Consider the following 57,671-nt stretch of genomic DNA (forward strand, 5'->3'; position numbering starts at 1 on the left):
GTAGATATTAAGAAAGAATTGCTAAAGTTTGATTACTATACTAAACAAAAAGATTATAACAACATAGATGTAGCACTAGAAGATGAAAAAAATCAAAAAAGATTCAGTAGACTCATCATAGAATTTAAACATTTTGTAGTATTTAACAGATTTGGATTTATATTTCAGGAATTTTTTGGTAAAGTTTCTTTTGAAGAATTCTTAGAAAAAGGGCTAACTTTATCTTTCAATGAGTTGCAGATTCTAAATGTTCTCGTTGATACATATATGTATATTCGAGATTTATATTTCCCAAATTATAATAAGGTATCTAATGCAGATGATATAGTAGCTAATTGGGAAATTCTTTTTAAAGATATAACTTATTTTTTTAAGCAACTTTTAGACTTAGAATTTGTGAGAGAAGATAGCGGAACATTCGTTGGAAATCATCTATCTTATGATAACTTTAGAAATTTAGGTGTAGAACCTAGCAATGATATTGTTGAATATATTAACTTCACTGCTCGATTTTTAAGAGAGTTTTATCAGGTTAATGATAATCTCAAATCAATTGATGCTCAAAGCTGTATTGTGAAAATAGATTTTGAAGATCAATCAGTTAAAGATTTTATAGATGAATTAAGAACTACTATTGACTTTACAGAGAAAAGGAAAATAAATTTAATAAATGAACGTGGGGAGGCCATTTGGTTTCAAGTTAAGGAGGTTACTTCAAAAGGTGAGAAGAACCTACTTGATTTGGTTACTTTGATAAAAACTAGATCATTTGAAGGTAATTATATAATCCTTGTAGATGAAATTGAAGAAGGTCTTCATTTAGAATGGTCTAGACGTTTAATAAATTTTTTAATCAATGAATTCAATCAATTTTCAAATACAAAAATTCAATTTATTTTTACTACACATTCTCCTTTTATGTTATCTGATATCAAGAATGGAAATGTTATTTGTTTAGTAAAAGATGAAGAGGATGTAAAAGTAAAATTAATGAGGAATACATTTGCTAAGAATATACAGGAAATAATGCATGATGATATGTTTATTAAAGATATCTATGGTGAATTTGCGATTTCTAAAATAAACAAAATTATCAAAGAACTTGATCCCCTTCAAGACTCAGACACTCTTATGTACTATTTAACTAAGGAAAACCTTTTATCAGAGATTGATATGATTTCAGAGCCGTTACTAAGAAATAAATTATATGAAATGTATGAAAGAAAATTTCAAGAAAGTACTATTGATAATAGAATTGAACAACTAAAATTGGAGTTAGAAAACTTAGAATCAAAAAGAATAAACCAATAAGTTATTTGATAGAGAGATATTAAGAAAGGAAATTCCCTACTTTGTCATACAAATTTCTACTTTTCGACCTTGACCATACGCTGCTGGATTTTGATACGGCGGAAGACATCGCCTTGACTCATTTTTTAGAGGAGCAGGGCGTGACGGAGATTCAAACCTACAAAGATTATTATATTCCCATGAACAAGGGGCTTTGGTGGGATCTGGAGCAGGGGAAAATCACCAAGCCAGAGCTGGTCAATACGCGCTTTTCTCGTCTTTTTGCTCATTTTGGCATTGAGAAAGATGGCGCCGAGTTAGCCCTTCTCTATCAGCAGCACATTGCTCAGCAAGGACAAACTTACGCTGGTGCTAGTGAGCTTTTGGACAGTCTGACAGCAGCTGATTATGAGATTTATGGAGCCACCAATGGCATCACGGCTATTCAGACCGGCCGTATGGCTCATTCTGATATTGCGCCCTATTTTAATCACATCTTCATTTCGGAAAAGATGGGGACTCAGAAGCCTGAGGCTCTGTTTTATGAAAAAATAGCAGAGCAGATACCAGATTTTGACCTGTCTCAGGCTTTGATGATTGGAGATTCTTTGACTGCAGATATTACTGGCGCCAATAATGCCGGACTGGACTCTCTCTGGTACAATCCCAAGAAGTTGATTAATAATAGCAGCGCGCAGCCGACTTATACGGTATCCTCCTATGAAGAAATTAAAAAATTGCTGATTTGAAAAAATTTTTAAGTCTGTCAAGAAAAAAACTTGACACCTCTTAAAAATCTGCTATAATAGAACATGTGCTAAATAGCTCAGCTATTTCACCGAAATAAAAAATAAGAAAAGAGAGACATTTTAAAAATGGCAGTAAAAATCCGTTTGACTCGTATGGGTTCTAAGAAAAAACCTTTCTACCGTATCAACGTTGCAGACTCACGTTCACCACGTGACGGACGTTTCATCGAAACAGTTGGAACTTACAACCCACTTGTTGCTGAAAACCAAGTGACTTTGAAAGAAGATCGCGTTCTTGCATGGTTGGCTGATGGAGCTCAACCTTCAGATACAGTTCGCAACATCCTTTCAAAAGCTGGTGTTTTGAAGAAATTCCACGATTCAAAATACTCTAAATAATAGAAGTGCAGGTTGATATATGGACACGATTGAAAATCTCATTATTGCGATAGTGAAACCTTTGATTTCACAGCCAGATGCCTTAACTATCAAGATTGAAGATACACCTGAGTTTTTAGAGTATCATCTTGATCTTGATCCAAGCGATGTTGGACGTGTGATCGGTCGTAAAGGTCGTACTATCTCCGCTATAAGGACGATTGTTTACTCTGTCCCAACCGAGTACAAAAAAGTTCGCATCGTCATTGATGAGAAATAAGAAGCAGCGGGGCCATGTGTCCCGTTTTTTCTATGGCCCTTAATGAAACAAGCCTTTAGGCACAGTTGAATTTAGGGCCATTGATGCAGTTCGAGCTCCGCGAGAACTACGTTTCTTATTATCCTTAATGAAACAAGCCTTTAGGCGCAGTTGAATTTAGGGCCATTGATGCAGTTCGAGCTCTGCGAGAACTACGTTCCTTATTATCCTTAATGAAACAAGCCTTTAGGCATAGTTGAATTTAGGGCCATTGATGCAGTTCGAGCTCTGCGAGAACTACATTCCTTATTATCCTTAATGAAATAAGCCGTTAGGCGCAGTTGAATTTAGGGCCATTGATGTAGCTTGAGCTCCGCGAGAACTTGACACTTCATTTAAGAGAAGAATGAAATGCAGGGGCGAGTTTAGAGAAATCCGAAATCGGGGGATATATGAAGCCAGAAGAGTATGCTTGGAACGTTCATGAGCGCAAGTGTTATGAGAATGATCAAGTGATTTTACCGAGCCCTTACAAGCTGAAAATTCTAGATGATAGTGAGAAGAGATTGGAATTGGAGCTTGTTTTGGAGCAGCTTCCTCAGGGGCAACTGGCTCGATGGGCTATGAAAATGGCGTCAAGCTTTATAGCTCTGATAGATATGGAAGATGAGTTTGAGAAGCAGAAGATTTTGACTCAGGTAAGAGAAGTTTTTCAGACTCGGCTTGATGGGAGGGCATCTGCCTATGAACTAAGAAAGGCTGGTTTCTTAGCTAACAAACTGTCTCAGCAGGCTCAATCACAAATCGGTAAATATGCTGCGCGTGTCTTTGCCCAGGCAGTCGCAACAGCCCATATGCGGGGACATGCTATTGTCGCAGCGGATTATGCCATCAAAGTCAGAAACTTGCAGAGTCCAGATGATTTACAGCTGGCTATCAAGGAAAGAGGAGGGCAGATAGAGCTAGCCTCTGCATTTATTAGATCAGGAAAGGAAACTTTATGAAGCATTTATTTTCACGCTTGTCACCAGCGCAAAAGATTATCTTGTCTTTTCTTCTGGTGATATTCTGTGGCTCCTTGCTACTCAGTCTGCCTTGGGTGCAGACGGCAAGTTCCCAAGCGGGCTATCTGGATCATCTTTTTACAGCGGTCTCCATGGTCTGTGTGACAGGGCTTTTTACACGATCGGTTGCAGATACATACAATGTCTGGGGGCAGCTCCTTTGCATGCTGCTGATTCAGATTGGTGGTTTGGGAATCCTGACCTTTATCGGATTTTTCACCATGGAAAGTCGGAAAAAGCTCAGCCTCAAGGATCGCCGCATTCTGCGAGATAGTTTTAGTTATGGTCACAATCGTACCTTGGGTCAATTTGTCCGTTCGATTTTTATCACGACTTTTACTATCGAAGGACTGGGCGCTCTCCTTCTCATGATTCGCTTCATTCCTAAGTTTGGCCTGGGAAAAGGAATTTTTAATTCTATCTTTTTAGCTGTTTCTGCATTTTGTAATGCAGGATTTGATAATTTTGGAAATGATAGTCTACTAGGCTTGCAGACAGATGTTTTGGTCAATATCACCTTGGCTCTCCTCATCATTACTGGCGGACTTGGTTTTATGGTCTGGTTTGACTTGGCGACTAAATTGGGAGGAAAACAAAAGGGGCTGCACTTTCATACCAAGGTAGTCTTGCTGCTAACTGCTGGTCTTCTCGTATTTGGGACGGTCACGAGTCTTTGGACGGAGTATAATAATCCTGGAACGATTGGCAATCTTTCCTTTGGCGATAAGCTATTGGTCAGCTTTTTCCAGACAGTCAGCATGAGGACAGCTGGCTTTGCTTCCATCGATTATACGGCTGCTCGTCCAGTAACCCTGTTTATCTATCTGCTCCAGATGTTTTTAGGAGGAGCTCCGGGTGGTACAGCAGGTGGTCTGAAAATTACGACCTTCTTAGTTCTTTTGCTTTTCGCTCGTAAGGAGATTTTGGGCTTGCCACATACTAATCTCGGTCGGAGAACACTGGCTCCTCAGCTGGTGCAGAAGGCTTTTGGTGTGACAGTGATTTTTCAGCTGACATTTCTGCTTGGTCTTTTGGCTCTTGGGCTAGTGACTGATAGCAGTCATCGGTTTATTTACCTGATATTTGAGACTGTTTCGGCACTGGCTACAGTTGGTGTGACGGCCAATATCACTACCAGCCTCAATACAGCTGGTATGGTTGTGATTATGTTGCTGATGTTTATTGGACGGGTGGGGCCGCTGACTCTTATGGTCAGTCTCAGCCATTATCAACCGAAGAAGGCGACTACCTTGCACTACAGCAAGGCGGACATTATGATTGGATAGGAGAAAAGAAATGGCAAATCAAACAGTTGGAATCCTCGGCTTAGGGATTTTTGGACAGAGTATCATTGAGGCCTTGATTTCTCAAGATGTAGAAATCATTGCGATTGATAATCACGAAGAGACAATCAATCAGTATGAAGACATGATTGCCGTCGGTGTGATCGGGGACATTACTGATATGGAGCTTTTGGAGGCGGCAGACGTCGGTTCCTGTGATACGGTCGTCGTTGCGACTGGAGAAAGTCTGGAATCCAGTGTCCTAGCGGTCATGCACTGTAAGGCATTGGGCGTTAAAAATGTCATTGCCAAGGTCAAGGATGAAGTAACCCAGCAGGTACTGGAAAAGGTGGGAGCTGATTTGGTTATCCTGCCAGAAGTGGAGGCTGGCATTTCATTGGCTAAGACCATTCTCTTTAACCATTCGATTGAGGTTTTCCAGTTGGATGATGATGTAGTCGTGGCTGAGTTTGAGCTGCCTGCTAGCTGGGTCGGGAAAACAGTTCGTGAAGTAGATGCTCGTAGGCTGTATCATCTCAATATTATTGGCTACCGTCTGACAAAAAATCAGCCTTTGGAAAGTCAGTTTACTCCAGACTTTGTCTGGCCAGCAGGAGTCAGCATTATGGCTGTGACGGATAACCAACATTTGGATAATTTACGTGAAATAGTAAAGTAGTAGCTGGGAGTCCAATCGGGACCAACTGTCGGTAGTTCCTAAGAACTCGGAATCTTACCATCACTTCAGAAAAATAAATACCTAAGAGCTCTTTCAGGGCTCTTTTTTGAACCCTTTTGTAAAATTTGTTATACTATCACTAGAAAAGGAGTGATTTTATGAGCTTAACCAGCCAGATCATTACAGCAGATTTTCCAGATTTGGATAAGGTAGAGGCCTTGAATAATGAAGCTTTCCCAGAAGAGGAAAGGATACCTCTCAGTGAATTTTTACGATATGAGGATCAGGAAGATGCTAATTTTTTCGCCTTTTATCATGAAAAAGAGTTTGTTGGCTTTGCCTTTGCCATCTCCAATGATCAAGCCTTTTATGTTAGTTTCTTTGCGATTATGCCGCATCTGCGTAGCCATGGCTATGGCGGTGAAATCATTGAAAAGCTGGTCAATTTTTATCAGCGAACCATGCTTTTAGAAATCGAGCGTTTAGATGAGCCCTGTGACAATCTTGAGCAGCGTCAAGCTCGCTGGGATTTTTATCAGAGCAAGGGCTTCCGCTCAGCCAATGCCTTTCTGGAATATGAGGATCTTAGCTTTGAAATCCTTTATCGAGGGGAGTCTTTTGACGAAGAAGCCTATCGGGATATTTTCCACCGGCTTCAGGAAGAGAATTATTTCGACTTTGAAATCAAACATAGACGCTTCAGCGATTATTAAAATGAAGTTTTATAGTGGTCAAAGGCTATTTGGAGCAACAAAAGATTGCTTTGTTTTTACTAAATGGAGGTTAGAATGAGACTCTGGCATCAAGCATTGATTCCCAAGCTTCCCCGTCCGCAGCTACTTGGTCAGCATCGGGAATGCTGCGCTCTTCGTGGCAATGGCTGGGGCAAGAAACATGCGACCGTTGACTATGTTTTTACTCACTCTCCTTACTTGCTTTATCGCTACCATGAGCTGATTATGGAGGAGATGAGCAAGCGAGGTTATCGTGTGTCCCCAGAGTGGCTGGAGCGGGACTATCGTGGCAAGACTTGTCCAGCCTATGTGCATCTGGAAGAAATGGCTGTGGCGAGCCCTATTTACCCCGAGCATGACGCGGCTTACTATGAGGAATGCCTGCAAAATCTCAAAGAAAAAGGCATTGACTTATAGGCTTTTCCGCTGTCTGAGCCAGCTGCCTGCCTTGAGAAAAAGCTAGTAAAATGATAGAATAAAACGAATAGTAAAAAGATTAACTGGAGTAAAAATGAATTATTTTAATGTTGGGAAAATCGTCAATACCCAAGGTCTGCAAGGTGAGATGCGGGTTTTATCGGTGACAGATTTTGCGGAAGAGCGTTTTAAAAAAGGCAATAAACTGGCTCTTTTCGATAAGAAAGACCAGTTTGTCATGGACGTGGAAATTGCCAGCCATCGCAAGGCCAAGAACTTTGATATCATCAAGTTCAAGGGCATGTATCATATCAATGACATCGAGAAATTTCGTGACTTTAGTCTGAAAGTAGCCGAAGAAGACTTGGCTGATTTGGAAGATGGGGAATTTTACTACCATGAAATCATCGGCCTTGAAGTCTATGAAAATGACGTTCTGCTAGGTACGATTAAGGAGATTCTCCAGCCAGGAGCCAATGATGTCTGGGTAGTCAAGCGGAAAGGTAAGCGTGATTTGCTGCTGCCTTACATTCCGCCAGTAGTACTAAGCATTGACATCGAGCAAGGCCGGGTTGATGTAGAGATACCGGAAGGACTGGACGATGAAGATTGATATTTTGACCCTCTTTCCAGAGATGTTTGCGCCCTTGGAGCACTCGATCGTGGGTAAGGCGCGAGAAAAAGGTCTCTTGGAAATCAATTATCACAATTTCCGAGAAAATGCGGAAAAATCCCGTCATGTAGACGACGAACCTTATGGTGGCGGTCAGGGCATGCTGCTGCGGGCTCAGCCTATTTTTGATGCCTATGACGCCATTGAAAAGAAGCAGCCGCGCGTGATTTTGCTGGATCCTGCCGGACGAACCTTTGACCAAGCCTATGCTGAGGAGCTGGCTCAGGAAGAGGAATTGATCTTCATCTGCGGTCACTACGAAGGTTATGATGAGCGGATTAAGACCTTGGTGACGGACGAGATTTCGCTAGGTGACTATGTCCTGACCGGAGGAGAATTGGCGGCTATGACCATGATTGATGCGACAGTTCGCCTGATTCCAGAGGTTATTGGCAAGGAAGTCAGTCACACGGATGACAGCTTTTCGTCTGGACTCTTGGAGTATCCTCAGTACACTCGTCCTTATGACTATCGGGGCATGGTCGTTCCAGAAGTGCTCATGAGTGGGCACCACGAGAATATCCGCAAGTGGCGTCTCTATGAAAGTCTGAAAAAAACCTATGAGCGTCGTCCGGACTTGCTGGAAAACTATGAATGTACAGCCGAAGAAGCCAAAATGTTGGAAGAAATTCGAGCCAATAGTAGGGATAGTGAACACTAGTCCTTTCTATAAAAATAGCAAAATTTAGATATCGATTTCTCAAAGCCACGTTTGTGGCTTTTTTTAATTGGATGAAGGGGTGGAAAATTTTTGAAAAAATTCAAACTTCCTTCTTGACAGAAAAAATAAAAAGGAGTATTATCTTAACTAGTTAATAAACCAGTTAATAAAAGAAGCTATTTTTGAAAGCAATTCTTGGGAAAGAATGTTTTGAAAATAGTTCTTTCTTTGAATGATTGCTAAACTGGTTAAGGAGTTGAAATGAAAATCAAAAAGGTTTTGATAGCTCTAAGCCTAGTCTTACTGGGACTTGGCTTTGCTTCTTGTAGCAAAAAGGAAGCAAGCGGTGCTGGTAGCAAACATGGGCTCAATATTGTCACGAGTTTTTACCCGATTTATTCGATGGTCAAAGAAGTCTCGGGAGACTTAAATGATGTACGGATGATTCAGTCGGGCGCAGGGATTCATGAATTTGAGCCGTCAGCCAGTGATGTAGCGGCTATTTATGAAGCAGATGTCTTTGTGTATCATTCGCGGACTTTGGAGTCTTGGGCTGGTAGTCTGGATCCTAGTTTACAAAAGTCCAAAGTAGCGGTCGTAGAAGCCAGTAATGGGATGCAGTTGGACAAGGTGGCCGGCTTAGAAGAAGTGTCTACGGAGGAAGGGATTGATGAAAAGACCCTCTATGACCCACATACCTGGCTAGATCCTGAAAAAGTAGCAGAAGAGGCGCAGATCATTGCTCAAGAATTGTCCAAGCTAGATAGTAAAAATGCGGATACCTATCAAAAAAATGCTCAAAAATTTGCAGAGAAGGCAAAGGCCCTGAGCCAAAAATACCAAGGAGTCTTTAGCGAGCTAGATGAAAAAACTTTTGTGACCCAGCATACGGCCTTTTCTTATCTAGCCAAGCGTTTCGGTCTCAAGCAATTAGGGATTTCAGGCATTTCGCCAGATCAAGAGCCTAGTCCAAGGCAGTTGACGGAGATACAAGATTTTATCAAGACCTATAAAGTCAAGACGATTTTTGTCGAGAGCAATGCTTCTTCTAAGTTGGCTGAAACCTTGAAGAAGGCGACAGGAGTCAACCTAAAGGTGCTGAATCCTCTGGAAGCAGATCCTGAAAATGACAAGACCTATCTTGAAAATTTAGAAGATAATTTAGAAATTTTAGCCAAAGAATTAAAACATTGAGGTGATGTATGAAAAAGAAATATATTATTAGTTCAGTTGCGGCACTAGCTACACTTGGTGTGTGCGGTTATGCGATCATGCAGTATCAAGCAGATAAGCCACAAGAACAAGCAAGAAATCGAGTGGCCTATGTAGAAAAGAAATCTACAAATAAGCAGGACAATAAATCTCAAAAAGCCGAGAAATTGACACCTGAGCAGATTCAGGCCAAAGAAGGCATTACTGCTGAGCAGATCGTTGTCAAGATTACGGACCAAGGCTATGTGACTTCACATGGCGATCACTATCATTACTATAATGGCAAGGTCCCCTTTGATGCAATTCTGAGTGAAGAGTTGATTATGCGGGATCCAAATTATCAATTGCAGGAGTCAGATATTGTCAGCCAAGTAAAAGATGGCTATATTATCAAGGTTGCAGGCAAATATTACCTATATCTGACAAATGCCAAAGAAACCAGCAATGTTCGTTCAGTTGATGAAATCGCACGGCAAAGACAGATTCATCCTAGCAAGGAAGAAGTCGAAGGCAGTTCTGAAGCTAAATCGGGTCAAACTGTTAGCAGAAAAACACAAGACTTCAGTCGTCCAAGTGCCGCTTATGCTGCAGGAAAGAGAACCTATCAAGCAGAAGGCACTGCATCGAGTCGGAGCAATGGCGCCTATACAACAGATGACGGCTATGTTTTCAGTCCATCTGATGTGATTTCGGATACAGGAGATGGCTTCCTTGTGCCACATGGCGGTCATATGCACTATATTCCTAAAAGTGATCTGTCGCCAGGTGAATTAGCGGCTGCCCAAGCCTACTGGGATTCCTTGCAGCGAGGCAAGCAAGTAGCTAGTCCAGCTGAAAATCCTAATACAGGAGGAGAAGCTTCTGCTCCTACAGCTAAAGCATCGGAAAATCAACATGCAGGAACTGCGACTAAGCCAGCGCATCAAGCTGACAAGGGACAGACTGCTAAACCAGCTCAACCGTCCAAACCTGTCCAATCAGATGCTGGGCACGGAGCCAAACCAGCTGAAAAAGCAGAAGATGCACCATCAAGTTACCAAACCTTACTTGAGAAACTCTACCGCACACCAAAAGAAAAACGCTATGTTGAAAAAGATGGTCTTGTCTTTGATCCAAGCAAAATCGTTAGACGGACCGCAGAAGGAGTGGCCATTCCACATGGAAATCACTATCACTTTATCCCTTATAGCCAACTGTCTGCCCTAGAAGAAGAAATAGCTCGGAACATTCCTGTTGCTGGTCAGAAGACTTATCCTAAGGCTATTGTAAGTACACCAAGCCAGCCTAGCCAACCAGCAAATCCAAGTCAGCCAGCCAAACCAGCTGATAAAGACGAGCACGACCATGGTTTCCATGCTGAACATGTCATCTCAAAAGATGAGGAAGGTTACGTTGTCCAACACGGCGGCCATGCACATTATTTCTTCAAAAAAGATTTGACCAAAGATCAGATTGCAGCGGCAGAAGCCAATCTGGCTAAGCACAAAGATTCAAGCCAGTCCAGTCAAGTCAGCACAGAATATGACCGTTTTTCTCGTGACGCCAGTGACGAAGAGAAAATCGCTTATATCTCCAAGACTTATGGCGTACCGCGTGAAGCGATCAAGATTTCAAAAGGCTTCTTTGTCTTTAATAACCCAGATCAAGACTACGATCCGACACATATCCATCCATACGCTGTTCGAAAAGAGCATGTTCGGATTCCTTTAGAAACTGGAAATCCAGAACTGGACTTCCTAAACGAGCTTTATACAACAGCCCTGCGTTCAGGTCTGTCTCCGTACAGTATTCAGGTTGAAAATGGTCAGTTTGTCATTCCGCATGGCGATCACAACCACTACATTCGTGTCCAATCTAAAGGATTGAATCTGGGCTTGAAGAATAAAATTCCAGCCTTACAATCAGCTTATCAAGCAGGAGGCTATGATGAAAAGGCTGTTCTTGAAAAGGTAGATACTCTCCTGACAGCTAGCCGAACCATTTATGCTAAAGACTTGCTCATGCAACGTCGAATCGAGCTAGCTCTCGGTAATTTTGTAGAAACCATGAAGCAATTGCCAAGTAACTCAACAGAGGGATATTTGGCAAGCCTAGATCAATTTGATAAGCACTACATTCATGTTGACGAGAAAGCGAAAACGGAAGAGCTGACAGAAGTTGATAAAAAATATCAAGAATTGGTTGACAAGATCAAACGTTTGGAAACAGACAGCTACAATGTGAATAAAACCAACTTGCTCGGTGAATTGCAGACAGCTAAGGTAGAAAAAAATGAAGCTAAGATGGCTGAGATTGAGCAGCTATTGGCAAGTCTGCAAGATTATCAAGACCGGACAGGAGTGACTTCCGTCGAGTATCTTAAAGCTTTCTATCTTGCAGTTGATGATGCTCGTTTGCAGCCAGAACTTCGTAAGAAAGTTGCTGATTTGACGCTTAAGCTTTATAAATCTCAGGCCTTTATCGAAGCGGTCGACCTGAAAGCTCTTTTCTTGGAACTCTATCAAACTAAGCTCGAAGTTGATAAGGCTCTGGCAAGTGGCGAGGCTGCTTCAGCCAAGGATAAAACGGTTCTGGATACCGAAAAGCTGGATGACCACAATTATAAGACGGCTATCTATGGTTTCTTGAAAGAATTGTATGGAGAATTTGCACCGCAGCCTACAGAGGAAATCTCAGAAGAAACTCTCCAAGCTCTCTTCCAAAAAGGTCAAGAACTTTTGGAAAAAGTAACGGATTCGACTGTGCAAGAAACTTATCAAAAGCAACTCGCAGCACTTGGTACTGATTTGCAAGAAGGTCGCAAAAATAGAGAAACAATCTTGTCAGAAACGAAAACGTTCTTGACCCAAATCGTTGAAACCTTAAAAGAACAGCAAGCATCTGCAGCGCTTAAGGATAAAGAGACCTATCTGAAAATTTACAATTTGCTGATGTCCGCCCACAAGATGCTTGAGGAACAACAGGGGACAGATGAGCAATTTGCCAAGGTAGATGCTCTACTGGATAAATTATCCGATCCGAGTGTGGACAAAGCAGGCCTGTTAGTTGAAGCAGAAGCGTTCGTTAATCAGCTTCAAGCCAACAAGCCAGCTCCTACTGAACCCAAAAACGAGACGGAGGTCAGTCCGACTGAGGAGAATAAGGAAGAAAAAACGAGTGAGGCTCCTAAAGAGACGGTGGAAGAGTCAGGCTCACCAGTCACTCCTGAAGTAGAAAAATCAAATTCAGCAGCACCTTCAGAAAAAGCCCCTGAAAGTCAAGTGACATCAGAAGCAAATAAGCAGTAAAGAAATTTTTTCTAAATAAATGGAAATGAGGAGCGGAAGAGGCGAAAAATGCTTTAAATCCGCTCTATTTCTATATTCTTAGGATGGAGCGTTCGATTTTTGTCATAAAATTGTAATAGAATTTCTATTTAAATGATATGGTTTTGACTGGTTTAACCAGTCATTTTATGTTAGTATTATAGCATAGGACTGATTGTAAAATGATACATGTGCTATTAGAAGGAGATGTCTATGGACAAGAAAATTGGTAAATCCGTTGTAGCAACTGGCATTGCAGCGACAACGATTATTTCTGGTGCGCTCAGCCATCAGGTAAAAGCGGATGAACTCGTTGAGTCAACGGCTACGAAACCAAAGGCAACAGCAGTTACCGAGAAACCAATTACGACAGCGGATGTAGCAGAAGCGAAGGAAAAAGCAGATGCTGCCAAGAAAAATGTAAATCAGCAACAAGAGCAAACTAAGAAAGCTGAAGCAGACCTTGAAGGAGCTAAAGCTGCAGTTTCAGAGGCTCAAGAGAAAGTGGCTACTGCTACTGAGAATGAAAAAGCAGCAACTGAAGAAAACATTTCTCAAGCAGAGACCAGTGTTAAAAAAGCTGAAGAAGAAGTAACAGCAAAATCAGAAACTGTCAAAGAAGCAGAAACTGCTGTACAAGAAGCAAGTCAGGCAGTTAAAGACCAAGAAAATACAATTGCTGGCCAGCAATCATTGGTGGATGTGGCAGAATCTGAGCTAAACAAAGCCAAAGAACCAGTTCATGCTGAAACTGCAGCTGTGGAAACTGCTAAAAATCAGGAAAATCAAGCTCAAACAGCTGTGGAGCATGCTAAAAATGAACTAGCAAAAGCAGAACAAGAAGCAAATGCTGCGCCACAAAATCAGGCAGAAATCCAAAACAAAATCAATCAAACACAGGCTAACTTAGAGCAGACCAAGCAATTGATTGCTGCAACAAATACAGAGTTGGTGCATGAACAGAAAAATGCAAGTACAGCACCGGTTGATTTACGGAATACGACCTATTCGCAATTCTTAGAGAATCTTCGAGATAATTCGAACAACGAAGCTGTAAGAAATGCTGCAGCTGATGCTTTAGCCCTTTACAAGCGTGGTCAGAATGAATTCAAGATCACGGTTAGTTCAAATCCATCTAGCCCAGCTAGCTTGGAAAATAACTTGCAGGCCTTGGAATTGGTTAAGGCCATCAATGCCTACCGTCGTAATGCAGGACTCCCAGAACTTTTGGTGGATCCATATGCCAATGTTGCCAGCCAAATTCAGACCTTGTACTTTGAAAAGGCTAACTGGCATATGGGGAAGCTGATTGGCAATGAAAACGTAGCCATCAGCTTCAATCCTCAAGGTGCGGTTAATTTCTGGCATAGTGAAAAAGCCTTGTATCAGAAGATTGCTGCTCAATACGGCTTGCCAACTGATGAAAGACAACTAGATGCTAATGACATTTATATGAAGGTGGGGCCTAACGTCTTTGCGCAAATTGGTCACTATGTCCAAATGATGGATAACAAGGCCAATGCAATCTCTGCTGCCTATGACACTCATCCAAATCAGTTTGGAACTCCATACGGAACTTCAGAAGTTGGATTCCATAATGTTCGGAATTTCAATCAAAGAGTTAATAATGGCACATTGCTAACCGTTGAGGCGATGGAGAAACTTCTCCGCAGCGGTGGCAGTCGTGGAGCTGCCTCAAGTGCCAATGTGACAGCCTTGAAGAATCGTTTGGCAGAGTTGCAAGCGCAGAAAGTTAGCCAAGAGTCTAGCCTGAATCTTTTAAATAATCAGTTGACAGATTCATACAAGGCACAGAAAGATCGTGCGGCTGCTGTTGTAAAAGCTAAACAGAATCTTGAAGCTGCTGAGAAAGCCTTAGCTCTGACTCAACAAAACTTGTCAGATAAAAAGGCTGCTTTGAAGTCAGCAACAGCAAGAATCGCGTCTGCCCTTTCTCCATATCAGTCTAAATTGCAAAAAGCTCAGGCAACCTTAGTAGAGGCTAAGAATCAGCTCGCAGCTTTGAAGACGGCTGAGGAAAACAAGAATAAGGCACTAGAAGCGGCCAAAGCTGAATTGGTAGCTGCTCAAAATCGTGTAGCTGCAGCTCAGAAGAAAGTTGCAGATCTCAAAACAGCTCCACAACAATTGGAAAAAGCTAAGCAAGACTTGGTTACAGCAGAGGCTGACCTGAAGGCTAAACAAGTTGTTGCTGAGACTGAGAATGCAAAATTAATTGATTTGCAAACAGTCTACAACGAGTTGCTAGCAAATTACAATTATTTGCTAGACCTTCTTCCAAAAGAAGTGCGCCAAGCCCTAGCATCGGCTACTACAACTACTTATCAGGCAAATGGTGGACTTAATTTTGCTGCAGCAGGTGCAGGAAGTCAAACGCTTCTGACTTCGAATGCAAATTCAGCTTCTCAAGATGAGAAGACTGCGCAGGTTGAACCGACAGCTAATGTAGCTGCTCAGGCTCAGCCAAAGAGTGATAATAATACTAATGCTACATCAACTCCAGCGACTCCTAAAGCTTCGCCTAGCCAGTCAGTTGCCCTTCCTAATACAGGAACGGAAGCGGAGCAACTAGCCTTCCTTGGAATGACTCTTGGTGCAGCTCTTCTCGCAGGTGCAGTGAAACATCGCCGTAGAAAAACTTTATAGCAGATAACAGTGAAGTGAGTGTTACATCTCACTTCATTTTTTATTGGCTAATTAGTTTGATTGAAACAAATTTAAGAAGAAAATTTTTTGAGATTCAAATAATTCTTAAATTTGGCTAGAAAACATTCCTTTTATCTGCTTTTCAAGGGATATCATGTTATAATAGCAGAGGATTTTATACAAAAAGAGGAACTTATGACTAAAAAAGCTATTCTAATGATGACCTTTGGATCGCCAGAGGGCTATACTTTTGAGGATATTGCAGAATTTTTCACGAATATCCGTCGTGGTGTGCGGCCTACTGATCAGGAGATTCAGCACCTTCATGATAATTATCAGCGTATTGGTGGCAGTCCCCTGCAACGCATCACGCGGGCAGAAGTTGAGCTGGTGAAAGAAGCTTTAGTGGGAGAGTATGCTGTCTATTTTGCTAATAAATTTTCTCGCCCTTTTATTCCAGATGTTATTAAGCAGATGGAGGATGACGGGATTGAGGAATGTATTTGCTTGATTTTAGAACCGCATTATTCTTTTTACTCTGTCATGGGGTATGAAAAATTTATTACGAGCCAGACAATTAAATTCCATATTATCAAAGAATGGTATCAAGCTGATGATTTGCTTGGCTTTTGGGAGGAAGAAATCAGGAAAATCTTGCAGACGCAAGTCAAAGATGAAAGTTTTAAGGTCATTTTCTCAGCTCACAGTGTGCCAGTTTTAGCGCTTGATTTTGAAGATCCATATATTGATCAGATTATTGAAAATTCACAGTTGATTGCACATCGACTAGGCCTTGCTCCATCTGAGTATACCAATACCTGGCAGAGCGAAAGCGATATTGGCTTGCCGTGGATCAAGCCAGATGTCTTAGAATATCTCCGAGATCAAACGAACCACCCGCAACATTATATCTTTGTCCCAATTAGTTTCATCAGCGAACATATCGAGGTACTGTTTGATAATGATGTGGAGTGTCAGGAATTGTGCCAAGAACTCGGTGTGGTTTATCATCGTCCACCAATGCCGAACACAGACTCCCGTTTGATTGATGCATTATTAGCAACTATTCGTCAGCATGAAACAGAAGAGCTTCGATACATGCATCCAGAAGAAACAACCTTTGACGAATTGGCCCCTTCAGAAGAAAGTAATCAAATCTTAAGCGAAACGGAAGAACTTCAAATGCCTGAATTTGTCAAAAAGTTGATAGAGAAAAAGGGTAGAGAGAATGTCAAAATGCCTTATTTCATAAAGAAGATGTTAGAAAAAAGGGCGCAAGAATCAAAGTAAGTCTAAGATCTACCAGCCTAGAAAGAAACATTTGCAACGAAGAATGATAATGAATTGTTAAGAAAGTGCATGTTCTAGGAAAATGAAAAATTTCTATTGAAAAGATAGGGTTTTGTAAATTATGTCTACAAACAAGCTAATTCAATCCAAGCTGGAACTGTTGCCGACCAGTCCCGGCTGTTACATTCACAAGGACAAAAACGGTACCATTATCTATGTCGGCAAAGCCAAAAATCTACGCAATCGGGTCCGTTCTTATTTCCGTGGCAGCCACGATACCAAGACGGAGGCTCTGGTTTCCGAGATTGAGGATTTTGAGTTTATTGTTACTGAGTCTAATATTGAGGCTTTGCTCCTAGAAATCAATCTAATCAAGGAAAATAAGCCCAAGTACAATATCATGCTCAAGGACGATAAGTCCTATCCTTTTATTAAGATTACCAACGAGATTTATCCTCGTCTGATCATCACGCGCCAAGTCAAAAAGGATGGTGGTCTTTATTTTGGCCCATATCCAGATGTTGGTGCAGCCAATGAAATCAAACGCCTGCTCGATCGCATTTTTACATTCAAAAAATGTACCAATCCACCTGCAAAAGTCTGTTTTTATTATCACTTGGGGCAATGTGAAGCCCATACGATTTGCAAGCGGGATAGCCAGTATTTCAAGAATATGGCTCAGGAGGTGTCGGACTTTCTAAAAGGTCAGGACGACAAGATTATTGATGAGCTACGTGATAAAATGAATAAAACAGCTGCAGCCATGGAGTTTGAGCGAGCGGCTGAATACCGTGACCTGATTCAGGCTATTGGAACCTTGCGTACCAAGCAGAGGGTCATGGCTAAGGATTTGCAGAATCGTGATGTTTTTGGTTACTATGTGGATAAGGGCTGGATGTGCGTGCAGGTCTTCTTTGTCCGCCAAGGTAAGCTGATTGAACGTGATGTCAATCTTTTTCCCTATTACAATGATCCCGACGAAGATTTCCTGACCTATATTGGCCAGTTTTACCAAGAAAAGTCCCATCTCAAGCCCAATGAAATCTTAATTCCAGCAGACATTGATGAAGAAGCTGTTCGGGCCATGGTGGATACAAAAGTAGTCAAGCCTCAGCGAGGCGAAAAGAAACAGTTGGTCAATCTGGCTATTAAGAATGCTCGGGTCAGCCTCCAGCAGAAATTTGATCTTTTGGAGAAATCCGTTGAGAAAACGCAGGGCGCTATTGAAAATCTAGGGAGACTCCTTAACATTCCGACACCAGTTCGGATTGAGTCTTTCGACAACTCTAATATCATGGGAACTAGTCCCGTATCGGCTATGGTGGTCTTTGTCAATGGTAAGCCTAGCAAGAAGGATTACCGCAAATATAAGATCAAGACTGTGGTAGGGCCGGACGACTACGCTAGCATGCGAGAGGTCATCAAGCGTCGCTATAGTCGGGTCATTCGTGACGGGCTGACGCCACCAGATCTGATTGTCATTGATGGTGGGCAAGGTCAGGTCAATATTGCTAAAGAAGTTATACAGAACCAGTTGGGGCTTGATATTCCTATTGCTGGATTGCAAAAAAATGACAAGCACCAGACCCATGAATTGCTCTTTGGCGATCCTCTTCAAGTCGTAGAACTGTCCCGTAATTCTCAGGAATTTTTCCTCCTCCAGCGCATCCAAGATGAGGTGCACCGCTTTGCCATTACCTTCCACCGTCAGCTTCGTTCTAAGAATTCCTTCTCATCGCAACTCGATGGCATCGAAGGCTTGGGGCCCAAACGCAAGCAAAATCTCATGAAGCATTTCAAATCTCTGACCAAGATTAAAGAAGCAAGTGTCGATGAAATCGTCGAAGTGGGCGTACCGCGAGCAGTGGCGGAGGCTGTGCAGGCAAAACTCAATCAAACAGATTCATCCCGCCCCTTGTTAGAAGTGGCAGAACCTTTAGCAGAATTGGATGGTTAATATATAAACTAAGACCGTGAAAACGGTCTTTTGTGGTATAATTGGAAGGAAGTGAACCAGAATGGAGAGTCAATTATGATACCTTTAGAAAAATCAAATCCGTCTAAAGTTGAAAAAATTTGCTTGGAATTATATAAAAAAATGAATTTTCAAGATTATCCTGAATTTAAAAATGAATTAAATAAATGGGTCACAGATAATATACCAGGACTTGAGAGTGAAAAGGATGCTTTTCTAAAGATAATGACAGGTGAGTATTCATTTTTAGAAAATATTAAAGAATTGTTAGATAATTTCGCAGATGAAGAATCTAGATTAGCAGAGTATCTAAAAAAATCTTATGGAAAGATAGATTCGAGATTAAGGAGGAAAATAATTGATTTAAAGAACATTTCGGTATGCCCGTATTGTAATCGTAATTATATAAACTCAACATATAAAATACTTCATTGTAATAATTGTAATCAAGACTTATTTGTAATTGATGAGGTTGAAAAAGAATGTCCGGGTTGCAAGCAAGAAATTAGTTGTCAGACTAAAGTAGTAAACACTGCTCAACTAGACCACTTTTTTTCAAAAGACAGCTATCCACTATTTGCGGTTTCATTTTATAATTTAATTCCTAGTTGTTATAGTTGTAATCATGTGAAATCAAATAAGGATTTAGAATATAGTCCTTATGATACTAGTTTTCCATTCGATGATGTAAAGTTTACATACATTCCAAAGTCTGTTGATGAGATTAATATAAAAATCGATTCTCATGATATTTATTTTAAAAATGGAATTCGTATTTTGGGTATAGAGGAGCTATATCAAAGTCACATTGATGTAGTAAATGAATTGATTTGGAAAAAAGAAGTATATACAGATAGTTATAGAGATGGTTTGTCAAAAATCTTAAATCAAACAAATCTTGAATTGAGAAAAGCTGAGTTGAATCGTTTTATAACAGGTCACTACACAGACAAAGAAAATTATGGGAAAAGACCACTTTCAAAAATGGTTACAGATATTAGCAAAGAAATTGGACTAGTAGGAGAAGAAGAATGAAATTAATTGCTTTGGTGATTAAACAGTATGATGAGCTTTTTAAGAATCAGATTTTTAATTTTTCAGACGAATATAAAGTAAATTTTGATTTTGAAACGAATGAATTAAAAATTGATAAAAATCCAGATTATATTGAAAATTTTTATGGAGAGTCTATTTATAATATTTCACCAATAGTTGGGATAAATGGTGTGGGAAAAAGCACTATTTTAAATCTGATAGGCTATTATCATCGTGCGGAAGATCAAAACAAAGATATAAATCAATTTTTCTATGTGTATTTAGATACTAATGGAAAGTTTTATTTAAGAGGTGAAAAGTATGATTTAAATTCAATTACTATAGAAGATCTAGCAACGGATCAAGTTGATATAAGTGGATACTGTGATGCTCAAAAGATAGATAAGTTGAATTATATCATGAACGAAGATAGACGTCCAAGCGGAAGATTCGGAAGGGTATCATTATTAGATGTTCACTTAGCAGAATCTTCTAAATGGTATATGTTGAATGGTATCTTTGAAGCTTATGAAGAATTATATTTCCGAGGATTGGTATCTTCATCATATAAATTTAGTTTTGGAGTTAATAAGTATGATATTCCAGATAAATATTTAAATGATTGGGAACAGAGAAAGTTTTTCTCCTGTCTCATTTTGAAAATAATTGTGAAGATTTGTAATGATTTTAACTATTGCTTAAGCGATGAAGAAATTGAAAGATATTTTATAGATGGTGATTATCTGACCCTATTTGATAAAATAAAAAAAGAAACAGAAGAAGAAAAGAAAGACTTTCTGAATTTATTAGTTGATTTTCTAAATAATTTCGAACAAATTATTAAGAATTACGATATTAAAGAATATAGTGATAGTACGGAAACTCGGATAGTTGAGATTGGATATGGAGAAAAGAATTTTGATAATCGAATCGAATTTGAAAAACTGTATCTAGACTATGAAAAATTAGAAAAGAATGCATTAGATTTGAAGTACTATAGTTTTAGAGCAATAGATGAATTTTATTATAATATGTCTACTGGTGAAACAAATATATTAAAAGTGATAAGTTATGTAAAGTGGTTACAAATGAATCCCTCTCAAGGGACATGTCAATTAGTAGTGGATGAATTAGAATCGGGTATGCACCTCGAATGGTCTAGAAGCTTAATAAACTTTTTAGTCAACTATATAAATGAAATCAACAAAATAGGAGGAATGAACTTCCAACTCATCTTCGCAACCCACTCTCCCTATATGTTATCTGATATTAAACCAGGAAATGTGATTATGATTGAAAAAAATCAAGAAACGGGATATTCAGAAGGAAAAGTTTTACAAAATACTTTCGCTAAAAATATACAAGAAATCATGAAGGAAAATTTGATTGATAATATTTATGGTGATTTTGCCTTAGCGAAGATTAATTCTATGATTGAAAGACTTAATGGAGAAGAGGAGCAGGAAGGAAATGAAGAAGAGGAGCTATTAAAAGAAATTCATTTGATTAGTGAGCCTATTCTTCGTAATAAATTATTAGAGATGTATGATAAGAAATACAATACCTCAGAATTTAGTATTGAAAAACAACTACAGAAGTTGAATCTGAATGAGGGACAACGCCAGCAGGTCAGAGCAATGATTGAAGCAAATATACGTAGTACCCATGCGGATAGATAAGTTTGTAAGTAAATAGTTTGAATTATCAATACAATCATTTGAAAATGAACAATAGAAAGTAATAATATGAAACATAGAATCGCAATTCTCTCTGATATACATGGGAATACCACGGCCTTGCAGGCAGTTCTGTCAGATGCTAAAAGACAGGAAGCGACAGAGTATTGGCTTTTAGGAGATGTTTTTCTCCCTGGTCCTGGGGAAAATGATTTGCTAGCCTTGCTAAAAGACCTTCCTATCACAGCGACTGTCCGCGGAAACTGGGATGATTGTGTCCTAGAGGCCTTAGACGGTCAATATGGCTTAGAAGACCCAGAGGAAGTCCAGCTCTTGCGTATGGCGCAGTATTTGATGGAGCGAATGGATCCCGATCAGATCGCTTGGCTACGGAGTCTGCCTATGGTTGCGAAGAAAGAAATTGATGGCCTGCGTTTTTCGCTCTCTCATAATTTACCTGACAAAAATTATGGAGGTGACTTGTTAGTTGAGAATGATACAGAAAAATTTGACCAACTGCTAGATGCGGAAAGCGATGTGGCAGTTTACGGTCATGTCCACAAGCAGTTGCTTCGCTATGGCAGCCAAGGGCAACAAATTATCAATCCCGGTTCGATTGGCATGCCCTATTTTGATTGGCTGGCCTTGAAAAATCACCGTGCCCAGTATGCCTTGCTAGAAGTTGAGGACGGGGAACTGGTGAACATCCAATTCCGAAAAGTCGCCTATGACTATGAAGCAGAGTTAGAATTGGCCAAAGACAAAGCCCTCCCTTTCATCGAAATGTACGAAGAATTACGTCGCGAAGATAACTACCAAGGCCATAACCGAGAATTATTGGCTTACTTGAATGACAAGTATGGTTACGTAGAGGATGTTAAGCAGTTTTTTCAGATAGGTGAACCAAAAGAAAATAAAAGTTGAAGAGAGATGACATTGAATTTGGAAGGACGAGCTTAGATGTTTGAGAAGATTAAATTAGATCCGTTGAACCAATTTTATCCAGTGAATCTAGATAAGATTAGGGATAGTGAATCAAAGCTGGGCATTCAAATCCCTGAGCTCCTTAAAGAATTTTATGCAGAAGTCGGATATGGCTTTCTAAAAAGCAAGGTGGATAATATAAACCGTATCATGGATCCAGAGTCAGTATTAGACTTTAGATTGAGGCAACATGATTTTGAGTTTTATCCAGATATTGAAATCTACAATCAATTTGAAGATGATAAATTAGTTTTCTTTGAAGGCAATGAAGTAGCACTGCTATCTATCGGATTTGCTGCTGAAAATAAGGGGAAAATCTACTATTATGATAAGGAAATTGCTCCTAATTTAGTAGAGCTTCTAGACCGGCTTATGGAAGATGACACTTTCTATTATGACTTGATATAGCTGATGTTTTTTGACGAATAGAAATCAATACAGATTCTATAATCGTGTTGAAGAAGTCGAGCGCTTTATGAATAGTGTCCACTAACTTGAAAAGCTAAAAGAATTAGATAGGATGATGACGATGACACAATTTGAAGATAAATTTATGGAAGTTCAGGCTAGTATGGTTTCACTTGCGCTGGAGTATGTTCATGGACAGGCAGATAAAATTTTTATTTATGCTATAGCAGATAGTCTGTATAGCTATAACGTGTTTTATCAGATTAATGACTACATCGTTCGTAAACACGAAGTAAATAAATATTTACCTGAAGAATTAAGTGTTGATACAAATTTACAATCAGTCCTGTTAAAAGAAGGCATAAAGGATATAGAAGCAATGATTGAAATCTGTAAAGAGTACAATCGTGAACATCCAACTGAAATGTGGTTGATTTATGATGCACAGAAAAACAGCCTTGATAGTTGCTATAGCTATGAAGGGCGTTATGACAAGGATGAAGAGTTGCTTCCAAGTCTCGAGTTTGAAAAATGGTTTGAGGAAGTGAAAGGCGAGCAGCAGTAGGAGAATAATATGACACAATTTGAAGAGAAATTTATGGAAATCCAGATTGACATGGTTTCATTAGCTATGGAATATGTCCAAAATCAAGCAGATAAAATTTTTATTTATTGTGTTGCTGATGGTTTTTATAGATTTGATGTATTTTTTAAAACTAATAATCATTATCTGGATAGAGATGATATTGCGGGTTACCTTCCTAATGAAATAGATAGTTCAGATGAAATTCAGTTTAGTCTATTAAGAATTGGGGCACAAGATATAGAAAGAATGGTTAAGCTGTGCCAAGAATACAATCGTGAACACCCAACTGAAATGTGGTTGATTTATGATGCACAGAAAAACAGCCTTGACAGTCGCTATAGCTATGAAGGTCGTTATGATAAGGACGAAGAATTGCTTCCACGTTTAGAATTTGAAAAATGGTTTGAGGAAGTGAAGAACAGTACTCAAACTTAATGCTTGCGACAATCTCTAGTTGAATGATAGAAAAGCAGAGGCAAAATGCTTTCCATGCGACCAAGTGTGTGATGGGGCTGTTTTGAAAAGTAAAACAAAAAGAAAGTTGAAGACAGATGGGGCTGAATTTTGATAAACATAAAGAACATTTGGAGAAGGATATCCGTGCAGAGCTCCAGAAAAAATTTGGATCTGGTTTTGAAATAGAAGGAATTTATGGTATTGTCTTGAGTTTGTATTGTCCGACTTTTCTATTTGAAATCATTTTATAAAATATAGCAATCTGACTTTGTGAAAAACATCTGCAAGCTCTTTCAATTTGTGGTAAAATAAGAGTAACAGAAATTAGAAAAGGAAACCAATTATGAAATTTCTTGAATTAAACAAAAAGCGTCATGCGACTAAGCATTTCAATGACAAACCGGTAGACCCTAAGGATGTCCGTACAGCTATTGAAATTGCGACCTTGGCACCAAGTGCTCATAATAGTCAACCTTGGAAGTTTGTAGTAGTGCGTGAGCGAAATGAAGCTTTAGCGGGTATTACCTTTGGCTCTAACCAAGAGCAAATCAAGGAAGCTCCAGTGACAATTGCCCTCTTTACAGATACGGATTTGGCTAAGCGGGCACGCAAGATCGCGCGTGTCGCTGGGGTAAAAAATTTTTCTGATGAGCAGCTGCAATTTTACATGCAAAATTTACCAGCTGAGTTTGCTCGCTATAATGACCAACAAAAGAGTGATTACTTGGCCCTTAATGCGGGTTTGGTTGCTATGAACCTTGTTTTGGCCTTGACTGACCAAGGTATTGGCTCAAATATCATCCTAGGATTTGATAAATCAAAAGTCAACCAAGTTTTGGAGATTGATGAGCGTTTCCGTCCAGAACTCTTGATTACTGTTGGTTATACAGACGACAAGCTAGAGCCTAGCTATCGATTACCAGTTGACGAGATTATTGAAAAGCGTTAATAGAGTAAAAAATAGTTTGAATCGAAGTGTTTTATAGAGGTGAGAAAATGACAATTGATTTTAAAGCAGAAGTTGAAAAACGTAGAGAAGCTCTGTTGGCGGACTTGTTCAGTCTTTTAGAAATTAATTCAGAGCGGGATGATTCAAAGGCAGATAAGGAGCATCCTTTTGGACCTGGTCCTGTAAAGGCCTTGCATAAGTTTTTGGAAATTGCTGAACGTGATGGTTACCCGACTCAAAATGTGGACAATTATGCTGGTCACTTTACTTTTGGTCAAGGAGAAGAAGAACTGGGTATCTTTGCCCATATGGATGTGGTACCTGCTGGAAGTGGTTGGGATACAGACCCTTATACACCGACGATTAAGGATGGCCGTCTCTATGCTCGTGGTTCTAGTGATGACAAGGGACCAACTATGGCATGTTACTACGGTTTGAAAATCATCAAGGAATTGGGATTGCCGGTTTCTAAGCGCGTGCGCTTTGTGGTGGGGACAGATGAAGAGTCTGGCTGGAAAGACATGGAGTATTACTTTGCTCATGTAGGTCTGCCTGAGCCGGATTTCGGCTTCTCGCCAGACGCTGAATTTCCGATTATCAATGGTGAAAAAGGAAATATCACAGAGTACCTGCATTTTGCTGGTGAAAATGCTGGCGCAGCACGCCTACATAGCTTTACTGGTGGTTTGCGAGAAAACATGGTACCTGAGTCTGGAACAGCTGTCTTGTCAGGTCACTTGCCAAATCTAGTTGATACATTGGAGCAGTTTGCTAAGGAAAATGGGCTAGACTTTACATATGAAGAATTAGCTAATGATCAAGTCACTGTGACCATTATCGGTAAGTCTGCGCACGGTGCTTCTCCTCAGTCTGGTGTCAATGGTGCAACCTATTTGGCCAAATTCCTAACGCAGTTTGACTTTGCGGGTCCTGCTAAGGATTATCTAGATGTGGCTGGAAATATTCTTCTAAATGACCATGAGGGTAAGAACTTGAAGATTGCTCATGTGGATGAGAAGATGGGAGCTCTGTCAATGAATGCGGGCGTTTTCCGTTTTGACGAAAACAAGGCTGACAATACAATTGCCCTCAATATTCGCTATCCTAAGGGAACTAGTCCAGAAGCCATTCAAAATATTTTAGAGCAGTTGCCAGTGACCAAAGTGACCTTGTCTGAGCATGGACATACTCCTCACTATGTACCGATGGAAGATCCGTTGGTACAGACCTTGCTGGCTGTTTATGAAAAACAAACTGGACTGAAAGGTCATGAGCAAGTTATCGGTGGTGGTACCTTTGGACGCCTCTTGAAACGTGGTGTCGCTTACGGCGCTATGTTCCCAGATTATATCGATACTATGCACCAAGCCAATGAATTTATCGATGTAGAAGATCTCTTTCGCGCGGCTGCAATTTATGCTGAAGCCATTTACGAATTGATCAAATAAAATAAGAACTCATTTGGCTATGCCAGGTGAGTTTCTTTTCAAGGGAGGAAATATGATGCAGACAATAGAAGATATTACCAAGGCCATTATAGCTGACCCACAGAATAAAGCTTTCACAGAACAGGGGATCACTCCACTCTTTGCGGCGCCTAAGAATGCTCGGATTAACATTGTTGGTCAAGCACCGGGGCTGAAAACCCAGCAGGCAGGGCTTTACTGGAAGGACAAGAGTGGTGATCACTTGAGAGAATGGTTGGGTGTTGATGAGGAAACTTTCTATCAGTCTGGATATTTTGCGGTTTTGCCCATGGATTTTTATTTCCCAGGGCATGGCAAGTCTGGAGATTTACCGCCTCGCAAGGGCTTTGCAGACAAATGGCACCAGCCGATTTTAGAGCTCCTACCAGATATTGAGTTGACTATCTTGATTGGCCAGTATGCACAGAAATACTATCTGCATCAAAAAGGTACAGTTAAGCTGACCGAGACGGTCCAGCATTATCAAGACTACCTGCCAGACTTTTTTCCCTTGGTTCATCCATCGCCCCGCAACCAAATCTGGATGGCGAAAAATCCTTGGTTTGAGGCAGAAGTGGTGCCAGAATTGCAAGCATTAGTACAAAAGATTATCCATCAATAAAGGAGGAAAACTATGGATGCTTATCAACAAGTCGCTAACAAGTTGCAAGAGTTGGGGATCCCCTTTGATGTGGTGGAGCACCCGCCTGCATTTACAACAGAGCAAGCTGACTCTTATATCGAAGGAATCGAAGGAGTCCGGACTAAGTCTATGTTTTTGACCAATAAGAAGAAAACTCAATATTATCTTCTGATTATGGATGACAAGAAAAGTCTGGATATGGACTTGTTTAAAGACTTGGTCTCAGCCAACCGCATTCGCATGGCTTCAGCGGATTCTCTCTTTGAAAAAATGGAATTGCCACCAGGAACGGTATCGCCCTTCGGGCTTCTGAATAATCCAGAGCGAGACATTCAGGTCTATTTTGACAAGGACATTGTATCAGAGGATATCATGACTTTCCATCCCAATACCAATGAAAAGACGATTTTTCTCGCAACCCAAAATCTTTTTAAGTTCTTGACTCATCTGGGCTATGATTATCAAATTTTGGAACTTTGATTTCTGGAAAAGCTATGAGGCTTCTTGGACTCACAGCTTTTTTGGCTCCAAAAATCAGAGAAAGGCCAAGAATTTTTCTCAAATAGTAAAATAAGGTTGGCAATAGAAAAAAGCCTGAGTGACACTCAGGCTTTCTTGGACAGATTGGATAAGGGGCACTCTTCCAAATGTTCCTAGTTGGATGATTGAGTGCTGGACTCTGTTGTTGAATGCTGGTCTTGGCTTGTCGAACTGCTATCAGTGGAAGGAGTTGTATGGCTCGTATTCGTTTCTGCGCTTGAAGAGCTTGAGGATGTTTCGGTCTCAGTAGCAACAGAAGTTTCTGTTGGAGTCGAGCTAACAGATGTAGACTCTTTTTCTACCTCTTTGATGATGGTAGTAGTCGTAGTCGAGTTGCCTGTATCAGTTTTTGATTTTGAGTCATTGTTGTTCATAAGGTTCATGATGGTAAAGCAAGCAATGACGATTGATAGAAGACTGGCAATTGTAGCAATAGTCTTTTGTAGGGCAGAAAAGCCAGTTTTAATATGCTGACTAGCTGGTTTTCGATTTGAAGTGCTGTTATTTTTTTCTTTGCGAGAATAGTTTTCCATGTAAAAGTCGCTCCTTTTCGTTCTTAATTTATTATACGTCTTTTATTTAGAAAAGTCTTCCAAAAATCTGAATTTTTTAAATGAAAACGCACACAAAAGAATGAAGGGAAAACAGCTCCAAAAGGCGGAGAGATAAGCCTCTTAGAGCTGTTGGTTTTATCAAAATGTTAGAGCTACTTTGGAGTTGTTTCAGAATTAAGGGCAGCTTGGGCTACAGCTAGCCGAGCTGCTGGGATTCGATAAGGGGAGCAGGAGACATAAGTGACTCCGATTTCTTGTAAGAAAGGAATGGAAGCTGGATCACCGCCAACTTCGCCACAAACTCCGATGGACAAGGTTGGATCTATTTGGCGAGCTTTTTCAATGGCCAATTTCATCAATTGGCCGACACCATCTTGGTCAAGGCTTTGGAAGGGATCCTGCGTCAGCAACTTTTTCTCTTTATAATCATTGAGGAATTTTCCGATATCATCCCTTGAAAAGCCAAAAGTCATCTGCGTCAAGTCATTGGTTCCAAAGCTGAAGAAGTCGGCTTCTTCAGCTAGCTGATCAGCAATGAAGCAGGCTCTCTGTAGTTCGATCATTGTTCCGATGTCATATGGGAATGGCGGGCATTGATACTTTTTGAAAATCCATTCGATATGCTTGATGAGCAACTCTTTTAGATAGACAAGCTCTGATTTTGTAGCAATCAGCGGAATCATAATTTTAGGATGAACTGGGTTTCCTTCTTGCTGCAGTCGAATCGCGCTGCTAAAGATAGCTTCTATTTGCATCTTATAGATATCTGGCAAGGTAATTCCCAAGCGACAGCCGCGATGGCCTAGCATAGGATTTGTTTCTTGCAATTGCGTGATTTTTCTTTCTAGTTGACTAGCTTTTTTATTGAGCTTTTCAGCCAGCAGGGCAATTTCCAGCTGGTCTTTAGGGAGAAATTCGTGCATAGGAGGATCCAGTAGGCGGACAATCATAGGCTTTTCGCCAACAGTATGGAACATCTGATAGAAGTCTTCTGCTTGGTAATCAAGGAGATGGGCAAGTGCTTCCCGTCTTTCTATTTCATTTTCGGCCAGAATTAATTTCCTCATTTGCAGGATTCTTTCCTCACCGAAAAACATATGCTCGGTTCGTGCCAGTCCAATGCCTTGCGCTCCAAAGTTAATAGCGGTTTGCAAATCTTGAATCGTTTCAGCATTGGCGCGGACTGTAAGTTTAGCTATTTCATCAGCCCAAGTCAGCAAGAGCTGCAGATCCTGATCATTTTCTACAGAGACCGTCGGGATTTGACCCAGATAAAGAAAACCAGTCCGACCATCTACGGATAGAATATCTCCTTCATTGAGCAAAATATCTCCGCACTGGATGGTCTTACTATCTTCTTGGACAAGTAGATCTCCACATCCTGCGACACAGCAGGTTCCCATCCCTCGGGCGACAACTGCCGCGTGTGAGGTCATTCCACCTTGGCTAGTGACGATTGCTTGGCTGACAATCATTCCTTCTATGTCTTCGGGAGAAGTTTCTTGGCGGACCAGCACAACTTTTTCGCCAGCTTCATGTAGTTCTTTGGCTCGCTTGGCAGTAAAGACAATTTTTCCTGTTGCAGCACCGGGACTGGCTGGCAATCCTTGCGCTAAAATTGTCGCTTGCTGGAGCTTATTTTCATCAAAGACGGGGTGAATCAGCTGATTGATATGAGCAGGGCTAATCCGACGAATGGCCTCGGACTTGTCTATTTTGCCTTCTTCTACTAATTGCAGAGCGATTTTCAAAGCAGCCTTGACTGTTCGCTTACCATTACGGGTTTGCAGGATATAGAGCTTGCCCTTTTCGATTGTAAATTCGATATCCTGCATATCTTTATAGTGATCTTCAAGGATGTGGGCATATTCTTCAAAAGCAGCATAGGCTTCTGGCATCTTTTCTGGCAGATTTTGAATGGGCTCGGGTGTGCGAATACCAGCAACGACATCCTCTCCTTGGGCATTTAAAAGAAATTCGCCAAAGAGGCTTTTTTGACCTGTTGCTGGATTTCGAGTGAAGACGACTCCAGTTCCGCTTTCTTGATCAAAGTTGCCAAAGACCATGACTTGAATATTAACGGCGGTTCCTAAATCTTCTGGAATCTGATTGAGCTTGCGATAGACTTGGGCGCGTGGGTTATTCCAAGAGCGGAAAACGGCTTTGATAGCAGCGAAGAGTTGTTCCTTAGGATTTTGAGGAAAAGTCTGATAATGCTCGCGATACAGTTGCTTGTACTGATCAATGAGAGCTTGGTGCTCTTCCAAACTAAAGTCGTTGGCAGTCTTACCAGCATTCTTCTCAAAATAGGAGAGCAACTGATCGAAGTCTTCTTTTGGAATTTGGAAAACGACATCTGCATACATCTGGAGCAGCCTGCGGTAGCAGTTGTAAGCAAAAGCCATATTGGTTTTGGAAGCCAAGGTTTGGGTTCGCAGGTCATTTAATCCTAAGTTTAAAATCGTATCCATCATACCAGGCATAGAAAACTTGGCACCACTACGCACAGAGACTAGCAGTTGTTCCTCTTCGTTCCCTGAGAAGTATTGGCCGGTTTTTTGCTCCAGTTCCGAAATAGCCTGCAAAACATTCTCTCTTAATGTTTCTTCAAAAAAGGAAGGCTTATTTAAAAAAAGCATACAGGCTTCCGTCGTAATGGTAAATCCCGGCGGAACTGGCAATCCTAAATTGGTCATTTCAGCCAGATTGGCCCCTTTACCACCCAGAAGAGCATTTTGATCGGCTCGTCCTTCCTCAAAGGAATAAATCCATTTTGTCATATCTTACCTCCAAATAGATAAAAATGTGTCATATATATCTGGTTTATATTCTAATATACATCACATATATTTGTCAATGGAAAAAAACGTTATATTTCATTGATATAAGATAAAAATATGATATAATATGACAGAAAAATATGAAAATAAAGTATTCTATCTCTAAAAAGGAGACATATTGTATTGGAATTATCAGCACGTCAAAAGCAGATTGTTGACATTGTCAAGAAAGAGCAGCCCGTCAGCGGGGAAAAGATTTCGGAATTGATGGAGATTTCTAGAGCAACCTTACGCTCAGACCTGTCCTTTTTGACGCTGGTTGGCATTTTAAAAGCGACGCCAAAGGTTGGCTATACTTATTCAGGGAATGATTTAGAAACCTTGTTTTTCTTTGATACTTTTCGCAAGAAAGCGGAAGATATTATGATTTCTCCCGTTTTGGTGTCTCAAGACACTTCCATACAGGATGCGGTGATAAGGCTCTTTATGTATGACGCGGATGTTCTTTATGTCATTGATAAAAAGAAGCTACTCTTAGGAATTGTCTCGCGCAAGGATTTGCTACGAGCGGCTTTATCCAGTAGTATAGGAACAACGCCTATTGCAGTTTGTATGACGCGGATGCCTCATCTTAGAACCTGCCATAAGGATATGAATATACTAGAGGTGGCCGCTCTTTTGCAGGATTTTGCCATTGACTCCCTGCCTGTGGTAGAGAAAGATAATGAGCGCAAGATTTTAGGAACGGTGACTAAGACAGCCCTGCTAGACTATATCATTCAGGAAGCGCGCCAAGCGGAAGTAAAGAGACAGGAGTAGTGACAATGAAGAAAGAAATTATTGTATATAGCATTTCGGATTCTTTAGGAGGAACCTCGCAGCGACTCTTGTCAGCTGTAAGTGCGCAGTATCCAGATTTGACATTTAATAATAGTTACCGTTTTCCTTTTATAGACAAGGAGCAAGAATTGCTGGAAATTTTGCAAGATGCTTTAAAAGATGATGCCTTGGTCATCAGTACCTTGGTAAATGGAGAATTAGCTAGACTAGCTAGAGAATTTAGCCAAAACCACAAGCTAGCCTACATTGATCTCATGCACCCTTTCTTTGAAATCATAGGAGAAAAGACTGGGATTAGCCCGATTGAGATACCAGGAACCTTGCACCGTTTGGATACGGAATATTTTAATAAAATATCAGCGATTGAGTTTGCAGTAAAGTATGATGATGGCAAATCTCCGCAGGGGTTTTTGGAGTCGGATCTAGTTCTACTAGGAGTTTCACGGACTTCAAAAACTCCTCTCAGCATTTTTTTGGCCAATAAGGGCTACAAAGTTTCCAATTTGCCTTTGATTCCAGAAGTTCCGCTTCCTCAAGTTTTAGACAAGGTGGACAAGCGTAGGATGATCGGTCTGGTCTGTGAGCCAGAAAAATTAGCCAAAATTCGTAGCAACCGTCTTAATTCGTTGGGCTTGTCCCACTCGACCAGTTACACAGATTTGGAAAAGATTTATCAGGAATTAGACTATTCCAAAGAAGTCTTTAGAAAATATCAGACGGAGGTCATCAATATTACAGATAAATCAATTGAAGAGACAGCTTTCCTAATTGAGGATTATTTAAAAAAATTAGATATGATTGGCGAGGCGAAGTAATCGTCTTCAGGGCCGGTTCCTAAATTTATCAGGTAGGAACTGCGCCCTTTTCTTGTCCCTAGGCTCGTTTCGTGTTACAATAGGAGTATTGATTTTTACTGATAAATACAGAGGAAAAAGATGATTTATTTAGATAATTCAGCGACAACCAAGCCTTATCCAGAGGCGCTGGCCACCTACACAGAAGTGGCTTCTAAAATCTGGGGCAATCCTTCTAGCTTGCATAGTTTGGGCAGTCAGGCGACTCGTCTCTTAGAAGCCTCTCGTCGGCAAATAGCAGAGCTTTTAGGCAAGTCTTCGTCGGAGATTTTTTTTATGTCTGGAGGGACAGAGGGGGATAACTGGGTACTTAAGGGAGTTGCTTTTGAAAAGATTCCTTTTGGCAAACACATCATTGTATCTAACATCGAGCATCCAGCGGTTAAAGAATCAGCTCTCTGGTTGCAGAGTCAGGGATTTGAAGTCGATTTTGCACCAGTCGATAAGTCTGGTTTTGTTGAGGTAGATAAGCTAGCGGAGTTGATTCGACCAGATACCACTCTAATCTCTATTATGGCTGTCAATAACGAAATCGGCAGTATTCAGCCCATTCATAAGATATCTGAACTGCTAGCAGATAAGCCAACTATTTCCTTTCATGTAGACGCTGTACAGGCTGTTACGAAGATTCCAACAACTGCTTATCTGACGGATCGCGTGGATTTTGCAACATTCTCCAGTCACAAATTTCACGGTCTTCGGGGCGTAGGATTTGTCTATATCAAGTCTGGCAAGAAAATCAGTCCTCTCTTGACAGGTGGCGGCCAGGAGTCGAACAAGCGCTCAACGACAGAAAATCTAGCTGGCATTGCTGCCACAGCCAAAGCTCTGCGTCTATCCATGGAAAAGCAAGAAGTATTTGCCCAGCGGACGGCACAGATGAAGGCGATTCTCCTTGAAGAGCTGCAGAAGTATCCAGATGTGGTGATTTTCTCAGCCATGGAAGATTTTGCGCCTCATATCCTGACCTTTGGTATCAAGGGGGTCCGCGGGGAAGTTGTCGTCCATGCTTTTGAAGACTACGAGATTTATATCTCGACGACCAGCGCTTGTTCTTCCAAGGCTGGTAAGCCAGCGGGAACCCTCATCGCTATGGGGGTCGAAAATTCTCTCGCTCAGACCGCTGTCCGTATCAGTTTGGATCTTGACAATGATATGAGCCAGATGGAGCAGTTTTTGACAACTTTTAAAATCATTTACGAAAAAACCAGAAAAGTAAGGTAAACAATGCAATATTCAGAAATTATGGTGCGCTATGGTGAGCTTTCTACCAAGGGCAAGAACCGCATGCGCTTTATCAACAAACTCAAACGCAATATTCAGGCTGTTTTGTCAGTCTATCCGCAGGTCCATGTCAAGGCTGACCGCGACCGGACCCATGTCTATCTGCATGGAACAGACTATCAGCCGGTCGCTGAATCGCTCAAGCAGATTTTTGGGATTCAGAATTTCTCGCCGTCTTACAAAGTTGAAAAATCTGTGCCAGCCCTAATCGAAGCTGTCCAATCTATCATGAAGGAAGTCTATCAAGAGGGCATGACTTTTAAGATTTCTAGCAAGCGCAGTGACCACAGTTTTGAATTGGATAGCCGCGAGCTTAATCAGACATTGGGGGATGCTGTTTTTGAGGCCATTCCCAATGTTCAGGTCAAGATGAAAGCGCCGGATATTGAGCTGCGCGTTGAGATTCGTGAAGAAGCGGCTTATATCTCTTATGAGACGATTCGTGGTGCTGGGGGACTACCAGTTGGAACTTCAGGCAAGGGTATGCTCATGCTGTCTGGCGGCATTGACTCACCAGTGGCGGGCTATCTGGCTCTCAAGCGCGGTGTGGATATCGAGGCGGTTCACTTTGCTAGTCCGCCTTACACCAGTCCAGGCGCGTTGAAAAAGGCTCAAGATTTGACAAGAAAACTGACTAAATTTGGCGGTAATATCCAGTTTATCGAAGTTCCTTTTACAGAAATTCAGGAGGAGATCAAAGCCAAGGCTCCTGAAGCCTACCTGATGACACTGACCCGTCGCTTTATGATGCGCATTACAGACCGGATTAGGGAGGAGCGGGGCGGTCAAGTCATTATCAATGGAGAAAGTCTTGGTCAGGTGGCAAGTCAAACTATCGAGAGTATGCAGGCTATCAACGCTGTAACCAATACACCAGTTATCCGTCCAGTCGTGACCATGGATAAGCTGGAAATCATTGAGATTGCGGAAAAAATCGATACTTTCCAAATCTCTATCCAGCCATTTGAAGACTGCTGTACTATTTTTGCGCCTGACCGGCCTAAAACCAATCCAAAAATCAAGAATGCCGAGCAGTATGAAGCTCGCTTAGATGTTGAAGGCTTGGTAGAACGCGCTGTTGCAGGCATCATGATTACAGAAATCAGACCACAGGCAGAGACTGATGAAGTTGATGAGCTGATTGAGGACTTGTTATAAGAGTTTACGGAGTATCTTTCTGCTAAAAGAATCTGGAAGCTATTTCCATTGATGCTGAAGATAAAAGGGGATATTTATGAACGAGTGGGATTATTTCTTAAGTGGGCTCATGCGAGCATTGTCTTGGAAAGATGGACAAGATAATGCTTTGCTGTTTGGAATTCCCAGTTGGACTTATTTTATTGGTCTCTTAGTTCATTTCCAGATTTTCCTAAGCTTGTATGCTCTCTTATTTTGGGGATATCATAAAGACATTAAGGAAGCTGGCTCTGTCAAGAAGGCCATGAGAAATAAATGGAATACTATATGTGAAAGCCAAAAAGGTACGGGCAGAGCTATTTTTGTTACAATAATTAGCGTTCTTCTTATGTTTTTTATCTTTCCTGCTTATGAAGGCTATCGAATGACCAATGGTATTTGGCGCTATCATTATTTTACTAATCAGATAACCGAGCTAAAAACGGCTTTAGTGACTGGTGTTGATACCGAGACTGGAAGAAGTAAGTCTACCTATTCTCGTATTACCTTTACTATTAACGTTGATGGAAAAGAGCGAGAGGTTAATGTTTCAGATAGTAATAAAAGTCTTGCCAGATCAGCAAAAAAACATTTGAAGCCTCCGAAAGCTATTGAGGTGTATGTCAATCAAGAAGGGCAGATTGTATATTTTAAATAAATGGAAGTACAGAATGAGGATATTTAGTGGAAAATCCGTTTTCATTAAATGAAATTACTTGCAAAAGGTTAGTAGAAGTGCTATACTAAGAATGTTGACTATGCACGGCCTGTGCAACCGCTCGAACATCGTTGCTCACATAGTGAGTATAAAGTGGTTCGTCCCACGATGCTAGGCGAGTCTTCACAAAAATACGGGGAAACCCCAATAAATCATAGGAGGTGCATAATGAGCACATACGCAATCATTAAAACTGGCGGAAAACAAGTTAAAGTTGAAGTTGGTCAAGCTATCTACGTTGAAAAATTGGATGTTGAAGCTGGTCAAGAAGTGACATTTAACGAAGTTGTTCTTGTTGGTGGTGATAAAACTGTTGTCGGAACTCCACTTGTTTCTGGAGCTACTGTAGTTGGAACTGTTGAAAAACAAGGAAAACAAAAGAAAGTCGTTACTTTCAAGTACAAACCTAAAAAAGGTAGCCACCGCAAACAAGGTCACCGTCAACCTTACACTAAAGTTGTCATCAACGCAATCAACGCTTAATTTACAGGAGAACACATGATACAGGCAGTCTTTGAGAAAGCCGAAGATGGCGAGCTGAGGAGTGCGGAAATTACTGGACACGCCGGAAGTGGCGAATACGGCTTTGATGTCGTGTGTGCATCGGTTTCTACGCTTGCCATAAATTTCATCAATTCAATTGAAAAATTTGCAGGCTATGAACCAATCCTAGAATTAAACGAAGAAGAAGGCGGATATTTACGAGTAGAAATCCCTATGGATATTCCGCCGCATCAGAGAGAAATGACTCAGCTTTTCTTTGAATCATTTTTCTTGGGAATGGCAAACTTATCGGAGAACTCTTCTGAGTTCGTCCAAACCAGAGTTATCACAGAAAACTAACACGGAGGAAAAACACTATGTTAAAAATGAATCTTGCAAGCTTGCAACTTTTCGCCCACAAAAAAGGTGGAGGTTCAACGTCAAACGGACGTGATTCACAAGCAAAACGTCTTGGAGCTAAAGCAGCTGACGGACAAACTGTAACTGGAGGATCTATCCTTTACCGTCAACGCGGTACACACATCTACCCAGGTGTTAACGTTGGCCGTGGTGGAGACGATACATTGTTCGCAAAAGTTGAAGGTGTAGTACGCTTTGAACGTAAAGGTCGCGATAAGAAACAAGTATCAGTGTATCCAATTGCGAAATAATTCATTATTGATAAAAATCCCTGTCTCAAGATCGGGATTTTTATTTTTGGTAAAAATTGAAATCGTTTCCTTGACATTTTCTCTTCTTAGTGTTTTAATATACCCTATAGGGGTATAAAGGAGAAAAAATATGTTTCATTTTTTTACAAAAATAGATAGTATTTCAACGGATGAGTTGGAGAAGCGATTGAAGTCCAATATCCAACTAATTGATGTACGGACACCATCCGAATTTCGTAGAGGACATATCAAAGAGGCCCAGAATATTCCTTTGAGCCAAATTGGTCAATTTGCTCCAGCTAAAAAGGAGACGATTTACGTTATTTGCCATTCAGGCGTGCGGAGCAAGATGGCAGCGAAAAAGCTGAAGAAAAAGGGCTATGATGTTGTAAATGTCCGCGGTGGTATGAGCGCTTGGACAGGGAAAACCATTAAGTAGAAGGGGTTAAACAATGAAAATTATTATCGTTGGTGGAGTTGCAGGCGGTATGTCTGCGGCAACACGTTTAAGACGGATGATGGAAGATGCTGAAATTGTGATTTTTGAAAAAGGTCCTTTTGTATCTTTTGCGAACTGCGGTCTGCCTTATTATATTTCTGGTGAAATTGCTGAGCGAGATGCTCTCTTGGTTCAAACACCTGAAAGTCTCAAGGCGCGTTTTAACTTGGATGTGCGACCTTTTCATGAGGTGGTGAAAATTTCGCCTGAAGATCATACGGTGACGGTGGCTCATGACGGTTCAGAGTTCACAGAGCAGTATGACAAGCTGATTCTTTCACCGGGGGCGAAGCCTTTTATTCCTGAGATTGAAGGACTTTCAGAAGCAAATAATGTATTCACTTTGCGCAATGTTCCAGACTTGGATCAGATCATGTTAGCCTTGGATAAAGAGCCACAAGAGGCTGTTGTCGTAGGTGCTGGATTTATCGGTCTGGAAACGGCTGAAAATCTACGCAAGCGTGGCTTGAATGTAACAATCGTAGAAAAAGCGCCGCATGTTTTGCCACCGCTGGATGAGGAAATGGCAGCTTTTGTCCAAGCTGAATTAGCGGACAAGGGAGTGAAGGTCATTACTTCCCAGTCAGCTACTCGCTTCGAAGAAAATGGCAAAATAATCGTCTTGGAAGATGGTCAAAAATTGGCTTCAGATGTGACCATTCTCTCTGTCGGGGTCCAGCCTGAAAATAGCTTGGCTAAGGCAGCAGGGATTGAAACTGGTCTTCGTGGGGGCATCTTGGTCGACGAGCATTATGAAACAAGCCAGAAAGATATTTTTGCAGTCGGCGATGCTATCCTTGTCAAGCAGGAAATCACTGGTGAAGATGCCCTGATTGCCCTAGCTTCGCCTGCTAATCGACAAGGTCGTCAGGTAGCAGATGTTATTGCTGGCTTGGAGCGGAAGAATAAGGGAAGCATTGGTACGGCTATTGTGCGTATCTTTGATATGACAGCCGCTTCCACAGGCCTGAACGAGCGTTTCCTTCAGCAAAATCAGCTGCCTTATCAAGCGATTCATGTCAGCGGTAAGGATCATGCAGGCTACTATCCAGGTGCGACTGACTTGACCTTGAAATTGCTCTTTGAGCCAAAAACTGGAAAAATCTATGGTGCTCAAGGTGTGGGCAAAAAAGGCGTTGATAAGCGGATTGATATTCTGTCGACAGCTATCAAGGGCAATCTCACGATTTTTGATTTGCCAGAGCTGGAGTTCACCTATGCACCACCTTTTGGCTCAGCCAAGGATCTGGTCAATATGCTGGGCTATGCAGCTATGAATCTAGCGGAAGGCTTGAGTGAAAATATCCAATGGCACCAGCTGGAAGACGAGTTGGCAAGCGGGAAAGTCTTTTTAGATGTTCGGACGCTCAATGAATTTAAGCAAGGACGCTTAAAGGCGGACAAGACAGTCCATATTCCTCTGAATGAACTCAGAGAACGCTTGGCTGAGCTGGATAAGGAAGAAGAATATATCGTGAGCTGCCACAGCGGTCTGCGCAGCTATATTGCCGAGCGAATCTTAAAACAAGCAGGATTTGCAGTGAAAAATCTAGACGGAGCTTATGCTTTGTATAAAATGGTAAAACCAGAAGGAGTAGAAAAATGAAAACTATATCAGTGGCTGACTTAGAAAAGCAGTATCAATCTGAAAAATTGGCCATCGTAGATGTGCGCGAAAGACATGAATTTCAAGCGGGTCATATCCCAAATGCTGGAAATCTTCCGCTTAGTGAGTTGGAAACTGGCTATAAAAAGCTGGATCCTGACTACAAATACTATGTCATTTGCCAAGGAGGTGCACGTTCAGCGACTGCTTGCCAATTTCTTGCCATGCAGGGCTTTGATGTGACCAACGTATCAGGTGGCATGAACGCTTGGTCTGGAGAGACGGAATAAAAGATAAAAAGGATTCAAGTCGTTGCTTGAATCCTTTTTTCCTCTTCTTCTTATTTTCGATTTACCAGAAAATGAATAGCTTTCTCTATTCTTTCCCTTTGCTTTTTCGGATCATCAGATGGATTTTCTAGGCAATCCGTTAAATTCTCAGTAATAACCATCTCAATAACACGGTCAACGCTGGAGCGGACGGCTAATAACTGTGTGAGAATATCTGAACATTCCCTGTCCTCTTCAATCATTTTTTGAATGCCTCTTAACTGTCCCTCGGAGCGCTTGAGGCGGGTAATATAATTAGAATTCACGGTGATTTCCTCGTTTGTTTACATTGAGTTTATTATATGCTTAATCTGTATATTTGTCAATTGGATTGGTTGGAGGTAGTTTTCAGAAATTTTCCATAATCACTCTCTGATTCCTCTATTTACTTTTTATCAGAATTCTGGTATAATAGCTTATGTTATAAAATATAACATAGAAATTGAACTAAGAGAATACTAAATAAAATAAGGGCTTATCTTTATTTCCGATCCTCTTATTCTTGGACTTTTCTCTCAATTTTTGGAGGTGTATTTATGAAAGTATCAAAAATGCTTTTAGCTACTGGAGTGGTACTCAGTGCAGGAGTATTCTTGTCAGCTTGTGGCAAATCTTCATCCAGCACAACTACATATTCTTATGTTTATGCCAGTGATCCAGATAGCTTGAACTACCTGACCACTAACCGTGCAACTACATCAGACGTTATTACAAACCTTGTAGATGGTCTTTTGGAAAATGATGAATATGGAAATCTAGTTCCTTCTCTTGCAGAATCATGGACAGTTTCTCAAGACGGCCTGACTTACACATATAAGCTTCGTAAGGATGCTAAGTGGTTCAATGTTGATGGCGAAGAAGTTGCAAATGTGAAAGCTCAAGACTTTGTGACTGGACTTAAATATGTGGCTGACCAGAAGTCTGAAGCCCTTTACCTGATTCAAGACTCGATTAGTGGCTTGGATGCCTATGTCAAAGGCGACGAAAAAGACTTTTCAAAAGTCGGAGTGAAGGCAGTAGATGATTATACTGTTCAATACACGCTGACACGCCCAGAGCCTTATTGGAACTCTAAAACTACGAATAATATCTTGTTCCCTGTCAATGAAGAATTTTTGAAGTCTAAAGGAAAAGATTTTGGTTCTGTTGATCCATCAAGTATTCTTTACAACGGTCCTTTCCTTTTGAAATCTTTGACCTCTAAATCGTCTATGGAATTCGTTAAGAATCCAAATTATTACGATAAAGACAAGGTCAGTCTAGAACATGTCAAATTAACCTACTATGATGGATCAGACCAAGAATCTTTAATTCGCAACTTCAGTGATGGTGCTTATAGTGGTGCCCGTCTCTATCCGAATACTTCAGGATTTGCGGCAGTTAAGAAGAAATATGCGGACAATATCCTTTATAGCCCACAGGATGCGACCTCATATTACTTTAATTTCAACTTCAACCGTCAATCATACAATCACACTTCCAAAACAAGTAATGATCAAAAGAATGCAACAAAAGAAGCGGTTTTAAATAAGGACTTCCGTCAGGCCGTCAATTTTGCCCTTGACCGGACTTCTTATGGTGCGCAAAGTAATGGTAAAGATGGAGCTACCAAGCTGTTGAGAAATACGCTTGTTCCACCAACATTTGTTCAAATTGGCGATCAAACATTTGGCCAAGTCGTTTCCTCTAAATTAGTGAATTATGGTACAGAATGGGCGAATATCGATCTGACAGATGCTCAAGATGCTTATTATAATCCAGAAAAAGCTAAGGCAAGATTCGCTAAAGCCAAGGAAGCTTTAGAGTCTAAGGGAGTTCAATTCCCAATTCATTTGGACCTTCCTGTAGACCAGGCTGACAAGGTGAGTATCCAATGGGCAAGTTCAGTAAAACAATCAATTGAATCAACCTTGGGTGCAGAAAATGTAGTGATTGACCTGCAGAAGATTAGTGTGGATGATTTGAACAACATCACCTATTTTGCAAATACTGCAGCTCAAAAGGACTATGACTTCTATACAGGGGGCTGGTCAGCTGACTATCAAGACCCATCTACCTACTTAGATACTCTAAATGTAAATAATGGCGCTAGCTTGCAAAACTTTGGCTTTGAGCCAGGCCAAGATATGGACAAGATGAAAGAGCTGGGCTTGGACACTTATACTAAGATGTTGGAAGAAGCAAATGCTGAAACAACAGATGTGAAAGTTCGCTATGAAAAATATGCGGATGCACAAGCTTGGTTGCTTGATAGTGGGATTATCATGCCGACCATTTCAGGAGGCGGTAGTCCTTCTGTAAGTAAGTCCAAACCTTTCAGTCGTGCCTATTCACTCGTTGGAATCAAGGGATCTCCCTTCAATTTTAAATATACAAAACTCAGAAGTGAGATTGTAACGACCAAAGAATATGAAGAAGCTAAGAAAAAATGGCAAGAAAAAACGTTGGAATCTAACAAAAAAGCCCAAGAAGAACTAGCAGATCATATTGAAAAGAAATAAGAGATTAAAAGATTAACTTTCTTTGAAAGTTAATCTTTTTGATTTGATCTAGATTAGAAATTTCGTAAAAGGAGCTATTTAGGCTTGTTTTTTTGTGAAAAATTAGTTATAATAAATAAGTTGCCACCCTTAGTGTAATGGATATCACGTAAGATTCCGGTTCTTGAGATGGGAGTTCGATTCTCTCAGGGTGGATGACTGAAGCTTGGACTCGAGAGAGTCCTTTTTTGTTTTCTAAGAGAGGAGACAGCTATGGTGGTGAAGTTAATCGCCCATACCTTGATTGAGAAGAATGGGCAGTATTTGCTGATCAAACGCTCAAAAATAAAGCGTGGGCTTCCTAATGTTTATCCATCTTATTGGGATATTCCTGGCGGAAGCGTAGAAGAGAACGAACTCCCCAGAGAAGCAGCTCTACGCGAGGCTATGGAAGAGGTTAATCAAAAGATTCGGATTGATAAGATCATTCATGAAGATAGTCAGTTTGACTCAAGAAAAAATGCTGTTTTTACACGCTTGGTTTATGAGGCTAAGATTATAGAGCAGCGCGATATCCTATTGGATCCAGAAGAGCATACAGACTTTATTTGGCTTTCTTCTTTGGAGGACTTAGAGGGAGAGCTGATTGTTCCTTATTTAATTGATATTTTTTCTGATAGATTCCACATAAGATAACAAAAAAACACCCCCTTTTTTATCAGGAGATGTTTTTTCTGATTAGTTTTTAGATGCTTCTTGGAATTCTGGATTTTTCCAAGCTTCGTCAATAATTGCTTGCAATTCTTTAGCAGATGCTTGCATTTTTTGAGTTTCTGCATCGTTCAATGGGATATTTACTGGACGAACGATACCGTGTGCACCAACAACTGCTGGTTGACCGATGAAGACATCTTTCACACCGTATTGGCCTTCTTGGAAGACTGAAAGTGGAAGTACAGCATTTTCATCGTCAAGGATAGCTTTTGTGATACGAGCAAGGGCTACAGCGATACCGTAGTATGTAGCACCTTTCTTGTTGATGATTGTGTAAGCAGCATCACGAACACCTTCGAACAATTCGATCAATTCAGACTCTTGAACATTTTGAGTATCTTTAAGGAATTCTTCAAGGTTTACACCTGCGATGTTTGCATGTGACCAAACAGCGAATTCTGAATCGCCATGCTCACCCATGATGTAGGCGTGGACTGAACGAGCATCAACATCCAATTTTTCAGCAAGTGCTTGACGGAAACGAGCTGAGTCAAGTGAAGTACCTGAACCGATAACGCGTTCTTTAGGGAAGCCTGAGAATTTCCAAGTTGAGTAAGTCAAAACGTCAACTGGGTTAGCAGCAACAAGGAAGATACCATCGAAACCTGATTCAACAACTTGTGTTACGATTGATTTGTTGATGGCAAGGTTTTTACCAACGAGATCAAGACGAGTTTCACCTGGTTTTTGAGGCGCACCCGCAGTGATAACAACAAGGTCAGCGTCTGCACAGTCAGAGTATTGAGCTGCGTAGATCTTTTTAGGTGAAGTGAAGGCAAGGGCGTGGCTAAGGTCAAGCGCATCACCTACAGCTTTTTCGTGTAATTGTGGAATTTCGATAATTCCAAGCTCTTGTGCAATTCCTTGGTTAACAAGCGCGAAAGCGTAAGATGAACCTACGGCACCGTCACCAACAAGGATGACTTTTTTATGTTGTTTAGTAGCAGTCATTTCTAAACATCTCCTTATTATTTTTGGGGTTTTCCCCATACAATTACATTCTACCACTTTTGATACAGTTTGTCACGGCTCACCGTGGTATTTTGACCCCTAAAAGGCTATGTAAACGTTTTTATATTCGGTTTTAAATACTGAAAATATAGCTAAAATGTGGTATAATGAGATAGTGATTTAATATTGAAATGAGGCATTTTTTAATGCAAGATAGAAACTTAGTAGATGTCAATTTGACCAGCGAAATGAAGACCAGTTTCATCGATTATGCAATGAGTGTTATCGTGGCTCGGGCTCTTCCAGATGTTCGCGATGGTCTTAAGCCGGTTCATCGCCGGATTCTTTATGGCATGAATGAGCTAGGCGTTACGCCTGATAAGCCTCACAAGAAATCAGCTCGTATCACAGGGGATGTCATGGGTAAATACCACCCGCATGGCGATTCCTCTATTTATGAAGCGATGGTGCGGATGGCTCAATGGTGGAGCTATCGCTACATGCTGGTAGACGGCCATGGAAACTTCGGTTCGATGGACGGAGACGGGGCCGCTGCCCAGCGTTATACAGAAGCACGTATGAGCAAGATTGCTCTGGAGATGCTTCGTGATATTAATAAAAACACTGTTGACTATATTGACAACTATGATGCCAGCGAGAGAGAACCGGTAGTTCTTCCTGCTCGCTTTCCTAACTTGCTTGTAAATGGAGCGACAGGGATTGCCGTTGGGATGGCGACTAATATCCCACCTCATAATCTTGGTGAGTCTATTGATGCTGTTAAGCTGGTTATGGACAATCCAGAAGCAACGACTCGTGACATCATGGAAGTCCTGCCTGGACCAGATTTTCCAACAGGTGCACTGGTTATGGGTAAGTCTGGTATTCACCGGGCTTATGAAACAGGGAAGGGTTCAATTGTTCTTCGTTCTCGCACTGAAATCGAAGAGATGAAAAATGGCCGAGAGCGAATTGTCGTAACCGAGTTTCCATACATGGTTAATAAGACTAAGGTCCATGAGCACATCGTTCGTCTGGTGCAGGAAAAACGCATTGACGGTATCACAGCTGTTCGTGATGAGTCCAACCGTGAAGGGGTCCGTTTTGTTATTGAGGTTCGCCGTGATGCCTCTGCCCATGTCATTCTAAATAACCTTTTCAAGTTGACTCAGATGCAGACCAATTTCAGCTTCAATATGCTGGCCATTCAAAATGGAGTGCCGAAGATTCTGTCTCTGCGTGAGATTTTGTTGGCCTACATTGAGCACCAAAAGGAAGTGGTGACTCGACGGACTGCCTTTGATAAAGAAAAGGCGGAAGCGCGAGCACACATCTTAGCTGGTTTGCTGATTGCGCTGGATCACATTGATGAAGTGATTCGCATCATCCGTAATAGCGAGACAGATGCAGAAGCACAGGCTGAATTGATGGCTAAATTTGAGCTGTCTGAGCGCCAGAGTCAGGCTATACTCGACATGCGTCTGCGTCGTCTGACTGGTTTGGAACGCGATAAGATTCAGTCAGAGTATGACGAGCTGATTGCCTTGATTGCGGACTTAGCTGATATCTTGGCTAAGCCAGAGCGCGTTGTCGCTATTATCAAGGAAGAGTTAGACGAGGTCAAGCGTAAATATGCGGATGACCGCCGAACTGAGCTGATGGTAGGAGAAGTTCTTTCACTTGAAGATGAAGATTTAATTGAGGAAGCGGATGTTTTGATTACCTTGTCTAATAAAGGCTATATCAAACGTCTGAATCAGGCTGAATTCACTGCTCAGAAACGTGGTGGACGCGGTGTTCAAGGAACTGGTGTCAAAGATGATGACTTCGTCAAAGAGCTGGTTTCAACGAGCACTCACGATAGACTGCTCTTCTTTACTAACAAAGGCCGAGTCTATCGTCTCAAGGGCTATGAAATTCCTGAATACGGCCGGACAGCCAAGGGCTTGCCAGTGGTCAATCTCTTGAAGCTTGATGAAGGAGAGAACATTCAGACCATTATTAACGTCCAGCAGGACAGTAGCGATCATTCCTACCTTTTCTTTACAACCCGTCTAGGTGTGGTTAAACGAACCAGCGTAACAGAGTTTGCTAATATCCGTCAAAACGGTCTCAAGGCCTTGAATTTGAAAGATGAAGACGAGTTAATCAATGTTTTTCTGACGGACGGCGCTGCAGACGTTATTATTGGTACTAAGTTTGGTTATTCTGTTCGTTTCAATGAGACAGCTGTTCGGAGCATGAGCCGTAGTGCGACTGGTGTTCGCGGAGTCAATCTGCGGGACGGCGACCAGGTCGTTGGAGCAGGTGTGATTACTGAGGGAGACGAAGTGCTTGTCATTACCGAAAAAGGCTATGGTAAGCGAACTCTTGCTAGCGAGTATCCAACCAAGGGCCGTGGTGGTAAAGGGATAAAAACAGCCAATATCACTGATAAGAACGGACCTCTCGCTGGTCTGATGACCGTCACTGGCGAAGAAGATTTGATGATTATCACCAATACAGGTGTCATTATCCGTACCAGTGTGGCTAATATTTCTCAGACAGGCCGCTCAACTATGGGAGTGAAGGTTATGCGTCTGGACCAAAATGCTCAGATTGTTACCTTTACAACGGTTGCGCCTGATGAAAAAGACGATGAGGAAGAAGTAGAGTAAGAGGAGGATGAATGTGAAGAAATCTAAGAAGAAATTCAAGCTCAGAAATTTCATCATTAACTGCGCGGTTTTCCTTTTATTTCTAGTTTCCCTAGCTCTGATTTTCAACTCGTCTATCCGAAATATGATCATGGTTTGGCACACGAATCAATACCAGGTTAGCAAGGTCTCTAAGGAAGAAATCAAGCAGAATAAGGCAGTCGAGTCAAGTTTCGAGTTTAGCGATGTCCAATCTCTTTCTACAGAAGCGGTGATTAATGCTCAGTGGCAGGCTCAAAAATTGCCAGTTATCGGTGGCATTTCAATTCTTGAAGTTTCGATGAATCTGCCAATTTTCAAAGGTTTGGATAATGTTGGCCTTTACTATGGTGCTGGCACTATGAAAGAAGATCAACAAATGGGACAAGGAAACTATGCCTTAGCCAGCCACCACGTCTTTGGAATTACTGGAGCCAGTGACATGCTCTTTTCACCGCTAGATCGTGCCAAAATAGGGATGAAAATCTATATCACGGATAAGGATAAGATCTATACTTATACGATTTCTAGTATAGAAAGTGTCGCGCCAGAGCGCGTGGATGTCATCAATGACACAGAGGGAGTTGCTGAGATCACTTTAGTCACATGTGAAGATGCGGCAGCAACCAGTCGAACCATTGTCAAAGGTACGCTTGAAAGTACGATTGACTATGACAAGGCACCAAAAGATATTTTAGATGCTTTCAGTCAATCTTATAATCAAATGCAGCTATAATAAGAAATATTGTAAAACGAAGTAACTTTTGTTACTTCGTTTTTTAATTGATAAAACTAAAATAATATACGAACAGATACTAGAACGCTTTCAAAGAATATGCCTTCTTTATTAGATTGTGCTATACTTATGTTAGTATGGTACTCTTTTAGTCAAGAAAGGAAATTATCATGAAAATATATAAATCACTTTTAATATTTTTTATAACATTTATATGTTTAGGAAATATCACTGCCTGTAGCCAGTCCAAAACAGCAGAAATGAAGTTTGATTTCATAATGACAGCAGAAGATAAAAAGAGACTTCATAAAGAAGAAGAGCAAATTGCTTTGTATTTGGTGAATCATTATGAAGATGTGAAAAAAATAGAATTTGTAAATTTTTATAAAGGTGGTTTTGGGACGGGGGATTCTATATCTGTTAAGATAAATTCAAATAATTATATAAAACCAATTACTTTAGGAGATCCAAGTGGCGAGTATATTATTAGCTATAATCCTGAGAACTTTCATCTGAATGAAAAGAATCCGCCAACTCAATTAGATAATCTAAAAAATATTGAGATTAAATATTATGAGGAGATAGAAAGGTGATCTCCATTTCAGATAAAAATCATAATAAATTAGCAAAAGAGGCTTACNACTTGAACCAAAGAACGAACAAATTTGCTTGATATATGATTGTTTTTATTAAAATATGCTATAGGTAGTATAGTTGAAGATTTTGAGATTTATAAAGAAAAGGAGTATTTATGAAAATATCTAAGTTACTTTTGATAGTATTTATTGGGTTTCTAGGGATAGGAACACTCAGTGCCTGTAGTCAGCAGAAAAAAACAGGACAGAAAGAGAAAGTTACTATGACAAAAGAAGAAAAAAAGGAACTTCGTAAAGAGGAAGAGAAAATAGCTTTGTATTTGGTGAATCATTACGAGGATGTGAAAAAGATTAAGTTTGATAAATTTCACAGGGGAGGATTAGGGATAGCAGATTCAATAAGTGTTATTGTCAATGATGATAGTTATATAAAACCAATTATATTTAACGATGATAGTGAAAGATATTCTGTTGATTATGATCCGAGTGATTTTCATTTAATAAAAAAGAAAAATTCTACGGAATTAACCAGTCTTGATGGGATTGAAGTGATATATTATGAGGAAAAGTAAATTGATTATAGAAAGATAATATAATTGAGGTATGAAATCGTCAATTTCAAGTTATTGATGACGCTGCATAAAGAAAGGAGTATTTATGAAAATATCTAAGTTACTTTTGATAGTCTTTATTGGAGTTTTAGGGTTGGGAACACTCGGCGCCTGTAGTCAGCAGAAAAAAACAGGACAGAAAGAGAAAGTTACATTGACAGAAGAAGAGAAAAAAGAAGTTCAAAAACAAGAAAAAAATCTAGCTTTGTTTTTAGTGAATAACTATGAAGGGATTAATAAAATTGAGTTCACAGATGTCTCTAGAAAAGAATTTGCCCAGTCTAGAAGTGTTTTTCTAAAAGTGAATGATAATATTAGTATTAGTTCGTTTTTAGATGACAATTATGATAATGGCTATAGTTTAGTCTATAAAAAAGGTGAGAAGACTTTAATGAAAAAGGAAAAACCGACTGATTTTGAGACACTTGAAGGAATTGAAGTAATATATAATTTAGGTACATAATATGTCGAAAATTACTGAAAAAGATTATAAAGAATTAGCACGTAATGTGTATAAATTTTATCCAGAATAATATAAAAGTGAACAGCAAATAAAAATTGGAGATCCTATTGATATAAACGGCCGTCAATTCCAAGTCATTGATGCTATTGGAAACTCTGCTGAACCAACGGAAAACAGCATGCAAGCAATGGCTGTTGCTCCTGTTGATAATCAAGGGAACGTAGACCACAGTCAGGTAGTGGTTTCTTATGTTGGAACCAATTTTGGAGACAAAAAAGATGTCCTGAATGACATTGAAAATCTAGGTATGGGTTTTACGGATAAAATGATAACAGGTCTCCCCTCAATTTCAGGGATGGGCAAAGGCATTCTAGAAGGACATTTTAACGATAGTGTTAAAAAGGAAGTTGTCGAAAACATTGTAGATGTTCAGTCAAAAACAGCATTAGAGTTTGCCCAGCGAGTAGAGAAAAAGGTTCGTAAAGAAAATCCCAATGCCATTATAACAAAGAATGGTCATTCTTTGGGAGAGTCTATGGCACTTTATACTGCCTTAAAAATGGGATGGAATAATGTTGGCTTTAATGGTCCAGATATTCATAATATTGTTTCGGAAGAAGAAATAGCCTATATGCAGGCGCATCCAGAGCAATTTCGTAACTTTAGAAATCCAAATGATATGTTTTTGGGGAACATTTTGGGGAATAAAACAGGCGTTGCCATTTATGTCAATATGACAGATGCTAGTTTTGTTGATGAATCTTTACGAATTTTACAGGATGATAAACTTTCTTGGAAAGAAAAGGCAGATAAGATCTATAGTCTGGGGGATAAATATCATAGTTATAATACTTGGAGATTTAATAATAGAGGTCAACTCATTGATGAAAATGGCAATGTTGTGACCAATACTGCAAAAGGAAATGCGAATGCCCTCATCCTAGAAACAAAAACGAGAATGTTGCGGTATTATGGCATGAAAAGCTTACTCACAGAAAGCGGAGGCGGCCTAAATAGCAACGAACAAATTTTTTTAGACAGTGAGCAGGCTACCATTGGTGCAAATGCTCTTGTTAATGCTGCTCAGCAAGTTTTGGATCAGATTAAGATTGAGAAACAAAGAGGAGTAGAAGAAGTTGAGTCTTTATTTGAAACGACCAAGTCTCCGTTTATGATCAGTAGTCTCAGTCCTGATGAAATTAGATCGGCTTTTGCAGCTGGTGGTGTCACGCATGATAGTGTTGTCGGAAATGTAGAAATCTCTCTACAAAATAAGCTCAACAAAGCGAGTCAAATATTAGACGAAATGACTAAATTAAAAGATAAAATTGCAGCTGGTATAAACAAAAAACTCGAAGAAGACATAGCTTTAGCAGGGGAATTCAATCAATGGAGAAATTTGAAGTAGCACAACGTGAAGTCGAAAAGAAAACTAAAGAATTAGAAGAATTGGAAGATCGGCATCGAGAAAAGTTGCAAGAATTTGAGGAAAGAAATGATTATTTTCAAACTGCGCGTCGTGCCATACAAAATATTCTTGATGAAAAGTACGAAGAAACTTTGCATTATTTGAAATCTACTGATGCGGATCAAGATTTTTATAGGATTCTTAATAGAGAGATGGAATCTTACCAAATGTTATCGGAAGATGCCTTGATGCAGGCCCAAAAAATATTGGAATTAGAATCTTTAAAAGAGAGTGATAATTTCCGACGAGAAAGACGATATCTAGATGATAAGTTAGAGGAGGCTTATCTACGTAGGAGAATAGCCGCAGATGACAATAATAAAACTAGAGAGTAAAAGGAAGTGATACTAAAATGGCAACAACATTAACTGAGGATATTACAGGTGTATTTACTGTAGGAAATTTCGATGATTTAGGAACTCGTCTGCTTGCTATTCAAAAACAGATTGAAAAATCTTTGATAACAAACGTTTATGCTCCACATATTCTTAGTAAAAGTGATGGTATTAAGACCAAATCTAAGGAAGCGATTAGTAAAGTTGCAAAGGAAGGAAAGTTGGCTATCAAGGGGATTAATGATACTTTAGATAGTGCCATCAAGGGACAATGGTCTACATCCGTTAGAGAGGCTGTTACAACAGCAAGCAACAAATATGATAAGATTTAGCAATTAATAATAAATAGCCTAAATAAATAAACTCGCCTAATCGATAGATTTTGTGTCTAACCTTTGGGGTGTAGTTCATTTATTTAGGTTCTTTTTTTACTTAATATCGAATTAATAAGTAAGGAGGTTGATATGTATCGTATTTCATTGCAGGATGACATAAGTATGATGCCGCGTGAACGGCTGATAAGAGAAGGAGCGGATAAACTTAGTAATCAGGAATTGCTATCTATATTTTTGCGAACAGGCAGCAAAAAAGAAACTGTTTTTCAAGTTTCTCAAAGGATATTATCATCGATTTCTAGTTTGAATGATTTAAAATATCTGACTTTGCAAGAATTGCAGACAATTTCAGGAATTGGTCCTGTGAAGGCTGTTGAGTTGCAGGCCATTATTGAGCTCGGATGCCGTATCAATAAGGCTGAAGTGCTGGAGAGGGAGCAAATTCTTGGAAGTCAAAAACTAGCTCGCAAAATGCAGGTCGAATTGGGAGATAAAAAGCAGGAATGTTTGGTTGCTATTTATCTCAACAGTCAAAACCAGATCATCCATCAGCAGACAATCTTTGTAGGAACGGTAACTAGAAGTATGGCTGAGCCGCGCGAGATTTTGCATTATGCGCTCAAACATTTGGCGACATCTATTATACTTGTACACAATCATCCTTCTGGAGTGACTTTACCAAGTAAGAATGACGATGAGGTCACCAAACACATGAGAGAAGCTTGTGAACTAATGGGGTTGGTTCTTTTAGATCATTTAATCGTTTCAAAAAATAATTATTATAGCTATCGTGAAAAAACGGATTTGATCTAAAGTTTGTGAACCACATAATCAAACAAGGCTAAATCCCCCGTTCTTGTGGGAAATAGAAATTCTGGATGCCACTGCACACCAAGAAATGGACTCCCATCAGTTGAGGTAACAGCCTCAATGACCTTATCCCGAGGATCGTAGGCTATAACTTCTAGATTTTTCGCTAGATCCTTGATACTTTGGTGATGGAATGAGTTGATTTGGCAAGTAGGTCCGTATAATTCATGGAGGATGGAGCCGTTTTTAGTGACCATAGTCTGTGTAGTGTATTGAGCAGTGCTATCTTGCCAGTGATTCTCGATGTCTTGGTGAAGTGTGCCACCCATAGCAACATTGTAAAGCTGAGTACCACGACAGACACCAAAAATAGGTTTGTTTTGCTTCCGCGCTTCTCGGATGAGAGCTAGTTCAAATAGATCCCTTTGAAGCAGATAATCATCGCTTTCGATAGTCTGTTCCTCGCCGTAGAAATGAGGATGGACATTTTGTCCACCGGTAAGGATCAGTTTATCAATCATAGTGATATAGGTGTGAGCTAAGGCTTCATCACCAATTGGCAAGATAATTGGAATTCCTCCAACTTTATTGACTCCCTCGATAAAGCCAGTTGAAGTATAACTGATATGGATAAATTGATCGTTGGGAATATCCCTTTGGTTTCCTGTTATACCGATAATCGGTTTTTTCATAAAGTGCCTGTTTCCTTTCTTACCTTACTCATCATCTTTTCTCATAAAGTAGAGTAAGGTTTGGAGTTCGCTGGTTAGGTCCACATATTGTACAACCACATCTTTGGGGACAGATAGGTGTACTGGGGAGAAGCAAAGAATTCCCTTGATACCAGCATCAACCAAGATGGATGCGACTTCTTGTGCCTTAACGCTCGGCACTGTCAGAATGGCTGTCTTTACGTTTCCTTCCTGGACCTTTTCTTTAATTTGAGAAATTCCATAAATAGGAATTCCATCATTTGTGGTGGTCCCGACGTCAGAATAATCATCTGTATCAAAGGCCATTACAATCTTCATTTTATTCCGTTCATGAAAGCGGTAGTGTAAAAGAGCACGGCCCATATTTCCGACACCAACAATCATGACATTTGTAATCGAGTTGTCGTTGAGAAGATTGGCAAAGAAATTCATTAGTTTCTTGACATCGTAGCCAAAACCTCTACGACCTAACTCACCGAAGTAAGAAAAGTCACGCCGAACAGTCGCAGAGTCGATTCCAATCGCCTCTGCGATTTGTTTTGAATTGGCCTTTTCAATATTTTCCGCGTTAAATCGTTTGAAAATCCGGTAGTAGAGGGAGAGCCGTTTAGCAGTAGCACGTGGAATAGAATTGCTTTTTTCAGTTTTCACAAAATCACGACCTTTCTATCTTCTATTCTATAGAAAGCTTGTGAAAAAATCAACTAATTTGATGAACAAAATATTATTATACTAATAAAGATAGATAAAATAATAGAAATAAGCAAAATTCTTAGAATTTCGCTTATTGGGGTGTTTTTTCAAAAATGTCTCTTTCAACTAAACTATCCATCAAGAAATAGAATTTTTGCTGAATAATATGGTGTTTTTCTGATTTGAAGATATTAACTAATCTTAAACCAGACTTGTCCGTAATATTGATTTTAACTCCGCTTAGATCTTTATTGATGATAATTTTAAGCAAGAATCCATCGCCACTATTGGGAACAGCTTCGAGTAAACGAGAAAGCTCGTAATTACCAACTTTTGTTTCAGCAAATGTATTGTCCCGTAAGGTAAATTTCTTAACATTTGGATGGAGTGAGTAGGTGAAGTCGCAGTTTGCTAAGCTAACAGATGTTTGAAAAGCCATCTTATCCTCCTAGTATTTCTTTTAGTTTTTGACTGAATAGTTTGATTTCTTGGATGCTAGTTTGGTCTGATACACTGATACGAATGGATTCTTTTAGGCGCTCAGAGTTTGGGCCATATAAGGCTTGAAGGACATGACTGGGCTGAACAGCACCAGCTGTACAAGCAGAGCCAGTCGAGATTGAAAAGCCATTAAGATCCATTTGAAGCAAGATAAGATCATTCTTTTGGTTTGGAAATCCAATATTGACAACATAAGGCAGGCTAGGCTGACTTTCGTTTAGGTAGTAGTCTATATCCGTTAGGTTGTCCAGTAAAGTATCTTTTAACTGCTGGGCATGCTCAAGATTTTCCTCTAAATGGGCAACACTTTCAGAAAGGGCAGTTGCCATTCCGACAATGGAAACGAGGTTTTCTGTACCCGCTCGATGCTTGTTTTCTTGATCGCCGCCATGCATGAAATTATCAAAATCCATCTGGTCAGCATAGAGAAATCCAACCCCTTTTGGACCGTGGAATTTATGAGCTGATGCACTCAGGAAATTGATTCCCCATTCTTCAGGATAGATGGGGAGCTTGCCGACGGCTTGGACTGCATCAACGTGAAAAGCAGCAGGATGATCTTTTAGCAATTCACCAATTTCTTGAATCGGCAAAATATAGCCTGTTTCATTGTTGACAGCCATGACTGAGACAAGGATAGTATCTGGTCTGAGAGCATTCTTGATATCTTCAGTTCGGATTTGGCCATCCACTGGCTGAATGATAGTCGCTTCAAAGCCAAAGTGCTCCACCAAGTATTCAACAGGCTCTAAAACAGCATGGTGTTCAATGGCCGTAGTGATAATATGCTTGCCTTGATTCTGATGGCGTAGGGCATATCCCTTGATTGCAGTGTTATTACTTTCAGTAGCACCTGATGTAAAGAGTATATTTTTACTCTGTGTGTGTAGAACTTTAGCAATATCTTCGCGAGCTTGTCGGAGCAGTTTTTTAGCTTCTCGACCGTGGCTGTGGGTACTGGATGGATTACCGAAGACTGTCATTGCCTGAGTCATGGACTCAATCGCAGCAGGCGATAAGGCAGTCGTAGCAGCATTATCTAAATAAATCACAAATTTATCCCTTATTTCTTTTGAAAAGCAAAAAGTGGGCTGACTGGTTTTCTTTCTTGAATACGCACGATAGCATCACCAATCAACTCGCTGGCTGTGATATAGTGAACATTCTTCGGAGTCTTTTCTTTAGTATCAACAGAGTCAGTCACTAAGATTTCTCGGATAGGAACACTGTCTAGTAAGTTGGCAGCTTCATCTGCAAATAAACCATGACTTGAGACAGCATAGATTTCGACAGCTCCCTCACGTTCAACGATTTTAGCAGCTTCTGAGAAGGTACGGCCGGTATTTAAGATATCGTCAATCAAAATAGCTTTTTTACCTTCAACTTCACCGATGATATAGCCTTCAGAGCGTCCTGCTTCATCTTCACCATAGTCGATGATGGCGATTGGAGCGTCGAGATATTCTGCCAAGCTACGAGCGCGTTTCACGCCAGAATTTTTCGGGCTAACGACGACAACATCCTCGCCAGTTAATCCCATATTGCAATAATGCTCAGCAAACAATGGAATGGTGAAGAGATTATCGACAGGAATATCAAAGAAGCCTTGTACTTGGACAGCGTGAAGGTCAAGTGAGATGACTCTGTCTACGCCAGCCCCAACAAGCATGTTGGCCACGAGTTTTGCAGTGATTGGCTCGCGAGGAGCGGCTGTCCGATCTTGGCGAGCATAACCAAAATAAGGCATAACTACAGTTACGGTATTGGCACTTGCTCGTTTACAGGCATCAACCATAATCAATAACTCCATCAAGTGATTATTGACTGGGAAGCTGGTAGACTGGATGATATAGATATCATAGCCACGAACACTCTCCTCAATGTTAATCTGAATCTCACCATCAGAAAATTGGCGGGAAGACAGCTTGCCTAAAGGTACGCCAGCAGCTTCAGCAATCTTCTCAGCGATTGAGTGATTAGAATTGAGGGAGAAAAGCTTCATATTTTTTTTGTCTGACATTAGAATGACCATCCTCTTTTTGTCTCTTTAGATTTATAAATATTATTTTACCAAAAAAATGAGATTATTTCAGCATTTTTACAAGTTTTCGGCAAATCTGGCAATCTTACTTTTACCAGGCTTGTATTGGATTTGATTTTCGTTTAAAAAGTCTTTGAATTTCTCTTCCCCTTCTTCGATATCATTGATTTCTAACTCTAATTCGAAATCTTTTTTGCCAAAGTAACGGCTTTCGTCTAAGGCAAAAAGGCCGATTGCATCTTGTTTTTCGTATCGAATATTTTCAAGGGTTCCGAGTATTGTTAGTTTGTCAATTGGGATTTTTTTCTCTTGGAGTTTGTCTAGGATTTCTCCCTGAGGGAATTGCAAATTTTCTGTAATTTCCTTAAATTCATCTTTTGACAAGGATTGGTTATACTCGAAATTTCCAAGTTTTTGAGGAATTTTTAGAGTAAACTCAGCAGCGTCAGGAGTGGTTCGGACTCGCAGAGCCATACGAGCTTCACGAAGAGCAAAGTCAGCCGAATCAATATAATAGTTGACTTGGAAAATTGGCTGGATATGATCAAAGAAGGTCAGAAGTCGTTTATGTTCGTCTTCTGTTAGCATTGTTTTGTATTCAATTTCTAAATGGTTCATTTTTAAATCCTTTTCTTTATCTGAAAGCGATTTTATGTTATAATAACAACTGTGTTTATTTTATACAAAAAACGAATAGATGACAAGGTATGTATATGACAATAGATTGGGAAGATTTTCTGGATCCATATATTCAGGCGGTTGGTGAGTTGAAAATCAAGCTTCGTGGCATTCGCAAACAGTATCGCAAACAGCAACGCCATTCACCGATCGAGTTTGTAACCGGTCGCGTAAAACATATTGAAAGCATCAAGGAAAAAATGGAACTTCGGGGGATAACTGAGGAAAACTTAGCCCAAGAGATGCAGGATATTGCTGGTTTGCGTGTTATGGTTCAATTTGTAGACGATGTGGATGAAGTTTTAGAAGTTTTGCGAAATCGGACAGATATGCGTATCGTTCATGAGCGTGATTACATCAAAAACAAAAAAGATAGTGGTTACCGTAGCTACCATGCCATTATTGAATATCCAGTAGATACGATTAATGGAAATAAAGTTATCTTGGCAGAAATTCAGATTCGTACCTTGTCCATGAACTTTTGGGCAACGATTGAGCACTCTTTAAACTATAAGTATAAAGGAGAATTTCCAGAGGAAATCAAACGGCGCTTGGAGATAACAGCCAATCTAGCCTATCAGCTAGATGAAGAGATGGGAGCCATTCGCGACGCCATCCAAGAAGCACAAGCACTCTTTGATCCTCTGCACCGCAAGCTAAATGACGGTGTTGGAAATAGTGACGATACAGATGAAGAATACAGGTAAAAAAATAGCGATAATCCGCAATCGCAAAAGGCAGAGTGAGGAAGTATTTCAAACTCTGATGCAAAAATTGCGGAAAGCAGGCTTTATCCTGACACCCAAAAATCCAGATATCGTGATTTCTGTCGGTGGTGATGGGATGCTGCTATCAGCCTTTCACAAATATGAAGAGCAGCTGGATAAGGTGCGCTTTGTCGGTGTCCATACCGGACATTTGGGTTTTTATACAGATTACCGAGACTTCGAAATCGATAAATTAGTGGAAAATTTAAAATTGGACACAGGTGCCAAGGTATCTTATCCGATTTTGAATGTCAAGCTAACCTTTGAAAATGGAGAAACGCGGACGATTCGCGCGCTCAATGAAGCAACGATTAAACGCTCCGACAGAACCATGGTAGTTGATGTGGTCATCAATAATGTCCATTTTGAGCGTTTTAGAGGCGATGGGATTTCTGTCTCAACGCCTACTGGAAGCACAGCCTACAATAAATCGTTAGGAGGAGCTGTTCTACATCCAACGATTGAAGCCTTGCAAGTGACAGAGATTGCTAGCCTCAACAATCGTGTGTATCGTACTTTAGGTTCCTCAGTTATTGTTCCTAAAAAAGATAAGATTGAGCTCCTACCGACTCGTAATGACTACTATACCATAGCGGTTGATAATCAAACATTTTCTTATAAAAATATTGTCCGTATTGAGTACCAAATCGATAATCATAAGATTAACTTTGTAGCTTCACCTAGCCATACCAGCTTTTGGAATCGCGTGAGAGACTCCTTTATCGAGGAGTGCCAAGAATGAGATTTGAATTTATTGCGGATGAGCATGTCAAAGTCAAAACTTTTTTGAAAAAGCATGAAATTTCAAAAGCCCTTTTGGCCAAAGTGAAGTTTGCAGGTGGCAATATTCTTGTCAATGGTCAATCTCAAA

61 protein-coding genes, 1 tRNA gene and 1 other annotated feature (1 of these 63 running past the window's edge) are annotated in these 57,671 nt (G+C 40.4%); of the genes, 52 read left to right on the forward strand and 10 right to left on the reverse strand.

Features of this window, described 5'->3' with window-relative positions; translation table 11 throughout:
• The 26 genes from D8797_RS04410 to D8797_RS04535 all read left to right on the forward strand — a co-directional run.
• Positions 1-1,311: AAA family ATPase (locus D8797_RS04410; RefSeq protein WP_142999729.1), on the forward strand; the 1,311-nt coding region annotated here is incomplete at its 5' end.
• A gap of 41 nt (positions 1,312-1,352) precedes the next feature.
• Positions 1,353-2,039, forward strand: a complete 687-nt coding sequence (gene pynA / locus D8797_RS04415; protein WP_125379418.1) for a pyrimidine 5'-nucleotidase PynA — start codon at positions 1,353-1,355, stop codon at positions 2,037-2,039.
• 126 nt (positions 2,040-2,165) lie between these two features.
• A complete protein-coding gene (gene rpsP, locus D8797_RS04420; protein WP_125379419.1) occupies positions 2,166-2,438 on the forward strand; it encodes a 30S ribosomal protein S16 in 273 nt (90 codons plus the stop codon).
• A 19-nt stretch (positions 2,439-2,457) separates the two neighbouring features.
• The gene (gene kphA, locus D8797_RS04425; RefSeq protein WP_005590445.1) at positions 2,458-2,697 is read left to right on the forward strand and encodes an RNA-binding protein KphA; all 240 of its coding nucleotides are present in this window, start codon (positions 2,458-2,460) and stop codon (positions 2,695-2,697) included.
• 431 nt (positions 2,698-3,128) lie between these two features.
• On the forward strand, positions 3,129-3,680 hold the full coding sequence (locus tag D8797_RS04430) for a putative immunity protein (protein ID WP_125379420.1): 552 nt from the start codon (positions 3,129-3,131) through the stop codon (positions 3,678-3,680).
• Entirely contained in the window at positions 3,677-5,026 is a 1,350-nt protein-coding gene (locus tag D8797_RS04435; protein WP_125379421.1) for a TrkH family potassium uptake protein, read from the forward strand. The genes D8797_RS04430 and D8797_RS04435 overlap by 4 nt, the downstream gene beginning before the upstream one ends.
• 10 nt (positions 5,027-5,036) lie before the next feature.
• On the forward strand, positions 5,037-5,702 hold the full coding sequence (locus D8797_RS04440) for a potassium channel family protein (protein ID WP_061909228.1): 666 nt from the start codon (positions 5,037-5,039) through the stop codon (positions 5,700-5,702).
• Positions 5,703-5,860: 158 nt separating this feature from the next.
• On the forward strand, positions 5,861-6,415 hold the full coding sequence (locus tag D8797_RS04445; protein ID WP_062005376.1) for a GNAT family N-acetyltransferase: 555 nt from the start codon (positions 5,861-5,863) through the stop codon (positions 6,413-6,415).
• 75 nt (positions 6,416-6,490) lie between these two features.
• Positions 6,491-6,853 carry a TIGR02328 family protein gene (locus tag D8797_RS04450; RefSeq protein WP_125379422.1) on the forward strand — a complete coding sequence of 121 codons (363 nt, stop codon included), beginning with the start codon at positions 6,491-6,493 and terminating at the stop codon, positions 6,851-6,853.
• 94 nt (positions 6,854-6,947) lie between these two features.
• On the forward strand, positions 6,948-7,466 hold the full coding sequence (gene rimM, locus D8797_RS04455; RefSeq protein WP_061422770.1) for a ribosome maturation factor RimM: 519 nt from the start codon (positions 6,948-6,950) through the stop codon (positions 7,464-7,466).
• Positions 7,456-8,187 carry a tRNA (guanosine(37)-N1)-methyltransferase TrmD gene (trmD, locus tag D8797_RS04460; protein WP_045497615.1) on the forward strand — a complete coding sequence of 244 codons (732 nt, stop codon included), beginning with the start codon at positions 7,456-7,458 and terminating at the stop codon, positions 8,185-8,187. The genes rimM and trmD overlap by 11 nt, the downstream gene beginning before the upstream one ends.
• Positions 8,188-8,448: 261 nt before the next feature.
• Entirely contained in the window at positions 8,449-9,381 is a 933-nt protein-coding gene (locus D8797_RS04465) for a metal ABC transporter solute-binding protein, Zn/Mn family (protein WP_125379423.1), read from the forward strand.
• Positions 9,382-9,389: 8 nt separating this feature from the next.
• Entirely contained in the window at positions 9,390-12,686 is a 3,297-nt protein-coding gene (locus D8797_RS04470) for a pneumococcal-type histidine triad protein (RefSeq protein ID WP_125379424.1), read from the forward strand.
• A 231-nt stretch (positions 12,687-12,917) separates the two neighbouring features.
• Positions 12,918-15,371: a CAP domain-containing protein gene (locus D8797_RS04475; protein ID WP_005590434.1), complete on the forward strand. Its 2,454-nt coding sequence runs from the start codon at positions 12,918-12,920 to the stop codon at positions 15,369-15,371.
• A 195-nt stretch (positions 15,372-15,566) separates the two neighbouring features.
• Entirely contained in the window at positions 15,567-16,661 is a 1,095-nt protein-coding gene (gene hemH / locus D8797_RS04480) for a ferrochelatase (protein ID WP_125379425.1), read from the forward strand.
• Positions 16,662-16,782: 121 nt separating this feature from the next.
• Complete coding sequence (gene uvrC, locus D8797_RS04485; RefSeq protein ID WP_125379426.1) at positions 16,783-18,618, forward strand: excinuclease ABC subunit UvrC; 1,836 nt, start codon at positions 16,783-16,785, stop codon at positions 18,616-18,618.
• A 75-nt stretch (positions 18,619-18,693) separates the two neighbouring features.
• Positions 18,694-19,671: a hypothetical protein gene (locus tag D8797_RS04490; RefSeq protein WP_125379427.1), complete on the forward strand. Its 978-nt coding sequence runs from the start codon at positions 18,694-18,696 to the stop codon at positions 19,669-19,671.
• Complete coding sequence (locus tag D8797_RS04495; protein ID WP_125379428.1) at positions 19,668-21,350, forward strand: AAA family ATPase; 1,683 nt, start codon at positions 19,668-19,670, stop codon at positions 21,348-21,350. Before D8797_RS04490 ends, D8797_RS04495 begins: the two co-directional genes overlap by 4 nt.
• Positions 21,351-21,416: 66 nt before the next feature.
• Positions 21,417-22,271, forward strand: a complete 855-nt coding sequence (locus D8797_RS04500) for a metallophosphoesterase family protein (protein WP_125379429.1) — start codon at positions 21,417-21,419, stop codon at positions 22,269-22,271.
• 36 nt (positions 22,272-22,307) lie between these two features.
• The gene (locus tag D8797_RS04505) at positions 22,308-22,739 is read left to right on the forward strand and encodes an SMI1/KNR4 family protein (protein ID WP_125379430.1); all 432 of its coding nucleotides are present in this window, start codon (positions 22,308-22,310) and stop codon (positions 22,737-22,739) included.
• Positions 22,740-22,860: 121 nt separating this feature from the next.
• Positions 22,861-23,304, forward strand: a complete 444-nt coding sequence (locus D8797_RS04510; RefSeq protein WP_125379431.1) for a hypothetical protein — start codon at positions 22,861-22,863, stop codon at positions 23,302-23,304.
• Positions 23,305-23,313: 9 nt separating this feature from the next.
• Positions 23,314-23,760: a hypothetical protein gene (locus D8797_RS04515; RefSeq protein WP_125379432.1), complete on the forward strand. Its 447-nt coding sequence runs from the start codon at positions 23,314-23,316 to the stop codon at positions 23,758-23,760.
• Positions 23,761-24,124: 364 nt separating this feature from the next.
• Entirely contained in the window at positions 24,125-24,730 is a 606-nt protein-coding gene (locus D8797_RS04520) for a nitroreductase family protein (protein WP_125379433.1), read from the forward strand.
• A 47-nt stretch (positions 24,731-24,777) separates the two neighbouring features.
• Entirely contained in the window at positions 24,778-26,178 is a 1,401-nt protein-coding gene (pepV, locus tag D8797_RS04525; RefSeq protein ID WP_125379434.1) for a dipeptidase PepV, read from the forward strand.
• A gap of 55 nt (positions 26,179-26,233) precedes the next feature.
• Entirely contained in the window at positions 26,234-26,818 is a 585-nt protein-coding gene (locus D8797_RS04530) for a uracil-DNA glycosylase family protein (RefSeq protein WP_125379573.1), read from the forward strand.
• Positions 26,819-26,830: 12 nt separating this feature from the next.
• Positions 26,831-27,319: a prolyl-tRNA synthetase associated domain-containing protein gene (locus D8797_RS04535; RefSeq protein ID WP_125379435.1), complete on the forward strand. Its 489-nt coding sequence runs from the start codon at positions 26,831-26,833 to the stop codon at positions 27,317-27,319.
• 173 nt (positions 27,320-27,492) lie between these two features.
• Here D8797_RS04535 and D8797_RS04540 read toward each other — a convergent pair whose 3' ends face one another.
• Complete coding sequence (locus tag D8797_RS04540; RefSeq protein WP_125379436.1) at positions 27,493-27,912, reverse strand: DUF6556 family protein; 420 nt, start codon at positions 27,910-27,912, stop codon at positions 27,493-27,495.
• 173 nt (positions 27,913-28,085) lie between these two features.
• Positions 28,086-30,713 carry a pyruvate, phosphate dikinase gene (gene ppdK / locus D8797_RS04545; protein WP_125379437.1) on the reverse strand — a complete coding sequence of 876 codons (2,628 nt, stop codon included), beginning with the start codon at positions 30,711-30,713 and terminating at the stop codon, positions 28,086-28,088.
• 183 nt (positions 30,714-30,896) lie between these two features.
• Here ppdK and D8797_RS04550 point away from each other — a divergent pair, with 183 nt between their 5' ends.
• From D8797_RS04550 to D8797_RS04600, 11 genes are all read left to right on the forward strand, one after another.
• Positions 30,897-31,532 (forward strand): CBS domain-containing protein, encoded by a 636-nt coding sequence (locus D8797_RS04550; RefSeq protein WP_125379438.1) that lies wholly within the window; start codon positions 30,897-30,899, stop codon positions 31,530-31,532.
• A gap of 5 nt (positions 31,533-31,537) precedes the next feature.
• The gene (locus tag D8797_RS04555) at positions 31,538-32,368 is read left to right on the forward strand and encodes a pyruvate, water dikinase regulatory protein (RefSeq protein ID WP_125379439.1); all 831 of its coding nucleotides are present in this window, start codon (positions 31,538-31,540) and stop codon (positions 32,366-32,368) included.
• A gap of 120 nt (positions 32,369-32,488) precedes the next feature.
• A complete protein-coding gene (locus D8797_RS04560; protein ID WP_125379440.1) occupies positions 32,489-33,631 on the forward strand; it encodes a cysteine desulfurase family protein in 1,143 nt (380 codons plus the stop codon).
• Between the two features lie 3 nt (positions 33,632-33,634).
• Positions 33,635-34,849: a tRNA uracil 4-sulfurtransferase ThiI gene (gene thiI / locus D8797_RS04565; protein WP_125379441.1), complete on the forward strand. Its 1,215-nt coding sequence runs from the start codon at positions 33,635-33,637 to the stop codon at positions 34,847-34,849.
• Between the two features lie 76 nt (positions 34,850-34,925).
• Complete coding sequence (locus D8797_RS04570) at positions 34,926-35,525, forward strand: hypothetical protein (RefSeq protein WP_125379442.1); 600 nt, start codon at positions 34,926-34,928, stop codon at positions 35,523-35,525.
• Between the two features lie 105 nt (positions 35,526-35,630).
• Positions 35,631-35,718 (forward strand) — a sequence feature (ribosomal protein L21 leader region).
• A gap of 35 nt (positions 35,719-35,753) precedes the next feature.
• Entirely contained in the window at positions 35,754-36,068 is a 315-nt protein-coding gene (gene rplU / locus D8797_RS04575) for a 50S ribosomal protein L21 (protein ID WP_005591928.1), read from the forward strand.
• 15 nt (positions 36,069-36,083) lie between these two features.
• The gene (locus tag D8797_RS04580) at positions 36,084-36,428 is read left to right on the forward strand and encodes a ribosomal-processing cysteine protease Prp (protein ID WP_005590407.1); all 345 of its coding nucleotides are present in this window, start codon (positions 36,084-36,086) and stop codon (positions 36,426-36,428) included.
• A 17-nt stretch (positions 36,429-36,445) separates the two neighbouring features.
• Entirely contained in the window at positions 36,446-36,739 is a 294-nt protein-coding gene (gene rpmA / locus D8797_RS04585; RefSeq protein ID WP_005590406.1) for a 50S ribosomal protein L27, read from the forward strand.
• A 130-nt stretch (positions 36,740-36,869) separates the two neighbouring features.
• The gene (locus D8797_RS04590) at positions 36,870-37,178 is read left to right on the forward strand and encodes a rhodanese-like domain-containing protein (protein WP_045497485.1); all 309 of its coding nucleotides are present in this window, start codon (positions 36,870-36,872) and stop codon (positions 37,176-37,178) included.
• A 13-nt stretch (positions 37,179-37,191) separates the two neighbouring features.
• A complete protein-coding gene (locus D8797_RS04595) occupies positions 37,192-38,844 on the forward strand; it encodes an FAD-dependent oxidoreductase (protein WP_125379443.1) in 1,653 nt (550 codons plus the stop codon).
• Positions 38,841-39,134, forward strand: coding sequence for a rhodanese-like domain-containing protein (locus D8797_RS04600; protein ID WP_125379444.1), 294 nt, complete (start codon positions 38,841-38,843; stop codon positions 39,132-39,134). Before D8797_RS04595 ends, D8797_RS04600 begins: the two co-directional genes overlap by 4 nt.
• Positions 39,135-39,184: 50 nt before the next feature.
• Here D8797_RS04600 and D8797_RS04605 read toward each other — a convergent pair whose 3' ends face one another.
• Positions 39,185-39,439 (reverse strand): metal-sensitive transcriptional regulator, encoded by a 255-nt coding sequence (locus D8797_RS04605; protein ID WP_015605027.1) that lies wholly within the window; start codon positions 39,437-39,439, stop codon positions 39,185-39,187.
• A 270-nt stretch (positions 39,440-39,709) separates the two neighbouring features.
• Between D8797_RS04605 and D8797_RS04610 the strand changes: the two genes are divergently transcribed.
• From D8797_RS04610 to D8797_RS04620, 3 genes are all read left to right on the forward strand, one after another.
• Positions 39,710-41,674 (forward strand): peptide ABC transporter substrate-binding protein, encoded by a 1,965-nt coding sequence (locus D8797_RS04610; protein WP_125379445.1) that lies wholly within the window; start codon positions 39,710-39,712, stop codon positions 41,672-41,674.
• A gap of 123 nt (positions 41,675-41,797) precedes the next feature.
• A tRNA-Arg gene (locus tag D8797_RS04615) sits at positions 41,798-41,869 on the forward strand.
• 57 nt (positions 41,870-41,926) lie between these two features.
• A complete protein-coding gene (locus D8797_RS04620) occupies positions 41,927-42,349 on the forward strand; it encodes an NUDIX hydrolase (protein ID WP_125379446.1) in 423 nt (140 codons plus the stop codon).
• Between the two features lie 42 nt (positions 42,350-42,391).
• Here D8797_RS04620 and D8797_RS04625 read toward each other — a convergent pair whose 3' ends face one another.
• Positions 42,392-43,378, reverse strand: a complete 987-nt coding sequence (locus D8797_RS04625; RefSeq protein WP_005591942.1) for an L-lactate dehydrogenase — start codon at positions 43,376-43,378, stop codon at positions 42,392-42,394.
• Between the two features lie 206 nt (positions 43,379-43,584).
• Here D8797_RS04625 and gyrA point away from each other — a divergent pair, with 206 nt between their 5' ends.
• From gyrA to radC, 9 genes are all read left to right on the forward strand, one after another.
• The gene (gene gyrA, locus D8797_RS04630) at positions 43,585-46,035 is read left to right on the forward strand and encodes a DNA gyrase subunit A (protein WP_221760757.1); all 2,451 of its coding nucleotides are present in this window, start codon (positions 43,585-43,587) and stop codon (positions 46,033-46,035) included.
• Positions 46,036-46,042: 7 nt separating this feature from the next.
• Positions 46,043-46,789, forward strand: coding sequence for a class A sortase (locus D8797_RS04635; RefSeq protein WP_125379448.1), 747 nt, complete (start codon positions 46,043-46,045; stop codon positions 46,787-46,789).
• Positions 46,790-46,959: 170 nt separating this feature from the next.
• Positions 46,960-47,382 (forward strand): ubiquitin carboxyl-hydrolase, encoded by a 423-nt coding sequence (locus D8797_RS04640; protein ID WP_125379449.1) that lies wholly within the window; start codon positions 46,960-46,962, stop codon positions 47,380-47,382.
• A 158-nt stretch (positions 47,383-47,540) separates the two neighbouring features.
• Entirely contained in the window at positions 47,541-47,957 is a 417-nt protein-coding gene (locus tag D8797_RS04645; protein ID WP_125379450.1) for a ubiquitin carboxyl-hydrolase, read from the forward strand.
• Positions 47,958-48,042: 85 nt separating this feature from the next.
• Positions 48,043-48,459, forward strand: coding sequence for a ubiquitin carboxyl-hydrolase (locus tag D8797_RS04650; protein ID WP_125379451.1), 417 nt, complete (start codon positions 48,043-48,045; stop codon positions 48,457-48,459).
• A gap of 178 nt (positions 48,460-48,637) precedes the next feature.
• Positions 48,638-49,867: a lipase gene (locus tag D8797_RS04655; RefSeq protein WP_260471208.1), complete on the forward strand. Its 1,230-nt coding sequence runs from the start codon at positions 48,638-48,640 to the stop codon at positions 49,865-49,867.
• Entirely contained in the window at positions 49,849-50,262 is a 414-nt protein-coding gene (locus tag D8797_RS04660) for a hypothetical protein (protein WP_125379452.1), read from the forward strand. Before D8797_RS04655 ends, D8797_RS04660 begins: the two co-directional genes overlap by 19 nt.
• 17 nt (positions 50,263-50,279) lie before the next feature.
• Positions 50,280-50,594 (forward strand): hypothetical protein, encoded by a 315-nt coding sequence (locus D8797_RS04665; protein WP_015605011.1) that lies wholly within the window; start codon positions 50,280-50,282, stop codon positions 50,592-50,594.
• A gap of 132 nt (positions 50,595-50,726) precedes the next feature.
• Positions 50,727-51,410, forward strand: coding sequence for a RadC family protein (radC, locus tag D8797_RS04670; protein ID WP_062005327.1), 684 nt, complete (start codon positions 50,727-50,729; stop codon positions 51,408-51,410).
• Here the strand turns inward: radC and D8797_RS04675 are convergent.
• The 6 genes from D8797_RS04675 to D8797_RS04700 form a co-directional block, all read right to left on the reverse strand.
• Complete coding sequence (locus D8797_RS04675) at positions 51,407-52,099, reverse strand: gamma-glutamyl-gamma-aminobutyrate hydrolase family protein (protein WP_045497467.1); 693 nt, start codon at positions 52,097-52,099, stop codon at positions 51,407-51,409. The two genes, radC and D8797_RS04675, sit on opposite strands and share 4 nt — an antisense overlap.
• Before the next feature lie 24 nt (positions 52,100-52,123).
• Positions 52,124-52,771, reverse strand: coding sequence for a redox-sensing transcriptional repressor Rex (locus D8797_RS04680; RefSeq protein ID WP_125379453.1), 648 nt, complete (start codon positions 52,769-52,771; stop codon positions 52,124-52,126).
• A 133-nt stretch (positions 52,772-52,904) separates the two neighbouring features.
• Entirely contained in the window at positions 52,905-53,252 is a 348-nt protein-coding gene (locus D8797_RS04685) for a DUF1831 domain-containing protein (RefSeq protein WP_125371928.1), read from the reverse strand.
• A gap of 1 nt (position 53,253) precedes the next feature.
• Entirely contained in the window at positions 53,254-54,366 is a 1,113-nt protein-coding gene (locus D8797_RS04690; protein ID WP_125379454.1) for a cysteine desulfurase family protein, read from the reverse strand.
• Positions 54,367-54,377: 11 nt separating this feature from the next.
• Positions 54,378-55,334 (reverse strand): ribose-phosphate diphosphokinase, encoded by a 957-nt coding sequence (locus tag D8797_RS04695; protein WP_125379455.1) that lies wholly within the window; start codon positions 55,332-55,334, stop codon positions 54,378-54,380.
• Positions 55,335-55,412: 78 nt separating this feature from the next.
• Entirely contained in the window at positions 55,413-55,973 is a 561-nt protein-coding gene (locus tag D8797_RS04700) for a CYTH domain-containing protein (protein WP_125379456.1), read from the reverse strand.
• Positions 55,974-56,068: 95 nt separating this feature from the next.
• On the opposite strand from D8797_RS04700, the gene yjbM reads away from it, so the two are divergent.
• The 3 genes in view from yjbM to D8797_RS04715 are tightly spaced (each overlapping or abutting the next) and all read left to right on the forward strand, a layout consistent with a single transcriptional unit that may run on beyond the window.
• Positions 56,069-56,740: a GTP diphosphokinase gene (yjbM, locus tag D8797_RS04705; protein ID WP_125379457.1), complete on the forward strand. Its 672-nt coding sequence runs from the start codon at positions 56,069-56,071 to the stop codon at positions 56,738-56,740.
• Positions 56,724-57,542: an NAD kinase gene (locus D8797_RS04710; protein WP_005590379.1), complete on the forward strand. Its 819-nt coding sequence runs from the start codon at positions 56,724-56,726 to the stop codon at positions 57,540-57,542. The genes yjbM and D8797_RS04710 overlap by 17 nt, the downstream gene beginning before the upstream one ends.
• Positions 57,539-57,671, forward strand: partial view of an RluA family pseudouridine synthase gene (locus D8797_RS04715; protein ID WP_125379458.1) — the 5' portion only. The gene runs 761 nt beyond the window's last position; only the first 133 of its 894 coding nucleotides appear in the window; it begins with the start codon at positions 57,539-57,541; the stop codon falls past the right edge of the window. Before D8797_RS04710 ends, D8797_RS04715 begins: the two co-directional genes overlap by 4 nt.

Origin of the sequence: Streptococcus cristatus, from assembly GCF_003944225.1 — a bacterium.
GTDB classification, from domain to species: Bacteria; Bacillota; Bacilli; order Lactobacillales; family Streptococcaceae; genus Streptococcus; species Streptococcus cristatus_K.

Bases quoted from the DNA above. Each gene is read 5' to 3' on its own strand.
- rpsP (WP_125379419.1), top strand. From the start codon at position 2,166: ATGGCAGTAAAAATCCGTTTGACTCGTATGGGTTCTAAGAAAAAACCT.
- kphA (WP_005590445.1), top strand. From the start codon at position 2,458: ATGGACACGATTGAAAATCTCATTATTGCGATAGTGAAACCTTTGATT.
- D8797_RS04430 (WP_125379420.1), top strand. From the start codon at position 3,129: ATGAAGCCAGAAGAGTATGCTTGGAACGTTCATGAGCGCAAGTGTTAT.
- D8797_RS04435 (WP_125379421.1), top strand. From the start codon at position 3,677: ATGAAGCATTTATTTTCACGCTTGTCACCAGCGCAAAAGATTATCTTG.
- D8797_RS04440 (WP_061909228.1), top strand. From the start codon at position 5,037: ATGGCAAATCAAACAGTTGGAATCCTCGGCTTAGGGATTTTTGGACAG.
- D8797_RS04445 (WP_062005376.1), top strand. From the start codon at position 5,861: ATGAGCTTAACCAGCCAGATCATTACAGCAGATTTTCCAGATTTGGAT.
- D8797_RS04450 (WP_125379422.1), top strand. From the start codon at position 6,491: ATGAGACTCTGGCATCAAGCATTGATTCCCAAGCTTCCCCGTCCGCAG.
- rimM (WP_061422770.1), top strand. From the start codon at position 6,948: ATGAATTATTTTAATGTTGGGAAAATCGTCAATACCCAAGGTCTGCAA.
- trmD (WP_045497615.1), top strand. From the start codon at position 7,456: ATGAAGATTGATATTTTGACCCTCTTTCCAGAGATGTTTGCGCCCTTG.
- D8797_RS04465 (WP_125379423.1), top strand. From the start codon at position 8,449: ATGAAAATCAAAAAGGTTTTGATAGCTCTAAGCCTAGTCTTACTGGGA.
- D8797_RS04470 (WP_125379424.1), top strand. From the start codon at position 9,390: ATGAAAAAGAAATATATTATTAGTTCAGTTGCGGCACTAGCTACACTT.
- D8797_RS04475 (WP_005590434.1), top strand. From the start codon at position 12,918: ATGGACAAGAAAATTGGTAAATCCGTTGTAGCAACTGGCATTGCAGCG.
- hemH (WP_125379425.1), top strand. From the start codon at position 15,567: ATGACTAAAAAAGCTATTCTAATGATGACCTTTGGATCGCCAGAGGGC.
- uvrC (WP_125379426.1), top strand. From the start codon at position 16,783: ATGTCTACAAACAAGCTAATTCAATCCAAGCTGGAACTGTTGCCGACC.
- D8797_RS04490 (WP_125379427.1), top strand. From the start codon at position 18,694: ATGATACCTTTAGAAAAATCAAATCCGTCTAAAGTTGAAAAAATTTGC.
- D8797_RS04495 (WP_125379428.1), top strand. From the start codon at position 19,668: ATGAAATTAATTGCTTTGGTGATTAAACAGTATGATGAGCTTTTTAAG.
- D8797_RS04500 (WP_125379429.1), top strand. From the start codon at position 21,417: ATGAAACATAGAATCGCAATTCTCTCTGATATACATGGGAATACCACG.
- D8797_RS04505 (WP_125379430.1), top strand. From the start codon at position 22,308: ATGTTTGAGAAGATTAAATTAGATCCGTTGAACCAATTTTATCCAGTG.
- D8797_RS04510 (WP_125379431.1), top strand. From the start codon at position 22,861: ATGACACAATTTGAAGATAAATTTATGGAAGTTCAGGCTAGTATGGTT.
- D8797_RS04515 (WP_125379432.1), top strand. From the start codon at position 23,314: ATGACACAATTTGAAGAGAAATTTATGGAAATCCAGATTGACATGGTT.
- D8797_RS04520 (WP_125379433.1), top strand. From the start codon at position 24,125: ATGAAATTTCTTGAATTAAACAAAAAGCGTCATGCGACTAAGCATTTC.
- pepV (WP_125379434.1), top strand. From the start codon at position 24,778: ATGACAATTGATTTTAAAGCAGAAGTTGAAAAACGTAGAGAAGCTCTG.
- D8797_RS04530 (WP_125379573.1), top strand. From the start codon at position 26,234: ATGCAGACAATAGAAGATATTACCAAGGCCATTATAGCTGACCCACAG.
- D8797_RS04535 (WP_125379435.1), top strand. From the start codon at position 26,831: ATGGATGCTTATCAACAAGTCGCTAACAAGTTGCAAGAGTTGGGGATC.
- D8797_RS04540 (WP_125379436.1), bottom strand. From the start codon at position 27,912: ATGGAAAACTATTCTCGCAAAGAAAAAAATAACAGCACTTCAAATCGA.
- ppdK (WP_125379437.1), bottom strand. From the start codon at position 30,713: ATGACAAAATGGATTTATTCCTTTGAGGAAGGACGAGCCGATCAAAAT.
- D8797_RS04555 (WP_125379439.1), top strand. From the start codon at position 31,538: ATGAAGAAAGAAATTATTGTATATAGCATTTCGGATTCTTTAGGAGGA.
- D8797_RS04560 (WP_125379440.1), top strand. From the start codon at position 32,489: ATGATTTATTTAGATAATTCAGCGACAACCAAGCCTTATCCAGAGGCG.
- thiI (WP_125379441.1), top strand. From the start codon at position 33,635: ATGCAATATTCAGAAATTATGGTGCGCTATGGTGAGCTTTCTACCAAG.
- D8797_RS04570 (WP_125379442.1), top strand. From the start codon at position 34,926: ATGAACGAGTGGGATTATTTCTTAAGTGGGCTCATGCGAGCATTGTCT.
- rplU (WP_005591928.1), top strand. From the start codon at position 35,754: ATGAGCACATACGCAATCATTAAAACTGGCGGAAAACAAGTTAAAGTT.
- D8797_RS04580 (WP_005590407.1), top strand. From the start codon at position 36,084: ATGATACAGGCAGTCTTTGAGAAAGCCGAAGATGGCGAGCTGAGGAGT.
- rpmA (WP_005590406.1), top strand. From the start codon at position 36,446: ATGTTAAAAATGAATCTTGCAAGCTTGCAACTTTTCGCCCACAAAAAA.
- D8797_RS04590 (WP_045497485.1), top strand. From the start codon at position 36,870: ATGTTTCATTTTTTTACAAAAATAGATAGTATTTCAACGGATGAGTTG.
- D8797_RS04595 (WP_125379443.1), top strand. From the start codon at position 37,192: ATGAAAATTATTATCGTTGGTGGAGTTGCAGGCGGTATGTCTGCGGCA.
- D8797_RS04600 (WP_125379444.1), top strand. From the start codon at position 38,841: ATGAAAACTATATCAGTGGCTGACTTAGAAAAGCAGTATCAATCTGAA.
- D8797_RS04610 (WP_125379445.1), top strand. From the start codon at position 39,710: ATGAAAGTATCAAAAATGCTTTTAGCTACTGGAGTGGTACTCAGTGCA.
- D8797_RS04620 (WP_125379446.1), top strand. From the start codon at position 41,927: ATGGTGGTGAAGTTAATCGCCCATACCTTGATTGAGAAGAATGGGCAG.
- D8797_RS04625 (WP_005591942.1), bottom strand. From the start codon at position 43,378: ATGACTGCTACTAAACAACATAAAAAAGTCATCCTTGTTGGTGACGGT.
- gyrA (WP_221760757.1), top strand. From the start codon at position 43,585: ATGCAAGATAGAAACTTAGTAGATGTCAATTTGACCAGCGAAATGAAG.
- D8797_RS04635 (WP_125379448.1), top strand. From the start codon at position 46,043: ATGAATGTGAAGAAATCTAAGAAGAAATTCAAGCTCAGAAATTTCATC.
- D8797_RS04640 (WP_125379449.1), top strand. From the start codon at position 46,960: ATGAAAATATATAAATCACTTTTAATATTTTTTATAACATTTATATGT.
- D8797_RS04645 (WP_125379450.1), top strand. From the start codon at position 47,541: ATGAAAATATCTAAGTTACTTTTGATAGTATTTATTGGGTTTCTAGGG.
- D8797_RS04650 (WP_125379451.1), top strand. From the start codon at position 48,043: ATGAAAATATCTAAGTTACTTTTGATAGTCTTTATTGGAGTTTTAGGG.
- D8797_RS04655 (WP_260471208.1), top strand. From the start codon at position 48,638: ATGCAAGCAATGGCTGTTGCTCCTGTTGATAATCAAGGGAACGTAGAC.
- D8797_RS04660 (WP_125379452.1), top strand. From the start codon at position 49,849: ATGGAGAAATTTGAAGTAGCACAACGTGAAGTCGAAAAGAAAACTAAA.
- D8797_RS04665 (WP_015605011.1), top strand. From the start codon at position 50,280: ATGGCAACAACATTAACTGAGGATATTACAGGTGTATTTACTGTAGGA.
- radC (WP_062005327.1), top strand. From the start codon at position 50,727: ATGTATCGTATTTCATTGCAGGATGACATAAGTATGATGCCGCGTGAA.
- D8797_RS04675 (WP_045497467.1), bottom strand. From the start codon at position 52,099: ATGAAAAAACCGATTATCGGTATAACAGGAAACCAAAGGGATATTCCC.
- D8797_RS04685 (WP_125371928.1), bottom strand. From the start codon at position 53,252: ATGGCTTTTCAAACATCTGTTAGCTTAGCAAACTGCGACTTCACCTAC.
- D8797_RS04695 (WP_125379455.1), bottom strand. From the start codon at position 55,334: ATGTCAGACAAAAAAAATATGAAGCTTTTCTCCCTCAATTCTAATCAC.
- D8797_RS04700 (WP_125379456.1), bottom strand. From the start codon at position 55,973: ATGAACCATTTAGAAATTGAATACAAAACAATGCTAACAGAAGACGAA.
- yjbM (WP_125379457.1), top strand. From the start codon at position 56,069: ATGACAATAGATTGGGAAGATTTTCTGGATCCATATATTCAGGCGGTT.
- D8797_RS04710 (WP_005590379.1), top strand. From the start codon at position 56,724: ATGAAGAATACAGGTAAAAAAATAGCGATAATCCGCAATCGCAAAAGG.